This is a genomic window from Paenibacillus sp. 2RAB27, from assembly GCF_052115445.1.
In the GTDB taxonomy this organism is placed as follows: Bacteria; Bacillota; Bacilli; order Paenibacillales; family NBRC-103111; genus Paenibacillus_E.
In genome coordinates this window covers 346,029-403,699 of record NZ_JBFRGR010000003.1, presented here as the reverse complement: position 1 = coordinate 403,699, position 57,671 = coordinate 346,029, and the positions used below count along the sequence as shown (strand labels likewise).

Genomic DNA, 57,671 nt, shown 5'->3' with positions numbered 1-57,671 from the left:
ACCGAGTAGGGTACCAAACGTTTCGATTTGAATGCCAAGCGCTTTCCTTACCCCTTCTGGATACCCTTCTAAGATGGAAGAAAACTCAGCAAAATCCTTAGAAACCGATGGAAAAAGGGACAGGAATAAGACGATGACCGCAATTAAGGAGCACGTCCACGTGATCGTGGATTTCCGATAGGCTCTCAATTCATGAAGGTATATATTCATTCCACTTTAAGCCTCCTTCTCATAGTAGTGCATAAAGATCTCCTCTAAATCAGGCTCTTCGATCCACAGATTATCGATTTCAATTTCGGCAATTTTTCGCATGACTTGATTAATATTGCCTTTGAATAAGAAGCTCGTCGTCTGGCCTTGGACATCAATGTTATTGACTCCGGTCATCTTGAAAAAGTTAGGGTCGAGCGCTTGTGCCGTATCCACTTTAAATCGCTTGAAATTGTTTTCCTTTAAGGTGCTGATCTTCTCAACCGTTACAATTCTACCTTCCTTAATAATCGCGACGCGATCGCATAATCTCTGAACTTCACTCAATATATGAGAGGAAAAAAGAATCGTGGCTCCTCTTTGATTCTGTTGTTCGAGCAATTCGAAAAACTTCTGCTGCATGAGCGGGTCAAGTCCACTTGTCGGTTCATCCAGAATAATAAGCTTAGGATCATGCAGCAGCCCTTGAACGATGCCTACTTTCTTTTTGTTCCCCAGAGATAGATCATCAATTTTCTTCGTAACGTCCAGATCCATAATTTCAGCAAGCTCTTTGATTCTCTTCGTGCAATCCTTCTTGTAAAAGCTGGCTGAATACTTGAGTAGGTCGATTACTTTCATGTTGTCATAATAAAAAACTTCCGAAGGCAAGTAGCCGATCTCTTTCTTTATTTCAGGCGCAAACTGGATGCAGTCTTTTCCAAAAATTTTGGCACTGCCGCTTGTTGGAAAAATCAGAGACAGCAGCGTTCGAATCGTTGTTGATTTCCCTGCCCCATTCGGTCCAATAAAACCAAAGATCTCCCCTTCTTCGATTGAAAAACTAACATCGGTAATACCTCTTGCGTTCCCATAGGTTTTGGTCAAATTATTGATTTCAATAGCATGCATGGTATAGCCTCCTTATAACATTTATGTAACATTTTGGGTTGACGGCATGCAAAAAGAAGCCCTAAGAGCAGAGAATCTCTACTCTCGGACTTCTTTACATAAGAAGGCGAGTGTGCGGTTCTCTCTCAATGCACTTACGAGGTTAGCTGTCGGATTCGGACTTGAGAGCGTCCTACCTAATGCTTGCGAGCATCAGGATTCACCCCATGAAGCCAAGTATTGCTTGAACGGCTTCGATTGGTTCCCCCGTTTCCCCTACTGGGAATTAAGTGGTTTCTTTTCACATAGAATCAACTTGTCGTAATGAATCTTACGCCGTTCTTTATCGATTGTAAAACGTAGATTCGCCTTTAATTATTGCTTATTTGACTTTGGTAGTCGATGAAAGCGCATACATATAGGAGTGTCGTTGATTATCCCATACTTTGCTACTTATTAATGCTCTTTAGGAGATGAAGCTCTATAGACCTAGGAAACCTACGTGCTGTAGAGCCGCCGATACTCCTGTGGTGTCATTCCGGTATGCTCTCGGAAGCGCGCAATAAAGTAGCTGCTCTGGGAAAATCCGACATGCTCAGCCACTTGCTTAATCGTCCATTCGGTAGACATGAGCAGTTGTTTAGCTACAACCAGACGACATTCGAACAGCCACTCGACCGGAGTCCGCCCCATCACTTCGTGAAACATTCGACTAAAGTAAAAGGTACTGAAACCTGCCTGCTCGGCCATCTGCAGGAGAGTTAGCGGTTTCGTGCAGTGCGTACGAATATATTCCGCGACCTCTCTCATCCGTGCACGCTTATCCAGAATAGTTACTGTTCCATGCGTCTCTGCACGTAAGGCAAGCTCAGCAAGCAGTTCATAGAGCTTCACGGCCAATTGTACCTCATTCCGATCATATGGGGATGCCAGCTCCAATAAATCTCCTGTCAATTGTTTGAGCTTGGGTACATCCCAATATGTAAACAGCCATACTGCTGAAGTTCCTTGATCATTCAACAGCCTGTCGAGTCCCTCACCTGCAAGGTGTACCCAAAATACTTGCCACGGATCGTTTGGATCGGTTCGATACTCCTGTTCAAGGCCCGATCCGTAATAAAAGCCTTGTCCTGCTTCCAGGGAGAATTCCTTCCCATTCGCTTTGACGTAGCCTTTACCGCTTAACACAATATGCAAATTGGCTTGTTGCAGCTGCCCCTTAAACCGCCACTCCTGATGCTCAGGGAAATCCGCATATTGACCAATCATATCCGGATAAACCGTATAGTGTTTGTACATGGGCTCCGGTAATACATAATGAATTTTCATGTGTCCTCCAAAACGCAAAAATCTGATATACGTCGCAAAATGATGTTATATACATAATATTATAAAGAAATATAATGAGTACATAAAGGATTTTAAATAACAAAAAATTACTACATCTATAGAAATGGGGATGTTATGACTCATGGAAAAGACCATTCCGGGAGAGAAGTTTGATTTAGGCGTATGCTACTACCCTGAGCAGTGGCCAGAGGCTATGTGGGCTGACGATTATAGGAGAATGCGAGAAATCGGCTTTACCATCGTACGGATGGGAGAGTTTGCATGGAATTTCTTTGAACCAGAGGAAGGGGTATTTGCCTTTGATCTGTTCGACCGTGCGATAAGTCTTGCTCACGAGCATGGACTACAGGTCATTCTCGGTACTCCCACAGCAACACCGCCTGCTTGGATGACCTACAAATACCCCGAAATTCTGAATGCTAACTTTGATGGTGTGCAGTATCAGCACGGGATGAGACGTCACTACAATTACAGCAGCCCTATTTACCGCGAATACTGTGCGAAAATTACTGAGGCTATGGCGCGGCATTATGCCAACAATCCAGGGGTCGTAGGCTGGCAGATTGACAACGAGCTTAACTGTGAGATAAATGTCTTCTATGCCGAGGCAGATCATGCAGCGTTTAGGAAGTGGGTACAGGAGAAATACGGTACCTTAGAGGCATTAAATGAGACTTGGGGGACCGTCTTCTGGAACCAGAGTTACTCGGACTGGGAACAAGTCCATTTAACTCGCCCTGCGCCTTCCAAGTCCGTTAACCCTCATCAAGCGCTGGATGAAAAGCGATTTATCTCGGACAACGTCATTTCCTTTGCCCGTTTGCAGGTAGACATCTTGCGTGAGCTTGCGCCCACTCAGTGGATCACAACCAACGGCATGTTTGGTCATCTGGATAGCCATGCCATGACGGATGAACTGCTTGATTTCTTTTCTTTCGACTCGTATCCGAACTTCTCAACCATTTGGAACGATGCTGATCGCGAGCAACCACTCATGGACCGCAGCAATTCCAACCAACTCACCAAGGTACGCTCGATCTCCCCCACTTTCTGCATTATGGAGCAGCAGTCAGGCCCTGGCGGTTGGGTGAACACGATGGGGCAATCTGCACCCAAACCAGGTCAAATGCGATTATGGACCTATCAATCGGTTGCTCATGGGGCGGATATGGTGTTGTTTTTCAGATGGCGGACGGCAACCTTCGGTACCGAGATTTATTGGCATGGGATCAACGATTATCATAACCGTCCTAACCGCAGGGTCGCCGAAGCCGCAACAATTAGCCGGGAATTGGGTAAAATCGGGGAAGTTATCGCTGGCTCTCGTTTCGCTGCGGAGGTGGCTATCCTGCACGATTATGACAATGAGTGGGATGGGGAGCTTGACCACTATCATGGTCCACTAACAAGAGAGAGTGAATATAGCTGGGGGAAAGCCCTGCAATTCAGTCATATCCCATACGATTATTTGTATGTGCAAAATAAGACTACCCTAGATGACCTAGCTCGTTACAAAGTGCTCGTCTACCCTCATCCAGCTATTATGTCGGAGGAAACGGCCGAGCTGCTTAAGCAGTACGTAGCAGCAGGAGGCAAGCTGCTCTTTGGTGCTCGCTCCGGTTATAAAGATCAACGCGGACATTGCCGAATTACGCCATTCCCTGGTCTCGTTGCGGAACTGTGCGGCGTGACGGTGGAAGACTTTACACTCATCGTGAACGAAGCAGCGACACCGAACATCCGCTGGATCGATGGCGGGGACGACGCCAGTACACCTGCACGTCTGTTCAACGACATTCTCCATCCAGAGAACGAGAGCGTACAGACACTAGCCTTGTTTGACGGCGACTATTATGCAGGCAAACCGGCGCTTACTCGCAACCCTTATGGCAGCGGTGAAGCCTATTATTTCGGGGCCGCGTTCAGCCGCGAAGTAGCGGATGCCTTGATCCGCCGCCTGGGGCTGCATCCTGCAACTGCAGGTTGGGCGGAGCTGCCGTCTGAGGTGGAGGTTGCCATCCGCGTGAAACAGGATCGCCGGTTTGCCTTTATCCTGAACTACACCGGCAAACCAGTCAAAGCCCATCTGCTGAAGGAGCTGGGAGACTTGTTGGAGGGTGAACGGGTTGGTGCAGGGGAGCTGGAGATCGCTCCTTATGGTGTGAAGGTTTTCGAACTATGAGAAAAGGTGCTCAGATAGCAGAATCCACAGTCGATTGTGTGCTTGGCGGTTCGGCTCGTACTGTCCTTAGGTTGCGAACGCAAGGTGATTGCCGATTCGTGTTTAGATGTATAAACTACAGCTAATTTGCTCGAATCTGACGTATTTTCGTGATTAGATGGAAAAAGTACAATTAATTTATATGAAATTTGAAGAATCGAGCAAATCGAAGGAATTTAACTACAGGAAATACAGCTAATCCTTCGAATTCGAGAAATCCACTTCAAATAGATGGAGAAAATCCAGTTAGATTGCGGGAAGCAGGTTTATTACTCATCGGTCACTACCGGAAAAAAAGATGCTGTTTCAAAAAGTCTAAATCGACTTTGAACTGCACCCAATTGTTAGTTGTGTCTAACAATTGGGGTGCAGTTCACTTTTGAGACAGCCTCTTTTATCGATAATAGGACAACACCCAGCACATGCCGTTTCGATCAGTAACGATAGCAAGTAATCCGTTGAACGGCGCTTCATACATATCCACGTTAATAGCCCCACCTGTGGCAAGCTCTTCGTAGATCGTTCGGAACGCTTCCTCTCTCTCGATCGTCACGAACACTCTCACATAATCGCCTTTCATGACTGGCTTTGCCGCCAGTGTATCCGCAAACTTAAGGATTGCCCCCTCGACATGCAGGTCCGCGTTAAGCACTTCTTCACCTTGCTTGCGCAAAATCGTAACCTCGCCACCAAAAATACGCTGATAGTACTTGATTTCATCCTTGCAATTTTCCACCACAATAAAAGGAATAGCTTTCATCATGTACATCCCCTTTTCATAGTTACTTAGTCGTTTCCGATCAACCCTGCGTCTGCTACTAATCAGTCAAATTGTGAAGCACGATTTTCAGGAGATTTATCATCTTGTCATACTCCTCATCGTTCATACCTTTCCTGGTTTTGTTTTTGACACGAGCCAGTGCTTCCTGTACCTTGGGTACCACATCACGTCCCGCTTCCGTCAAATATAACAACTGATAGCGGTTGTCGGAGGTATCGACTTCTCTCCGTACATAACCTTCTGCTTCTAGTTTGGAAATGGCTTTAGCGGTTGTTGTCTTATCAATGAGCAACTTTTCGCTCAGTGCTTTCTGCGTAATGGGCTGCCCAAACGCGATTGCCATTAGAAAGATGTATTGCCCGCTTCCGATGCGGTATGGTGCCAACTCGGCTGAGATCGCTATCTGCATATGGCGGTAAATGGCCGAGATGTATTGTCCATGTGATTCTGTGGGTATGCCATCGTCATTGTGACTCCATTGTTGATTCAGTTTATTTCCCCCCTTCCAAATAGGATGCTATTGCAACTAATTTCATCATATGCTAAATAGGATGCTATTGCAACTAATAATTTAAAACCCTAGGATACTTTCCCTCGGGCTTTCTCTTTGTCTTGAACTTATCGATTTACGGAGATGCATCTTTTATGGTCACCTAGGTAGTTAAATATGTTAATTCTAGTTACTCCGCTTCAACTCTTGGTTTTGTTGGATCGCATTTCGGCACAGTAACAGACGCTCCGCTTTGCGAGAGCTTTAATAAATAATAACATTCTTCCCGGTACATATGATCGGGTACAAGCGGGTTTAATCGACTAAGCAACTCTGCACTTAAATCTATGGTTTCAAGCTCCAGTAAGAACGCCATAAATATGGACATCTCTAAATTCACATCGCTATGAAATTTGGACAATGCTGGGAAGGTTGTTCTCATTGTTCGTGTATATCCGGATAATTCAATCGCTTTTAAATAAAACGCATTGAAATGTTGCTCGAACTGTTCACTCTTTTTTATTAATCGTTTTTCAACGGCATCTAACTCCATGGCAATGGAAGTCGCATGTCCGCTAGCATCTGGCAGCCAGAGTAAGTCGTGGTGAAGGGGAGCATACCTGGGTACAGGCTTTCCCTCTAAAAGTGAAACAAGAATTTTCAAATATTCTTCAAGCTCATTGACCATATGATTAATAAAGGTTGGTACAAGCCCCATTTTAATTTTCCCCACTAACATCCGATCTAACAAGCTTAGTTTGAACTTCCGTAGGTTCACGGTTAATTCATAAGACCGCTTATTCAAATCATTGATTCTTGAAGAGGCATCAGGTTGTCTTGCCACATGCAAGAGCTGGTCGAATAAATTGATAAATTCATTGGCCGTTTCAATTTGTTGTACCTCTTTCGGTGGTAAGGCATTAAAGATAAACCTAGCGTGGTCTCCCAATATTTGCAGCCAAAAACGATGTTCGAACAATGCTTGTTGGATCATAACAAACACACCTCCTTATTCCTACTCCAACGGTATGTGTGTTTGTTAACTTTATGATTGATTCAATGTCAATTAAATAACGAATGGGATTTCATTGCTGGTATAGGAGTTGGGGTTATTCTTCGTTATTCTTCCGTACTTAAATTCTCTATTTTCAAATTAGGCACACTGGCATAAAATGGGGGCAACCGTCTCATACTAACGAAGATGGAGGTGATTACGTTGCCCAAAAATGACGCAGATCCAAAGTACGACCGTGAAGATAACCGAGCAGATAAAAAGAACAATCAGCAAAATAATGCCAGTTTCCTCGAAGAAGAGCAAACGTTAACGAGCAGCAATGCCGCTGATACCGTCCCAAGTTTAAATGGCATTCCCAAAAATAAGGTTTAGTTTCTGCTGGCTGCTCTCCTCTTCATGACTGATGAGAAGGGCAGCCTTTTAAGTGAAAAATAGAACAAGCGAGGCTATTATGAATCCCATTAATCAAATGCGTTTATTTGTTGCTGTGCCCATCCCGTCAGAAATAAAGCTTGCGGTTAATGACTGGATGGATGAAATCAAACCACAACTACCGTTTCGCAAATGGGTCCATCATGAAGATCTGCATATTACGCTGCAGTTTCTCGGGGATACATTGTCAGACCGTGTCTCTCTCATTACACATACGCTACAGGAAATATCGTCCCTCTCTAATCCTCTCCGGCTGCGTGTGGAATCCCTCGGCTTATTTGGTCGGCCGATTCACCCATCTGTGCTGTGGGCCGGTGTCGGCGGCGACCTAACAGGACTTCATAGCTTACAGCAACAGGTAGCTCGCGCACTTAGACCACTTGGCTTCATCCCTGAAGAGCGGGCCTTTCACCCACATTTGACGCTTGCACGCAATTATACGGGTACGACACCTTTTGACCGTCATATGTTGAGTGATTTTCCTATTCCCTCTTCTCACCAAGATGACCTCCTAGCATGGAAGTCCCAAGAAATCACTCTTTATCGGAGCCACTTGAACAAGCGCCCCATGTATGAAACCATTTCATGTAACCAACATGCTACCCTTTAATCGCTCCTGAGGGGCAAAGATGCGAAAGTGCAATTATTTACAGTGAACACAGCTTCAAATAGTTAAATACGTGCGAAAAAGCATCCTTTTAGGCCGATTAGGTGCCAAAAGGGTACATGCAGGCAGAAAAAGTTGCTTTTTCGCAAGCATTTCAAATCGAGAGGTTCATCCGATAGAAAAGGTTGCACATTTGCACTTTTGGATTATAGACAGCACAAATCCCCCAAGAATCTAGCTTGGGGGATCGTTAGTGAGCACGCCGACATTACGGATGATTACGTTTGGCTTCTACGCCTAGAGCAAGTGATCCTCTCAAGCCTGAATTCGTTCCTAATCCAGGAGGCACAATGTAGCTATGAATATTCTCCAATAAAGATTCAGTATGAATGTAACCATTCAAGATCTTCTGAACGTGCGTATGAATCAATGGAAATAAATGCGCTTGCTGCATCACGCCGCCACCCAAAATAATCTTCTTCGGTGACATCATTAATATCGTGGAGCTAATGGACTGTGCCAAGTAGTAGGCCTCTAAATCCCAAGCGGGATGGTCTACGGGCAACTCACTGCCTTTCACTCCCCAGCGCTGTTCGATGGCAGGACCCGCGGCCATTCCCTCTAAGCAATCACCATGATAGGGGCATGTCCCCTTGAAGCTATCACCTTGATGGGGTCTGATCATCACATGACCACCTTCAGGATGAACCAAGCCATGAACCAAGCGGCCCTCCATATACACGCCTACGCCGATTCCAGTTCCGACCGTATAGTAGACACAACTATCAAGACCTTGTGCAGCTCCCMATTTTGCTTCACCGAAGGCAGCGGCGTTCACATCCGTGTCCCAACCGTAAGGGACATTGAAGGATTCTCTCAATTTCCCTAATACATCATAGTTGGCCCATCCTGGCTTAGGCGTCGTTGTGATATAGCCATACAAGGGGCTGCTTGGATCGACATTTATGGGTCCAAATGATCCGATACCAATAGCTGTCACATTTTTATCTGCAAAATAGTCAATCACCTTCTGCATTGTCTGCTCCGGATGTTCCGTTGGAAAACTAACCCTATCCTCAATGATACCTTCTTCATTTCCGATACCACAAACGAACTTGGTACCCCCTGCTTCGATAGCTCCATAACGCACGATGTCATTCCTCCTACAATGTTGTTATGAAGTCGATTCTACCACATCGTATTCAAGGTTGGAATGCTCACTCTAGTCCTTCACCTTCATCAAATCCAAGCATTATGTTCATATTTTGAATAGCTGCTCCCGAGGCGCCTTTTCCTAGATTATCAAATCTAGTAGTAAGCAGTACTTCATCGTTATGACCGAAAACAAAGATGTCCAGATAATTCGTATGATTGCATTGCGTAAGATTAAAGAATCCGTCTTCCAGATACGCCTCAGATTCGTATGGCATCACGCGTATAAACCGCTCATCTTGATAATACGCAGCGAGCAGTTCTTGAATATCTCTTGCTGATACCTGCTTAGTAAACAGGCTAGGGAATAAAGGAATTGTAACCGCATCACCCTGATAATAATTTCCGACGATTGGCGTAAACAGTGGCGCTGTGTGTAAGCCCGTATATCTTTGCATCTCTGGAAGATGCTTATGGTTCAGGTTTAATCCATATGGTCTTGGTGCGAATAGCTCATCTCGATTGGTATTCTTATATTCCGATATAAGCTTCTTACCTCCGCCGCTATATCCGGTGAGCGAATAACAAGACGTACGGTACTCCTTCGGTATAATGCCTTCAGCCACCAGAGGTTGTATAGCCAAAATAAACCCAGTCGCATGGCATCCTGGGACGGATACCCTCGACGAATTCCGGATGTTTTCTCTTTGATTTTTATGTAATTCCGGTAATCCATATGTCCACTCATCGTTAGTCCTGAACGCCGTACTTGCATCAATGATTTTGGTCGTATGGTTCGTTACCATCGATACGGAATCTCTTGAAGCATCATCCGGAAGACACAAGAATACGAGGTCCGCCTCATTGATTAATGCTTTACGGGTTTCGTAATCTTTTCGCTGATCCGAGGCAATCTCGATGACTTCGATGTCAGAAATCTTAGATAAGTAATCATGTATTTTCAATCCAGTTGTACCTTCTTGACCATCAACAAATATCTTATATGTCACTTTTACACCCCTCGCGCATTTTATTATGTATAATAATACACTTTAATGTATATATATTCAATTCTTGAACAACTGCAACCTATTCCTATCACCCCCCGTCTGAGAGATTGTCAACAAGATTGGCGCTACTTTTCAAATATCKGAAGGAGATTTATCAGATGAAGAAAAAACTAACTGTCATATTAAGTTTGGTTGGGATACTTGGCACAACAGCTGCAGTCGGAGCTGAGGGTTTCGTAGAAAAGGTTACAGGCTACTTGCAGAAGGATGTAAAAATTGTTGTTAACGGACAAGACAGCAAGCTAACGCCTGTCTATATTGATGGCAAAGCGTACCTTCCCGTACGTGACGCTGCAACTCAGCTTGGCTATACGGTAAATTACGATGAAGCAAACAAAGAGATCGAGCTTGACGAAGCGGAAGAAGCTGCCCTGATGCCTGCAACCGGTGTGATCGTAAGCGTACAGACGAAGGAAGACGGTAATACACGCATCGAGCTGCTCGGCAGCACTTGGGTTATTTTAACCGTAGACAAATCGACTACAATCAAGAGCTTAGACGGTAAAACGCTAACTGCAGCCGATCTTAAAGCCGGCACTCAAATCGATGCCGAGTTCGGACCCGCAATGGCGATGAGCTATCCGGGCCAAGCACATGCTGTAAACATTAACGTTCACGCAGATCGTTTGGTTAAAGAAGATACAATCAAAGAAGTGAAACATACCGATGATGGTTGGCAAGTTCAATTAGATAATTTGGTACTTAATGGCGGTAAAGAAACTCGCGTCATGACGTCTCAAGGTGAGTCCGTGAAATGGGAGGACCTGAAAGCTGGCACGAAAGTAAAAGCCTACTACGGTCCAATTGAAACGAGAAGCCTGCCTCCACAAAGCCCTCTGTTCCTTCTCGTTGTTCAGCAATCGCCTATAATTGGCACGCCGAAAATGTCCCCAGAGGCAGCGCAGGAATACCGCAACTTAGCATGGGCACAAGTGAAAGAGCAAACGTCTCATATTACAACGAAACAAGACGAAGCAGCTGTTCAAATCATTTCCTCTAACGAAGTTGGCGTATTGCCTTCCACCGACGAGCAGAAGAAATTGCTAACAGACGTGCAAGCTGCACACGGCAATGTCGTGACGGTTACTTACAAAACAGACCAAGATGAGCTGCTTGGACCGTTAACTGCTGTGTTCGATTTCAACACAAAAGCTTTTATCGGCTTCAACATTAGAAAATAAAAAAAATCACAAAAAGCCATGAAATTCAAATTGAATTTCATGGCTTTTCTATTTTGGGGTGCAAAGGTGCAACTACCTTAAACCGCATCTTTATATTTGAAAAACATTAATTTTGGATTTCAACAGATCAGCCTGACATCGCAACATTTCCGAAGATGAAGATAGTTCTTGCATAACAGCCATTTGTTCTTGTACGGACATGGACACATGTTTCGTCTCCTTTGAAATTTGAGTTGCAATCACCGCCACTTCGTTCGTTTTGACTAAGGCACTTCCAATCTTCTGAATCTGATCTGTTACACAACCTACAATATTCTCAACCGTTTGTGCGGTTTCCAAGACGGCCTTGTTAATTTGATTCAGTGCCTTCTTTCCTTCCTCCCCCTTGCCAACTTCACGGCTTGCGAGTTGTTCTTGAGCGGTTATTTTCTCTACTACTCCCGCTACATCCAATTCAATCCGTGTGGTCAACTGATCGATATCCTTCACCGCCCTGGCGCTTTGTTCAGCCAGTTTGCGAATTTCTCCAGCTACGACCATGAAGCCTGCACCATGCTCCCCTGCCCTTGCTGCTTCAATGGAAGCATTTAAGGCAAGCAAGTGCGTTTGCTCTGCAATATCGCCAACAACTCGGGTAATATGACCGATTTCCTTCGCGTTATCGTGTAACTGCCTGACAACACCAATGGACTCCAGATTGGAATTAGCTAAGTTCAGCAGGCCTTGTACGAGTGAACGCACGATAACCTCGCTCTCCTTAATCGTTTTCAACGTTTCTCGCGAAATGGTCTGCGAATCTCCTGCTTTGGCGCCGATATCATCCGCAGCTTGTTTAATCTGCACGACCGCAGTTAACGTTCCTTGCGTAGATGCTGCTTGCTCTGATGCACCATTCGATATCATTTCTACAGCGCCGGCTGTGAGTTCAATCTGTAGGGCTGCCTGTTCCATACCACTCCGCAATACGCCAGCATGACTGTCTGTAAACGAAACACTAGCCGATATATCCGTAATCATTTGCCGCAAATTCCCAATCATTTTCTCAAAAGATCCACTAAGTAAGCGTATTTCGTCATCCGAATGGTAAAATGGAATTTCCACTTGCAAGTTTCCTGTAGCCGCTTCGTTTGCGGCATCCGTCAATCGGAGAAGTGGTTTTGTAAACCAGGTGGCACCAAACCATCCCAATAAACCTGTCCAGAAAATGCCGAGCAGCATAATGATAGAGAGATATAGCCAATCTGCCATACTTGGCGCAATAATGTCTTTTACATAGAAAATAAATAGCGCACTGCAGCCATATGTGACGATAGAAACAATAACAATACCAACTACAATTTTTTTGACTAAACTCAACTTCATGAATGAGCACCTTCGTTTCGACATAATGTAATCCGTGCATGCGTCTCATTTCTAATGAATCTATTATTCAACTTTATGATCTCTGGACAATGACTCGTCATCGCTTTCATAGCCCACTATCTTCTCTTTAACCATCGTAACTGTGCCCGCTTTGTTCTTAAGAATCGTTTTGACTTCACCTATTTTGCAATCCCCACAGACCCAACTGTTGCCTATCTTTCTTGACCCATTCGTCTTCCCACATTGTTCGCATGTGATCATTTATCCTCAACTCCTCATCCTATATCTAAAATGTACTCCTATTTCAACATGTTCTCTGTGACAAATGTCACAGGGTCACTACGTACCTTTACCAAAAACAAAAAAAGGACATGTCTCCTTTACAAACAAGGAGACACATCCTTTTATATCTTCATAGGAACTATCAACGTCACGGTAGTCCCTTCTCCCACGACTGAGTCAATGGTGACTTTGCCGCCAATACTTTTTGCTCGCTCTTCCATACTAAACAGGCCTACACCTTTGACACTGCTGTTTCTAGCAAATCCTATACCACTGTCAGCTATTCGAACAACGACAAAGCCATCCGTCTCTTTAACGACAACACTTGCCTCTGATACTCCCGCATACTTGGCAATATTCGTAAGCGCTTCTTGTATGACACGATAGATGGTGGTTTCCTCAAGGGCTCCAAGACGTCTATGCAAATGGCTATTCAGCTCTACCCGTATGCCATGGTGGTCCGTGAAATTCTCAATATACGTACGAATAGCAGGTATAACGCCTAGATCGTCCAGAACGGAAGGACGGATTTGCCAAGCCAGACTTCGCACCTCTTCGATGATCCCGGTTACATTTTGCCTAAGTCGCGTTAGTTCCGTCTGATCCGTCTCACCTTCGCCGATAAGTCGATCCATCTGGATCAACAAGGAGAATAAGCTTTGTCCAATTCCATCATGCAGCTCACGGGAAAACTTTCTTCGTTCTTCCTCTTGAATTTGCATCACCTGTGACATCATCAACTGAAGCTCTTCTTCCACCCGTTTAAGTTGCGTGACTTCATTTCGAATCGCTAGATATTGATGGATGTGGCCCTGGTTACCGACAAAGGGCACGATCGTTGTGTCTACCCAATAATAGCTGCCGTCTTTGGCTTTATTTTTTATCTCGCCACGCCATACTTGCCCCGAGGAAATCGTTCGCCATAAGTCGGTCATGAAGTCTTTCCCATGATAACCGGAATTAATAATCCGATGGTCTAAACCGAGAAGCTCACCTCGCGCATACTTGGAAATTTCGCAAAATTTATCATTCACATATTGAATTTTTCCTTTATGGTCCGTAACCGCTACAATGGAAGATTCATCGAGAGCAAATTTAACATTGGATAATTGTTCAAGCGACTGCCTCAAATCCTGTTGAAACAACGAGTCCGTGATATGTTCATCAAGACGATTTAATAATTCCGTTACATTTTCGCCGATGACTTCCGGGTATTCCCGGTTCAAATCCTTACTCAAAGTTCAACAGTCCTTTCTTCGCCGCATATTTCACTAACTCCGGTCTTGTCTTCAGGCCTAGCTTCTCCATGACGTTGCTTTTATGAGATTCCACAGTTTTCACACTGATCACCAATTGTTCCGCGATTTCTTTATTGGAGAATCCTTTGGCGATTAAAGCCAGAACTTCCCGTTCACGTTCCGAAAGTGACCCGAATGTGTCGACATTCTCGCCTTGCTTCAACCGTTCGATATATTCATTCATAAGCCGCTTCGTCGCGGTTGGATATAGATAGGCATTTCCTTCCGCTACAGAGCGAATCGCTGTCAATAACTCATCGTGCGGTGCACTTTTCAAAATGTATCCGGATGCGCCAACGTGAATGGCTCTAAATAAATATTCATCATCGTCATGCATCGTTAATATCAGAATAGCTAAATCAGGCATTAGTCGCCGCAGCTCCGCCGTCGCAGTTAGCCCATCCATGCCAGCTGGCATATTCAGGTCCATTAAGACCACATCCGGCTTTAGCAGCCCCGCAGCATGAATCCCCTCTTCGCCGTCAGCAGCCTCCCCGATGACTTCCATATTATGCTTGCCATGGAGCAGCATCATTAAGCCAGATCTCACTACGGCATGATCATCCACTACAAGAATTTTCAGCGTACTCTCCCCCCCTTGTAGTCCCATCATAACAAAATAAATGAATCCCCGTAAGGGCTGCTTCGGGCTGCTGTAAGTCGATTTTTTCGACTTACAGCGGGCGCTTCGGCCGCCTTGGGCGGCTGTAAGTCGATTTTTTCGACTTACGGGGGCGCTTCGGCCGCCTTGGGCGGCTGTAAGTCGATTTTTTCGACTTACGCGGGCGCTACGGCCGCCTCGGGCGGCTGTAAGTCGATTTTTTCGACTTACGGGAGCGCTTCGGCCGCCTCGGGCGGCTGTAAGTCGATTTTTTCGACTTACGGGGGCGCTTCGGCCGCCTTGGGCAGCTGTAAGTCGATTTTTTCTACTTACGCGGGCGCTACGGCCGCCTTGGGCGGCTGTAAGTCGATTTCGTCGACTTACACATTGGCCTCAACCGCGGAGAGATACGACGTCAATGTGTCGAGGATATCTTGGACCGCTAGCAACTCGCCGTGTTCAAATCTGGTTTGCTCTCGTTTGCCGATGAAAAGCAAGCCCTTGATCTGTGAGCTAGCGTTAGGCACGAGTGGAAATACCGCCGCCGCCTGCAAGTGCTCTGCAAGCATGAGCGGACAATGGAGTCTTTCTTGCTGACGATTAGGATGTGTTCCATCCAGCTTCACCCATCTGCCTAAACGCAGGGCAGTGCCAGCTAATCCTTGACCTTTTTTGATCACCATTTGTTGATACCGGTCATTACTGTTGCCGATGACATATTGCCAGCGATTGCGTCCGGTATGCTCTTGAAGAGGCGCAATTGCCACGAAATCGCATGACGTCAAGCTACGCAATCGTTCTAATTCTGTTAACAAAGTTGTATCGTCTATTGCCATTCGGGCCCCTCCGTTTCGACGCAGCCGTGCAGAATCTCTTTACTTATCATTGTAGATGTTTGCATCCATCTTGTAAGTCAGGGAAAACCCTGATTTCCACATCAGGAAATCAGGTGATTTTACTGCTCGATTCCCTTATTAAATCCTCAGGGGATTAGGGATTCTTACTGTGATTTTCCTCACAGAAGATGGGGATTATTGTCCTCAAAGATCAGGTGAACCCCCGATAACCAATATCATCCAAAGACGTTATGATAAAGATAATAAGAATCGTCGAGGAGTTGGTTCCCATGGTTAAAGCAAATACAGGTATAATGAATTTCTTTTCTGAGGAAAATTTTGATAGACTGCAAAGCATTATGTATCGAAAGCACGCTGCAAAAGGAGAATTCTTATTCAGAGAAGGCGATCTCGCAGATCGCTTATATTACGTCATCCATGGCGGCGTGCGGATCACCAAACTATCCGAAATGGGTAAAAGCTTCATACTATATCTTCATCAAACAGGTGATTTATTCGGTCAGATTGATCCCTTTCAGAACTCTTTGCAGAGCTTTAGTGCCGAAGTAACAGAGGATTGTGAATTCGGTGTCATTCAGCGTAAAGATCTCGAGGTCCTGCTATGGCAGCACGGAGACCTCGCTATTGAATTTATGAAATGGATGGGGCTTATGCACCGTATGACAGAAACTAAATTTCGCGATTTAATGATGTATGGTAAGTCCGGTGCGCTCTGTTCATTATTAATACGGTTAAGTAATTCCTATGGTGTACCCCAAGGTGAACATATCCACATTAACTATAAGATTAACAATTCCGAAATGGCTGATATGATTGGGGCTACACGGGAAAGCGTCAATCGCATGTTAAGCGATATGAAGAAGGAAGATGCTGTAGAATTTGATCATGGGCAAATTGTCATTAAGAATGTGACCTACCTCCGAGAAGTTTGCCACTGCGAAAACTGCCMGGTAGAAATATGCCGCATGTAAGCCCTAATCACGTTGTGAACCTTGGATTTAATCCTTACCAAGTAATAAATCCTTTCGAACCCGGGGCTGAGTTCATAATCATATCCATCAGCGGGATCGTGTAAGCAAACAAGATTAAAAGAATTGATACCGTGATCCATATCCGCCAACGATCCAAATAGGCTGGTGTTGCCTCGGCTGATTCCATCGCTTCAGCAATCGGATACTCCGTCTCCCCTTTTGGGGCACACAGCAAGGCAATGACATTATAAATCATAAGCAGGACACCGATAAATAACACCGTTCCACCGATTGCCATGAAGACATAATATGGCATCCAGCCCGCTGCTGCTGCACTTCCTTCATAGTCTGTGAAAGCAGTCCGCCTTGGTGCGCCGAACAATCCGACTAGATGCATAGCACCTGACATGAAGAACATGCCCACGCACCAGATGATCGTTTGAATGATCCCTAATGTATGCATGCGGGGCGTTAACACACGCCCAGTAACAGCTGGAAGTAACCAATACGTAATCCCGAAGAACGTGAGTGCCACACTCGTCGCCACTGTCAGATGAAAATGCCCAGTTACCCATAAGGTGTTATGCACAACGGCATTCATTTGATTACTTGCATTAATCAGTCCGCCTGCACCAGCAGGTATGAAAATGAGCATCCCCATAAAAGGTGCGAAGAATCGCACATCCTTCCAAGGCAGCTTTTTCACCCAGCCAAATAACCCTTTTGCCCCAAGCGCACGACCATTCAGTTCAATGGTTGCAAATAAGGAGAATGCCGTCATCAGCGATGGAACGACCACCATAAAGGTCAGGATGACCTGCAAGTATTTCCAAAAAGAGCTAATGCCTGGCTCCATTAATTGATGGTGAAAGCCTACCGGAATCGAGAATAATAATAAGAGAATAAAGGAAAGTCGGGCGAGCGCATCGCTGTAAATTTTGCCGCCAATGATTTTGGGAATAATCACATACCAACACATATACGCCGGCATGAGCCAGAAATACACCAACGGATGGCCGAAGTACCAGAACAACGTGCGGCTGAGCATGACATTAATCGTTTCCACCCAACCGAAAGACCAGGGGATTAGCTGAATCAACACCTCTGCCGCAACCCCGATGGTTGCGATTTGCCACATCAGAAAGGTCACAACAGACATAAAAGCGAAAAGCGGTGACAGCTTGCCTTCATGCGTCCTTTTCCAATATTTATATTGATAGAAAATCCCCCAACCACTAATCCAGCTCCCTATTACAAGCAAGGCTAATCCGATATAAAAGTAGGGCGATGCCTTCATTGGCGCATAGAAGGTGTATAGAACGCTTGCCTTCCCCGCTAATACCATCGCAACACCAAGCGCGGTCCCCGCAGTCATGAGGGCAAATCCAACCCACCCCATGCGATGAACCACTGGAAGCAGTTTGCCGCCAAGGGTATAGGAAACACCGGAATAAATAAAGCCGATAATAAAATACGTTGTAAACACGATGGCCATCAACACTCCGTGAGCTGTCAGCAGCTCGTAATAGCCGATATTATATGGTAATTGGATCGTCCCGCTTTTCACCATTGTCTGCAGAAGTCCTGCAATGCCGCCGATGAGCAGCGCGATGAATGCCATAAGGACATGGGCGACAACCAATTTGCCATCCTTGAGATCAAATTTAGGAGTCAACTTCTGGGTAGGTTCACTTCTCATGCGGTCTTCCACCTTTCTTGGCATCTAGGCTACTTAACAATAATCGTTGTTTTCATATACTCGTGTGCACCGCCGCAATATTCATTGCACAGGATCAGGTATTCACCTGGCTTCGTAAACGTGTGACTGACATGACTAACTTCACCCGGAATAATCATCATATTTACGTTCGTACCCGGAATAGCAAAGCCATGAACCACATCTTGACTTGTCACGACAAAGTTAATGGTTGCGCCCAAGGGGACCTCCATCTTGTCTGGTGCATAACCAAACGTAAATGCAGTCATGACCGCCTCATAGGCATTGTTGCCAATTGGATGAAGTCCTGGCTTATCGAAAGGCGCGGTTTCCGACACTTTCGCAGGATCAATCTGATGATGATGCGCACTTGGCGGCTTAGCCCCCATAGCAAATGCGGAAACCCCAAGGACACCTAGAAAGACAAACAACATGACGATCCCAATGGTTAACCAGACTTTTTCGAGTTTATGAATATGCATGTTCTAATCCCCTTTACTGTCTAGATATAAAAAGAAGAAATACCGCGACCCAACTGATCACTAAGAAGAGTCCTACTAGCAACACTGAGGCAAATGTACCCAGCAAGGAAGGCTCTGGTTTGTGCTCTGTTCGCTCAGATACTTGTGCTTGTTTGTAATGACTTTTCATACTAAATACCCCCTACTATGTAAACGTCTTGCACTTATTGTAAGAGTATAACCCTGCGTTTACAGTGACTTTAATCACGATCGCCAATCAGAATCATGAACGATTCGTTACTTCCACTGCGTATCCATGTGCTTCATGAGCTGGTAATCCTCCAAGGTCTTGATCTGAGAAACGAACCTCAAGTCAACGCCATTCTCATGCAAAAACTGATCCCCCAGCTCACTCCAAAAAATATGGTTCAGCAGTGCGGAAACCGAGGTTTGCCCTTGTTGTAGGAGATGTCCGATGTGAGACGCGCAAGCTCGATCATAAATACCGTGCAGGGGATGTACCCTACCTGCCACCAAGGGGACAACGGATTCAAATCCATCCCGTTTTCTTTGCAATAACAATTGAGCAGCTGAGTTGGATATGAAGGGCATATCGCACCCGACGACCCAGACGGAAGCATGTTTAGCTAGGGATAATGCGGCATGCAAGCCTCCAAGCGACCCATGTCCCCTGAAAAAGTCCGTAATAATCCGGACCGAACGATCTACTTTGTTTAAATAAGGCTGAGGATCATTCGTTACAACAATCAACTCATCGCATATTTCCCTCATACAATCTAGCTGCCGGACTATGAGCGGCTTTCCCTCAAATGGCAGCAACGCCTTCAGTTCTCCGTTCATTCGACGGTTTGCTCCACCAGCTAAAATAACTCCTGAAAGCATACCCATCACTTCTCCTTTTTCTACATCATGTACCAGTCACTTTAGTCCAAAAAAGATCATCTGTAAGTGAAAAATGTCACACTCCAAAAAACAAAAAAAACCTATTCCCCTCTCGACGGAGAAAGGAATAGGTTGATCAATTATTTAGCATGGATGCAGAACTCATCTGAGTTTCGTTTTTAAATGACATAGCTCTAATAGCTTATCAAACCATCTGTGCAGGTAAGGAAGAATCATATGATCCACACCAAATTTCCCAGCATTCGCCCCAGCTGCAAAAATAATGAACCCGAGGAGAACTAACCATGGATTCGAGCTAACTGTACCAGCAAACATATACATGAAGTTCATCAGTAAGCCGAAGAAAATCGCTGCCGTCGTCAACGCACCGAGCAGTAACCCCACACCAACTAAGAGTTCACCCCAAGGAACTAGAACATTAAACCACCMTACATGCGGAAGTGCGACATTTTTCAAAAAAGCCACATAATTCGCATATACCAGATCCGTCGTACCACTTTCGAGAACAGGTTTAGCAATTGCTCCTTTCAGATAACCGGCAGCGTCGAAAGCTTTGTCACCTGTGATTTTGTGCCATCCAGCGGTCATCCATTCCCAACCGACATACAAACGAATGATTGTCAAAAGTATTGCAGCGTAATGATTTTCTCTTACCCATTTCATCATTTCAACCATCTCCTTCGTCCTTATGATTTCATTATAGGTCGAAGGAGAGTCCGTGTATGTGAGATAAGTCACTCTGATTTTATTTTTCTTGACTACCTGATACCTCGATAGGTTCGATGTGAATATGCACATACGATATGTTATGAAGTTCATGAATGCGATTTTCAATATGCTCGGTAATGTCATGGCTTTCGCTTACGTTAAGCTCATGATCTACACCAATGGTTACATCGACCAGTTTTTTGTTTCCGTGGATACGGGCTTTGATATCAATGACCTTCTCCACCCCGGGGACGTCACGAATGGTTTGTTTAATGGTTTGAAGTTCAGCATCATCGAACCCATCCGTAAGCGCATGAGTAGAATCTCGGAAAATATCCCACGCTGTTTTACAAATTATGACCCCAACTAGCAACGCTGTTAATGTGTCAAGCCAAGGTAGACCAAATTGAGCACCAACAATACCAATAAAAGCACCTACACTGACAAACGCATCCGATCGATTATCTTGTGCTGCTGCCATCATGGCATTGCTGTTGATCCTCCTTGCAAGTCGAATATTGTATACATATACAGCGTACATAACAATCGCACAAAAAACAGCCGTCCATGCGGCAACCATATCGGGAGACTCGATATTTGGAGACCGAAACTTAATAAATGCTTGGTAGAGAACCTGAATGCCTACCGCAAACATAATGAAAGAGGCGATTAAAGCGGCTACCGTTTCAGCTCGATAATGACCGTATCTGTGGTCTTTATCAGGTGGTTTTCGTGATATTCTTAGCCCGACTAGAACAGCAATTGAAGCGACAATGTCTGTAGCGTTATTTAATCCATCCGCGGACAGCGCGTCGGAATTGGTTAAGTACCCTATGGTTAACTTTAAAGCCGATAAGCATATATACGTAATAATACTTAACCAGGCACCTTTTTCACCTTGCTTGATGTCATCATACAAATTTTCTATCGTTCCCACCCCACGATCCATGTCGAAGACAATCATACTCGACGCAACACGTGTGGGTCTAGAGAAACAGTGTTGTCCACTCCCTTCATTTTAGGATCGAATCAACTAATTTGCATAAGGTGAAAAGTATAGTACTTCAAAATCGGTGACCGGAGGATTATTAGAGGCGATATCGCATAGATGCCATCCTTATACGAAAAGAGCAGGATAATCACATTGTGCGGAGAATAGACAATGAGATGCATCTGAACCATGAGTGAAATGGAGGAATTTCAATGGATGATGGTGAGCTGGAAACCTTCGTGAATGACACGATCATTGCAACTGGTTTGGATATTGACGATGATGAGGACGACTTCGAGCATCATGAATCTTTTAACCGTGGAACGCGTCATGTTTTTAGATAATTAGTTATGTCGATTGATTTCTACATAATTTGCTAAATTTATAAATTGTATCTAAAATAAAGGAAGCGTGCAAATTATAATAATGGAGGCTTCCTTTATGAGTATCGGATTCAAATCGTGGTTGCAAAATTCAAAACAAGGCTTAACCGAACAGGTCAAAAAATTCAAGAACAAAGACTTTATGGATGCTGTAGTTGCTGGCTGTGCGGTTGTAGCTGCAGCGGACGGATCCATTGATGCCAATGAAAAGCAAAAAATGGCTGGATACATGAGCCGCAGTGAAGAACTAAAAGTGTTTGATATGAGCGATGTAATTGCTCGATTCAATCACTATGTTGGAAACCTTGAGTTCGATGCCATGATTGGCAAACAAGAAGCACTAAAGTCAATTGCCAAATTTAGTGGTAAGCCTGAAATGGGACGAGTCATCGTTGGTGTATGTAGTGCAATCGGAGCTGCAGATGGCGATTTCGATGATAAAGAGAAGGCCGCGGTACGTGACATATGCAATTCACTTGGATTAAATCCTAGTGAATTCAGCTTGTAAGTAATAAAGAAAGAGCTTTTAAGCCAATTAAGGGCTTAAGATGTTTTTTAAAGAAGCCAGCAAACCCTTGGGTTTGCTGGCTTTTTGGTGAAAACCTGGGAGTGTGGCACAGATGACAAAATAGTCCATGTTGCCAAATTGGAATACCTAGACAACTTACTTCCAAGTTACTGACATGAGCCTCAGCACGGTTTCCGAACTCCCCTCAGCCACTACGCGGAGATGAATCTCTCCTAGTCCACTACCAGAACGGGCAGCGAATGAAACCATTTGAGCCGTGCCTTCAACGACTGTGGCTCCGCCTATGACAGAAGCACCTTGAACAAGTATTGTATAGTCACCAGGTTCTTCAAAACCTAATTTAAGCTGAAGTTCATTCGTTTGAGGGGTCACTGTCTTCACTTCCGCAGCAGCACTGACACGAATTTCTTTAGTACCAAAAGTTGTTTTTACGGTCTGTGGGCTTGTTTTCGAGCCAAGCAGCTTGCCAAGAAGTTCAGCGCCTTGGTAATTGGGATATAAATAATCGGACGTTTCCCATTTCAACAGACTGGTCGCATCATATAAATGACGAGGATACTCAGCATCGGCTGCCGTTGTCTGTCGTGAGCCGCTGACGGACAGCCCCAGGCTGATTTTGTGATAATCAACCCCGCCATTCTGCATATAGCTGTTCCAGCTTCCCTGCTGCTTCATCGCTGCCTCCAACTCCAGCAGCGCAATCCCATAGTCATGTCCCGACCACTGGACTGGACGGCCGAACCAAGTACCCGGCAGCGGCTTACCGTCGCTGCGATAAATCGACTGCCCGAAAGCGGCAAGAGCGCCATAGCGCATAAACGTATGACTGCCAAACTCCCCGCCTTCTCCGTTGTTCTTGCTGATACCGTAGCTGCCGTCATCCCATACATAGACGAATGGCAATCCGCGATCGGCCCATTGTCTAGCGTACTCCAAGTATGCAGCAAGCCCTGTGATTTGATAAGCCTCAACGTTAGCGCGAACGGCGAAGGCCGCCGTTTCCAGCTCCGGAATCATGTTCCGCAGCTCCCAAGATTGTGAACCGCGTGGCAAGGTGAAACTCGAGTTGATGTAATCCATCGCTGCCTTGCCATAAACCGAAGCGTTGACATTTCCGGTCATCCGGGCTTGGCGCAGCATTTTGAAAGCAAACTCGGCGTTTGAGCCTGGCGTCACTTCATTCGGTGCACCCATATAGGCGCTGACGGGAAATCCTTTTTTCTGGATATAGGTCTGATAATCCCAATATACGCCTGCAGTAACGCTGGAGGGATTCACAAGCTTAGCCGAAGCGATTAACGAATCAACGTTTATGGTTTGAAGTGCTTCCATCGTCTTAGCAGCGATACCTTCCAAGTAAAGCGGCAAAATATAGCCATATGTGGAATAATTCGTGCCGATTTGATTCATTGCGGTTTGTACACGCTGCTCCGCTAGTGTCCTCCTCGCAGCATCGCCATAAGGGCCAAGCACCGCGTATGGCATGACAAAAGCAGACGTAATGATAGGCGTAGCGGCTGGACCGATCCGATTCATCCATTGATTCTGCTCAGGCAGCCATAAATTCTCGAAGCTGCCGAGCAGGGCTTTGCTTTCTTTCTGCATCGTTCCGCTTGCATACGCAAGAGGTTCAGGTAGCCCATACGTCCTGATCCAACGCCCCACTGTCGAAGAAATTTCCGTATCATGCGACACGAACAACCTCGATTGCAGCGATATAGGTTGGGCTGCTGGCAGGGAGTACGGCTGACGCACTGGATTTTCGTTATTGGCATTAGCCGTCACCTGCTCGTAATAGGCAGGTATCCCCGTGGCCATTGTGGCATTCTCGTTAACCCCGTTAAGAACTGACGGGATGAATAAGCTTAGCTTCGCAGATACCGTATCTTCCCCTCGTTCCAGACGGTTAGGCAGTGCGAAAAATGCTGCTGGCTGATCGTGCACACCATCCCATGACTGCCGAGCGTCCCACATCAGCCCGAATGAAATGCCTCCTTTGCGCAGCGCCATCAATGGGACGGTAATTTTACGTGGATGAGGCACATAACGGAACGCATCTGATGAATTCAACACCGCCAGTGTATCCGAAGAACGGTTGTTCAGATTATGGTCGTCAAGCCATTCCAGACCTGGGAACAAAGCTTCATTCACATAATCCCCTGTGGTTGACGAGGTCGAGGTGATCACCTTCTGCTGTGGATCCACAGATGCAATTCCCGCTTCTCCCAGCAATAACGTGGGACCGACGATGGCAGCAATTTGCCGCTGATAGTTAGCTTGCAAGGTGTGGGAGAACTGAAAGTCTCCATACACATCTGATGTAATGCTTACACTGCCACTCCATGCCGCCCCCTCTGGATCGCTGAATGGCACCAAGAAGTTGCCAGGCGACTCTGGGTCCGGTGCTGGTGCATAAAGCTCTCGGACGGCTAACTGATCGCCATAAACGATCTGCTGCACGCTGCCAAGCGAAGGCAGTACAGCTATGCGTACCCAAGCTCCTGCACGTTTCGCTTCCAACCAACCGAAACCATAACCACCAAGCCCTGTCGAAGCTGGCGAAGGAAATACGAGCCGCTTGTCTGCATCGCCGAGGATGAGATCATCCGGCTGCCCGCTCTCCGGTAGCGAGTTCGCCACACTGAACAATCGCGCCGTGTCCCTGGTTGTCGGGAGACCGCTGCCCGTCACTCTCAGCCCTATGCCTCCGGCGCCTGTGCCTGTAACCGTTATGTCATACACAAGTTGAAGCGTTTGCCCAGAAGCGAGTGTCGTCCCCGGTGTCGGGGATACCCTCGTCACCTGCACGAAGTCAGGGGCATCCAGATGGATGGAAATTCCTGAAGCGTCAGCGCCGATATTTTCAAGCATCGCCTCTACCTGGAAATGGTCGCCTGGTGATACAATCTCGTGCGGAGAAGACTGAAACTTCGTCAGCCGGATTTCGGCTGGAAGATCCTGCTTGCGCAGCAGCGAGATCTCCTTCACAACAATTTCAATGCCATTCTTCATGCTTGGATATGTGGCCATCGGGTCGATACGCAGCTTTGTAATGTTTCCTGTCCAACCAGGATTGTTACCCATATCGATAATATAACGCTGAAACTCCGGCGTCTCAGCCGCCGTATTCCGGAACGCCACTTTACGTGATTCGCTCAGTTTATTCGTATCTGCTCCCGCATCCGTGGCAAAATAAATGGCGGCATTCGCCGTATGGTTCGTCTTCATCCATACACTGACGTATCGGTAAGCCGATGGAATCGGCTGCAGGCCAGCATCATGCGTATCCAAATACAAATTGGGATTGGATGTCGTAGACTGAATCGGCTCCGATGTCGTGAACAAATGCACGCCGTTCACATCGCGGTATACATTGTCGGTAACAATATGATTGGCGTAGACGCCCTTATCCGAATTCACGTCCCAGCCAAGAAGGTTACTCCACGGAGCAGAGTTTTTGCCGTACAGCTCATCCTGCTCCTCCGCATGGAGAACCGTGTTGCTTGTAAAATCCCAAGACGTAACCAGTCCGCTATTCAAAGCGACTTTAGTATAAGTAGCTGAACGAATCACAGCTCCGGCTACACCACCCCTAACCGCCAGTGCTTGCATATAGACGGAATCTGTTACCGTAATAGTAGCTGCAGCTCCGCTGACCATCGTCCCGTTGGCAGCCGTACCGGTCGCCGCATTGTATTGTGGAGTCGTTCCGTTTAGCGTATATATAATCGCATCGGCATAGCTGGATGTGAGTGAAACCGGGAGACTGTCATAAAAAACTTGGGAGGCTGACAGGGTAACAGGATTCGCGCCAGCCACATACGTCTCTTGCTTTCTCGCTTTGATCTGACCGTCCTGAATGGCTACGGCTTTCAGCGTGGCTGTATGATCGAGCGTCAGTGATCCGTTAAAAATTGTATCGCCAGTCACTTCCGTCCCATGGGTTACATCCGGTTCAGAGCCGTCAAGTGTGTATCGGATTGCATCTGCGCCAATGACCGAGTAATCGATCGATTGGGACGCTCCGTAAAACGTTTCACCCGCTGACAGCGATAGCTGCGTCTGTAACGGATTGCCTACATGAACTGTTGCACCTTGGTACATCGTCAACTCGGTATCGACAAGTGTACGATCACTTGTGTAAACCGGCAGCAGCTCGACGCTGTAATCTTTGCCGGCAGTCAAACCGCCAATCCGTGCATAGCTGCCTCGTTCTGCGTTATAAACACTGAGCTGCGCAGCGGTTCCATCCGTTACATTGCGATAGCGAATATTAAATTTGGAAACGCTCCCATTTAGTTCCGGAATAAAGATATAAAAGCCGTTTGTATCACCCGCAAGTCTGACTTGATCCCGATCTGATACTGGAAGAAGACGATTAAACACAAAATTATCCATGCGAAATCCGGTAGCAGCGTTGGCAAACACGCCGACGAAGCCTTCGCCTAGCACCGAGCCCCGTGTCACATCGATAATCGGCAAAGTTGAATTATTCACATAGGCGCGAATTCGATTCCCCTCAGCAGATAGCTTCATCCGAAATGTCCCCCACGGCAATGTATCCCGGTTTAATCCCGGCATCCCGTACTCCTTCAAGCCTCTGTATTTGTTCCCATCCGTATTCGCAATTGAAGTCGAGCCTTCGAACAAATTCATCTTGGCATCAAAGGTGATATGCGCTTTGAGCTGAGCATCCCAGCCATCACTCCAGCCATTCTTCTGGAATTGAACGCCAAGCTGACGATTTAACTCACGCTGAGTCACCGTCATATCAAATGAAGCTTCAAAGTCACTGTATTTATGCTCAGGGGCACTCGTAAAACCGTAGTCGAAAACCCCCACTGTCGATCCAGTAACAGGACTGACTGCCAACTCTCCCCCCGACAAGGCTACATTCGCCGTATCCCCGGCAAATTTGATCGCATTACGTACACCATCGTTATAGGTTCCGTTCGACATCGTGCCGCTGTTGAAATCTAGCGCATACGTCGTTCCGTCGCGAATAATAGGAGCACGAGGGGGTGTATCTGCCCAAGCAGCAGGCGTTGGGACTCCAATGGCTACAAGACTCGACCAGAGCATAGAACAGATGGCCGTAAGTGCAAGACCTCTTTTCGCGGACCGAGAGAACGTGGACATGCGAGCATTGGGTTTGCTATTTCGGTTATTCATCATTAATGGATCACTCCTTTTTCCTTTGCAAATCACGGTATTGTCCAGGTGTCATTCCTTCCTGCTTGCGAAAATAGCGAATAAAATTTTGTGGATTCGTGTAGTGGAGTTTTTCAGCAATGTCGGTGATTTTCAACTCTGTATCGGTTAGCAGCTCTTTGGCCTGCTTGAGCCGATAATTAGATAAATACTCGCTGAAGTTAACGCCGACCTCCTTGCGGAATACGCCACGGATATAGTCGGGATGATAGCCAAGCCTTGCCGCACAGTCGTCGAGTGATAGCTCAGTTCCCGCTTCGTTGTGAATAATGGCAAGCATTTGGTCGGAAATACGGGCATATTGCTTTTTGCGCAGTCCTTCCAAACGGGATATAAGGGGATGGATCAGCGTTTGCCCAAACCACTGCTCCACCTCTCTTACCGTTTTCAACTTGTATAGCTCGTCAATCAGCGATTTCTCGCCCTCAAATACAGCCTCTTTCTCGTCGCCCAACGTCTGTTTCAGACGTACAAGCGCAAGCAGCAACGACGTTAGTGTCACGAAATATTCACGATGGCTGACCTTTTCTTGGAAAACGCTATGCAAATAAGCGGACAACCGCTCATTGGCCAGTTCCTCATCGGCCAGCTTTACGGCATCGAGCAGCTCCCGTTCCAGTGTTACGGGAAAGCGAAGTTGTGTTCCGTCCGGCTCAGCATCTTCAATATAAATAACGGAGCCCGGCTCCATACGAATCGCATATTTCAGCGCTTCGTTGGCATCCTCATAAGCAGACCGGGCTTCGTTAATCGTCCCATAAAACCGGCTGACTCCCAAGGTAATGCTCAACTCCAGAAACTGCGCCACCTTTTGCTTCATTTCAGCGCACAGATCGTTGACGATCTGCTTAAAACGGTCTTCCTCACCTGCTGCACATCCAATCAGCATGACCTGCTTACGGTGCATGACGACAGGCTTCAATCTCCGCTGCAGCGGTATAAGCTCCTCCGCCATATTATTAATGGAGAATAGCAGTAGATCCTCATCTATCTCTTCATAGCGTGTATCGCGCAACGCATCAATTTGCACGGCGATGACGCACACTTGCGTCCACTTCCGCTCCCACTTGAAAGCAGTAAGCTTCTCGCTGATTTCACGCTGTGCCAACTCACCTTCGTAAAGCTTGATCATAAACAGCTCTTCCAATTGGACCCGCTGCCGCTCAACGATATTTTTCAAATTGCTTTGTACACCCAGAATATTCTTCACCTGACTGCCAATATAGCCAATCTCGTCGGAACTGCCATTTGGCTTAAGCTCCGGCTCAGCCTGTAAATCGCGGTAAAGCCTGTTGATCGGACGGTACATCCGGCTCGCCCCAAGCCAAGACAAAGCTAACGTTATGACTAAAATAATGAAACAAATGGTGTAGGTATACCATTCAATGGCCTTGGAATCTCGTGTGATCAGATCGACAGATGCAATAGATACATAAGCCCAACCCGTATAGGCGGATTTCCGATAAACCACTGCGGCATGATTATTACCAGTCGTACGGAAACTTCCAACCGGTTCCTTGCTAGTACGCACAGTCTGCAACGCTTCCTCGTACCCGGCTGCCTGCGAAATCGCAGAGGGATCGCTATGAGCAAGCAACCCACCTGTTTCACTGAGGATCATTGCCTCGCCAAGCTCATTGCTGCCCGCTAGCAAGCGAGCAAGCTCTGCACTCCGAAATTTGACAATGAGCAACCCCGACGGGTTCAGCGAATGTAAAGGCAGCTTTTTCACCAAATGTACTTGATCGCCAGATACCGAATGTGCCCAGAATGTGGATTTGTTATCCCGCTTATATCGCTCAATCAGATCGGCATTGCGATAATTCGACAACGGCAATACCTCTGTATTGTTATCGAGCACCCACCCCTGATTGAAGCTGGCAAGCACGATATCATCGATCCCTAGCTCGAAGCTTTGCAACTGATGCAGCCCCTGAAGCAAGCCGTTAACCGTTTCGAACTGTTCCGGTGCCAGCTTCATATTGATCGCACTGACGACCAGTGCTGAATTAATGAAATGAGTGGCTGAGGTGTCAGCCGCCCGGAGAATCTGCTCCACCCGTTGCTGTGTTTGCTGCAAATTCAGTTGGTTTCCTTTCGCCACTTTATCCTCGATCATAGCAGACGACTTATTGTACGACAGTACACCAAGCAAGAGGACAGGCAGAGTACCCAAAGCCAAACTGAATAAGAACAGCTTTATTAAGAAACGGGGTGAGCGGATTTTCATTAAAGATCAACCTCCATAAGACAGCGTCTTGTTGTAAACTCCCGCGTTCAGCTGGAGTCAGTGTTTCCATTGTAACGCAGATACGACTGTCTCGTCTTGCGATTCACTAGCGCTTATTTTTTCTGTTTGTTATATTGTGCGGTATATTCCTCAATAACTTTATCACCGCCGCTTTTACGCCATTGCTCAACCGCCTGGTTCCAGCTAGCCTCGTCAATATTACCCATAATAAACTTGATTCGCGCATCCTGGACAATTTTCGTCAATTCCGAGCCCTTCTCCGCTAGCGTTGCTGATTCGAATGATTCCGCTGGATTGGCGACGGCAATTTCGGTGTTTTTCTGGAACATTTGCTTATACTTCTTGACAATCGGCACATCTTCTCCCGCGTCGGTTTGGCTGCCATCATCATAGCGAAGCTGGTAAATGGAGCTAATATCCGTTTCGTAGGCCTTACCGTCAAGGCGAGCTGGTTTGCCATTTTCCACCTTATAATGCTTGCCTTCGATTCCCCATTCAAACAAGTTTTGCATTTTTTTGTCACCAAGCTTATCTAGAAAGCCAAGAATTTGTTTCAGTTCCTGCTCGGTTTTGATGCTCGTTTTTGGGAACATATAAACGCCAACATAACCGCCGTTGTACAGCATGAGACGCTCGCCTTTAGGTCCAGCAATCCGACTGGCCACGTCAAGCACCGCACTAGGGTTTGCCTTAACCAAATCGTTAAAGCCTGAGTTCACATCGTCCAGTGTGCTGATAATGAGTCCTGCTTTTCCTTGGTTAACCGACTCTTGACGTTTCGTACCAGGAACGACGGCGAAATCCAGATTGATCAGCTTCTCATCGTACATCCGTTTATACAGCTTGAGTGCGTCGATGTACTCTTTGGACATAAAATCAGGTACCACCTTGCCGTCCTGCACGCCGTATAAATTGGGCCCGCCATACCAGCTCAGAATAGTCTGAAAGCCGTTCATTCCCCGACCCTCATACATGCCGAAAGTGTCAGCTTTACCATTCTTGTCTGGATCTTTCGTTGCAAACGCCTTCACGACATTGTAAAAATCATCAATCGTTTTGGGCTCAGCAAGACCTACTGCTTCCAGCCAGTCCTTGCGATAAATAATGCCTTCACGGGCAACAGGCCGACTGCGGTAAATACCGTAAACCTTGCCATCGACGGATATATTGTTCAACACCAACGGATTTAGCTTGCTAAGATTCGGAAAGTCTTTTAAATAAGGCCCAATCTCCCAGAACATCCCGGACTTAACCGCATTAACAATACCGGAAGCCTTATTGCTCGCAATCATCATAATTTTGGGCAGTTCGCCTCCCGCAATGGTGGCATTGATTTTATCGTTGTATGCGGAATTGGGCACCCACGTAATGTCGAGCTTCGTATTCGTATGCGCCTCAATCAGCTTGATCGCCTCATTATCCGCCTTTGGAGGTTCAGCCGAGTAATACATATTCATCATGGATAGTTTGAGTGGCTCTTTTGTGGCCTCCGTAGCCGTTGGAGCTTTCGTTGCCGAAGATGCACCTTGCTCCCCACATCCTGCGAGGAATGTCGTAAAGGCAACTGACGCCAACCCCCATAGTCGCAATCTATTCCCATTCTTTGTTCTTTCCATCTTGTTTCCTGCCTCCCTTTTATATGGTTAAATCATTTAACCCTTAACTGAGCCTAACAATACACCTTTGGCAAAATGCTTTTGTAAAAATGGATATACGATCAGAATCGGCAGTGTTGAAACGGTGATAACGGCCATTTTGAGCGATTGGGGCGGAAGCGCAACGGCTTCGTTCACTTGACTTGAATCACCGATACCCCCTTCAGACATAATGACTACCTGCCTCAATAGTACCTGAATAGGCCATTTCGTCGTATCGTTAATATATAGAATAGCTGAGAAGAATGAATTCCAATGCCCAACCGCATAAAACAGAGAAAACGTAGCTATGGCAGGCATCGACAACGGCAATATGATTCTGAATAATATCATCATGTCATTGCATCCGTCTATTTTGGCTGATTCTTCTAGCCCCTCAGGCATTTGTTGAAAAAAGTTTTTCAAAATAATGAGATTGAAGGCACTTATTGCACCTGGAAGCAGCAGCGACCATAAGGTATTCGTGAGTCCCAGCGCCTTAACAATCAGGAAGGTCGGGATCATCCCACCGCTGAATAACATGGAGAAAACAATTAACAGCATAACCGGCCTGCGCCCAAGCAGCTCCTTGCGCGATAATGGATAAGCCATCAGCGATGTAAACACAATGTTGATGAATGTACCGGCGATCGTAATAATAACTGTATTGAGCAGACTTCGCATAATCGTATCCGTTGAAAAAATATACGTATACGCCGACAGTGAGAATTGTGTGGGAATTAATACAATTCCCTGCTTCGCATATTCTTCAGGCGCAGCGAACGAGCCGAGCACCATGTAAAGAAATGGCACGACCGTCAACAACCCGAGCAGCATCAAGAATGTATAATTTGCCATATCGAACAATCGGCTGCCTAAATTTCGGCCCACATAGACCCCCTCCTTTCGGCATTAATAAATGCCCTCTTCCCCGAATTTTTTGGCGAGCGCGTTCGTTACAAGAACGAGCACTAAGCCAACGAGCGATTTAAACAGACCCACCGCCGTGCTGTAGCTGAATTGAGACTGATTAATACCTACGGAATAGACGTACGTATCGAAAACCTCGCCCACTTCGCGATTCAACGCATTTAGCATTAAAATAATTTGTTCGAAGCCTGTGTCCAGAAAATGCCCGAGTCGCAAAATGAACAAAATAACGATTGTACTTCGAATCGCAGGCAGTGTAATATGCCACAGTTGTCGCCAACGGCCAGCACCGTCTATTTTCGATGCCTCATACAACTGCGGATCAACCCCTGCGAGTGCCGCTAGGAAAATAATCGTGCCCCAGCCGGTTTCCTTCCAGATCACCTCAGACATAATGAGCGTGCGGAACCATTCGCTGCTGATCAAGAAATTGATTTTCTCGCCGCCTGCCTTAGCGATCAGTTCATTAACAAGCCCACCTTCAACGGTAAACAGCATATAGACCATACCGACAACTACGACCCAGGAAAAAAAATGCGGAATGTAAATCATCGTTTGAACAAAACGTTTAAATGCTTCCTTGCGTACCTCATTCAGCAGGAGTGCGATAATAATCGGCAGCGGGAAGAAGAAAACCAAATTGTACATCGCCAGCACGATCGTATTGCGAAGCAGCATCCAGAACGTTGGCTCCCCGAAAAAACGGGTGAAATGCTGCATGCCAACCCAATCACTATGCCAGAATCCTAGAAATGGCTGATAATTTTGAAACGATATCAGCACACCCCACATCGGTAAATATTTGAACAAAATGAAATAAATAATGCCGGGCAACAGCATGTAATATAGCCATTGATCGCGAATGAGCATTTTGGCGATTCGTTTTCTATCGACCGCCGAGGGTCTTACTTTAGTACCGGGGACACCCTTATGTTGTGCGAGCATGGTGCTCCTCCTCCTTCTGGCATTTCGCCGCATGCATGATCAGCGAATTTCTATATTTTCTTTAACAACCTTCTGCCTGACTAATCTAATCAGCCGTACAGCTCCAGCTTATATCCGCATTCATCTCCTTGTACGGATGTTACAATAAATTGTTGTTGAATCAAGTCATAGTCGACCACGGCCATGTGATCGAGGGAGTCGAGTACGATCGAGAAGCGCTTCGTAAATAAGTAGCCACCTATCATAAACCGTCCACGTTCTGGAATAACAATTGGCGTTGCATGCCTTGCACGATGCTGCTCGCTCCGGCTATGTATGTCCACCATTTGCTGCTGTGTGGCATGCCCCCAATGCTCGCGCGTTCCTACACCTTCCAGCTCCCAGTAATCCAGCCTATCGCTCAAATTAAGCCTTTCCAAATGCTCCTTATACATCCTGGCATGATCAACAGGCACCCGAATATCCGTATCTCCATGGCAAATAAATAAGGGTGTTAGCAGGTTCGAAGCTAAGGCTAGCCCGCTTCGTGAAGCGTAAGCCATTGGATTATCTCGCGGAGGATGTCCAATCCAGACGTCCAGCTCATCTTGAAATTCACCAATCGCGTCATTCTCATACCAGACCGCATAGTCAGTAATGCCGCACATCGCCGTCGCTGCCGCGAAGAAATCGGGAAACTTGGCGATGATTGCATAAGCATTCCCACCCCCACCGCTTCCACCTTCAAAATAGACGAGCGAGCTATCTTCAATAAAGCTTTCATATTGTTGCTGTACATAGGTGACCGCGTCAATCACATCGAACAGCTCCCAGCCGTTGCAATCCGGAGAACCTTCAGAGAATGCACGTCCTCGCATATCTACTTCTACAATTAACTCATCGACGCAAGGTGTATCCATTACCTCGAAAGGCGGTATGCTCATATGCCAGCCATGTGTCGTCACTACGAGCCGCGAAGGCTTTCCTGGCTTCAGCACCCGCATTGCCAATTGAAGTTCGGGATGGCGGGAAGAGTTGTAATAAATAAAATCGCAGTAGGGCGAATATTGATTCTCCCTACTCTCTACGCCCTGCTTCTCGATCCGAACCCGATCCTCATATTTCTCGTATTCCACTTGTATCCTCCCTTATTCTTATTCCTCCAGAGGTCCTAAATGAGCATATCGTAACATCGGCTAACGACTCTCCGTCCGACTACACTGATCCTAACGAATCGACTTATTACCGTCTACAATCATTACCGAAGGGAATGTGAAATAGCAGCTGATAATCAAAGGCGAGTTAACAATCACAACCGAGTATTCCTTCGGAAAAGCCTGTTGGAACGGCAAAAAACCTCATTTCTCCTCAAAAAGGCTGCGGAAAGAAAAGGTTTTATTTTGATACTTATACTTACTGTTGGGTGGCAAATAAGTAGCCTTGGATATCAAGTCCAAGACCTTCAATCATAACATTGCCTACCCCTTATCACTTATTACCAAAGATAAATGTGACTTTTGTAGGATGGAATTAATTAACTATTAAATACATTATTGTGAAATAATCCATTACCAGATAAACTCTATTTTGCGGAGCGTGGAAGTATCTACGCTCCTTGCTAAGTAAATGAGGGAGTAGTGTAGATGAGCTATTTTGAAGATATTGATACAAATTTCATTAAAAATTTGACTAGAACTAAGTATTCTCGTCTAGAAGACGTTAATTTTCAAACTATTTCGAACATCCCTGGAAATGAAATAACGCCATTTACAGAATTTTATATAGCACCATTTATATTTAGGACACTGAGTATATGTATCAATATTCCACTAGCATATATAGATCTAAATAATGATGCTTTGAGAGAATTACTATGTCATTTTCAAAAAATTACTGTCTTAACATCAAAGGAAATTCCATTTGAACTAAGATTGGAAAATCTTGAGCCTAAATCTAAAGAAATGTTTTCTATACTTTTGAGTAAAAACAAGATAAATCCATTTGTATTGGATTTGTACCAATACTATGGCGAACATGATTCTTCAGGTGATTTTAGGTATGTTAAATTTGTTAATGAGTCCATAGAACAAGTTTATGAAGATTTGATAAATCCAAATCACATTAAAGATTTCAACGAAATTTGGAGTCGAATAAAAATGATGCACTCTGATACGAATTATGTATATCTTAATCCCAATTGGCTATTCTCCGAGCAGCTAAAATACTCAATAGCACTAAATTTCTTTTCAATGGCCTGTGAAGAGGTTTATTTATGTATCGATAATACAACATCTCGCATTATTAGTTTATTACTTTCAAATGATAAATGATGGTTAATAGGAACTTTTGAACTGCAAGAAGCCAGCAAACGCAAGGGTTTGCTGGCTTTTCAAAAACTATTTAGAGCCTCGCGAACGTGATGTAATCCACTTGGGCAGGCTCTGCCGATTCGATCCGAAGTGCCCGGTTGATCTGTCCCCGGTGATATTGCCCATGTAAGAGGACCTGCAACAGGATGTCGCGGACGGACGTTCGGAACGGAACACCGCTCTGGTTCGCATAGTCGATCATCTTGTCCAACTCGGATTCCTCGAGTTCATCGATATAGACGCGATATTGCTCGGCGTTTTCTTCGAACATCGTCCGGATCGCAGTCAGGTCATCCGCTTCCTCCCACAACGAATACTGCGTGGTGCCCTTGCCCTGCAATCGGGAAAGCCAGACTCGTTCCGCGACCGCGACGTGGCGAACCAACTTCCTTCAGAAGGTCCTTGTTCTTCGTCTCACTTTCCTCGAGCGCGTCCAAGATGCGTCCGTCCGCCCAGATCAGGTGATCCACCATGCTCTTAATCGTCTTCATTTCAGTTTCCTCCTCTTCGTCTCATGAATTACTTGAATCTACTGGTATTCGTTAGTTTAATCATTTGAATGAACTAAAACAACCTTTTTAGCTGGTCGGATAAGCAGCAACTTAATTGTACCAGACGAGAATTCGCCTGCCAGGATGTCTCCTGCGATGATGTATCGTCATCTAACCGACTGGTAAACGAGACCTATGGCTCCAGAATCAAAGGTCTTGTTTTCGATAAGTTTAAGATTGACCTTCTCCTTGAGACCTTGGAATAACGGCAACCCGCTGCCGATCAGGACGGGAGAAACCGTAATTTTATACTCATCGATTAAATCAAGCTGCATAAGGTGGTGTGCGATCCTAGGACTGCCGAGGATGACCATATCCTTGCCTGGCTGCTGTTTGAGGTTCTTGATCTCTTCCTCGATATCTTCTTTCACCAGTCTGGAATTGTTCCATTCAACTTTGTCCAGCGTCGTGGAAAAAACGATTTTGGCTGTCTTATCGATCCACTCGGCATGATCTCGTTCATACTGCGAAGCTGATGGATCCGAAGGCACAGATGGCCAATAACCGTGCATTAATTGATAAGTCCCTCGTCCCCAAATGACGGTGTCGGCAGTACTTAGAATTTCTTTCGCGTATTTCTCTAAATCACCATCGTAGGAAATCCAGCCAATGTCCATTGCACCGTTCGGTCCTTCTACAAAACCGTCAAGCGATGCATGCAAAAATAGAACGAGTTTTCTCATTTTCATTGCTCCTTTGTTCATGAGGGATGTCTACATAAGTTACATTTTAGCACATTCCAGCTTGGATTGTTTCTTATGGAAGAGCGTCATTTAGGATCGTAAAAGTCCTAGCCATCGGCTAGGACCTTAAAATTTTGTTATTCCTTTTCGAAAATCCACCTTATTTTTTTACCGTAATTCATCTGTCCCGAATCTAACCAGCGATACATGATCCTGTACGTCCATATGCCCCGAATTGATATCTGTAACTAGCATGTCTTGTCTTTTATACTTTTTAAAATGTACATCTCTTACATAAGAATCCTGATTTACGCCCTTAATTAAAGCCCTCTGTTCCCCACTACCACGATAGGTGACGTTATCTAGCGTAATGTTTTCAATAATCCCCCCGTCTCTATCTCCTGGAAAGCGTTCATCAGTCCGGAATTGAAACACCGCGGCTTTATAAGGATCTCTAAAAGCTTCGATTCGTATATCTTTAAATAAGATATTTCGAATATCATTGCCCCCATTTGCCCATAATTTCAACACACCCGTAAATTTATCGAGGATATAGACCCCTTGCTGATTCAATACATCGATATTTCGGAACGTTAAATCTGATATATGGGCATCTGGTTCACTTCCCAGACCTATGAGAATGGTATGCGCATCATCCCCCCACAGCACGCTATTTTTCACCGTATTATTGGAGGTTGGACCATAATGATACATCACAATATCATCATCAGGTGTTCGAATAAATACACCTGTAATGAGACCATCGTTCGATCCACTGAAATGAATCCCATCCGCATTTACTTCATAGGCGATAATATGAATATTTTGAACAACGGGTCTTGTAGCAAAATTCATTACCACGGCCCACATGGTTGGATCAATAATGGTAATGCCTTCGACTCGATTATCACTGCCACCGCTTAACCAAATCGCGCCCGTCCTGCCTTCCCCCGGAGTTGGATTGATATGCTGCAATTGACTGCCATCGAGAATTCCACGGCCACTTATGGTCACATGATCCACTTCGTCAGAAGATATCGATCCGTAACAAACAGCGCCAGGTGCCATATACACCGTCGTATGATGTTGGGAAATAAAGAAAGACTCACCCGAATGCCAGTTCCCATAATTGGAACTTGTTCCGTAACGAGTATGCTCATTCCCATCAACAGCATGGACGTAGCTAGGCATAGCTCCCGCAATTGCGCGATTCAATGACAGATTCGTAGTCCCCMCCGCTTCATAAACGTTAAACTCGCCAATTGAATTACTGAACACCCAGCCTGAATCAACATTGCTTCCTAGAAGCATGAGCCGCACATATCTAGCCTCTCTTGGGCTAAAAGAATTTGTTATATATCCCTCAAGTGTATTACCGGTACCATCATAGACAAGGGTATACGGATCATTAGCCTCCACTTTCGTTTCCACAAGGTACTTATTCGGGTAGGAGATAGGGTCCATGCCTAATCCTTGCATCTTTAATATTGTCTGCCCGAGATCAATCCGATCAATCGCATAAACACCCCCAAGATCAACCTCTACCCAAGAACCTTTCGGTAAGGTATGCAGGCCGGGTTTAAAGTAATACGTGTCTTTCCCCTCTGGCAATTGCAAAGGAATCGCATCTCCGGGATGAATAAGGTGAACATTGGGCGCACTTTCAGAAGGCACATCCGTTTCCAAAGGATTGGTTAAGATATGCAGGTCTTCCGTGTTCCAACTATCGTTGATGCGAATGACAATTTTACGTGGAGACTCATCGTCCTGCGTGGTTGAGAACGTGAGGGTATTTCCCATTTTCGCTGCATCAATGTCATAGGAACTTGGCCTGATATCATAGCAGTTCATCGTTCCACCATGATAGGTGACTTTGATGTCTATGGAGCCTGAGAAATCGAAAATCACCATGGAAGAATCAAATTTTGTTCCATCCTGATGACCTAAAATAACATTGTAAACGAATATATCGGTCCACTCCGACCCATGCGAAGGCTTAATCTGAACTGTGAAGGTAGGATTCATTGCTATTCCTGCCGGCGGGGACCATGTATGAACAGTATTGGACATTTTTCCTCCTGTGAAACCTGAATATGATTACAGCTTTTTGCTAATTCGTAATAATTACATTGTCAAAATAAAAGATTCCGCCTGTAGGAGCTTCAGACGATACGAAACCTACTTTGCCTATATCATGGGTAGCCGTCTCCAGTGATTTAGTCGCATTAATCAGCACATTATCGACGTTACTTTCACGTCTAATGAGCTGGAAAAATCAACATTCACATAGGATGAATCGAAATTTGTGCCGTCTTGATGACCTACCTTTACGTTGTATTCGTATAGATCCATCCAGGTTGCCTCATCCGATGGTTTCACCTGAACCGTGAATGTAGGATTCGCTGCAGTGCCTGAAGGAGGGGACCATACATTGACTACATTTGCACCTGCTGCCTTCGCATGTATCCCGCCAATGAAACCTAGCATTGCAACCAAGCTAAAAAGGAATAAGAATAACGAATATCGTTTCATCATGAACATAACAATTTCCCCCGTTTCGAATTAGCGCTCAGAGCGCAATGTAGAAGGCATGATAAGCAGGGAACCTATTGGATAGGCCCCCCATAAACAATTCGTTACTTTTTAGCAGTCGTGCTCCATTCATTTAATTGTTTTTGTTTCTCGGCAATAATTTTGTCAATGCCTGCGCTTTTCAGTGCAGCCACCATTTTGGGAATATAGACATCCGGGTCCACCGAGCCAGACATAATGGCTTGCTGGTACTGCTTGAGCACGCTGTTGCTAGCAGCCACTTCCTGAGTTAAAGATTCGGAATTCCAAGCAAAACCAAGCGCAGGTGATTTGTCAGCTGTTTCGTTGAATGTTTTGAATTTCTCCCATTTCTTCGGGTCTTCATTTGGAAATAAATACGTTAACATCTGATTTCCCCACATCCAAGGCTCGTTCTTATAACCGACGGATGCCGCATCAACACCTGCAGGGAAATCAATCGTAGTCTCATCCTTTTTCACATAATGAGTTCCTTCCACACCGAAATCAAACAGATTAAGCAGCGTTTTATCGCCATAGAGCATGTTCAAGAACATCATAGCCCGGTTAGGATCTTTCGAAGTCTTGGGAATGGCTGTCATAATCCCGGTCGTGTTCAACGTAATTGGGGTGTTCACCATTTCTTTCTGAACGACCTTAACTCCCCAGGCTGAGGACATTTCAGCATCTTTCCCAGGCTTCAGCTCCGAATACATCGCGAATGCCTTTCCTGCTTGCATGGCGCCAAAGTCTTTGACCGTGGCCGCATCCAGATTCATAAATTTCGCCTGATACCATTTACGCGCCAGCTTCGCATAATCCATGAATACTTTCGACTCAAAGATATCGACTACTTTTAGCTCCTTGCTTGAACGGTCCAAAGCACCCAAATAATCGCCAAGATTATCAAACGACGAAGAACTGATGGCAAAATTACTCATCTGACGCCCCTCTTGTCCGAAGAAAGGAACGATGTCAGGTTCATTGTCTTTAATCGTTTGTAGCATAGGCTCCAAATCTTCGAGCTTGTTCACCTTGCTGATATCAAATTTATATTTATCGACTAACGCCTTATTGAACAAAACACCATCTACACTGGCAAACTCTTTGTTCGTTGGTAGTCCGTAAATCTTTCCGCCTATCCTTGTTCCGTCCAAAAACTGAGGCTGCAAAGCTTTCGTTACATCTCCTCCGTATTTGGCAATAAGTTCATCTAGAGGCAAAAACGCTCCTTTAGCTACATTTTGCGAATAACCGAGACCACCAGCTGTCATCATAACGTCCATTTGCTCATTCGTTGCCATCATCAGATTGGTTTTCTCGATCCAAGTCCCCCACTCAATCGGCTTGAGTTCAACTGTAGCGTTAATCTTGTCAGTTAAATACGCATTCATTTTGTCTTGCACGGCCTTAAGGTCCTTGGGAACTGCGCCTGTTGCGTAAACGATCGTCAACTTATACGGATCCAGTTTCGAAGAAGAAGCATTACCCTTCGTACTTTCGGAAGTGCTTTGTGGTGTATTCTCCTTCGTAGCCGAAGAACTGCAGCCTGCGAGTACGGCACTTAATGTGAGAATAACCGTCGTCATTACGAAAACCTTTTTCATTGTGATCAAGTCTCCCCCGAATATTATTGTCATGCACTAACCCTTTCCAACGTACTTAGCTGAATCACCTCCTCCATTAAATCTAGTGCTAGCCTTTAACCGAGCCTACAGTGAGACCTTTCACCAAATACTTCTGAAAAAAGGGATAGCAAATAAGAATAGGTCCTATACCAATAACCGCCATTGCCATGATGATAGAATTTTGGGGCATTTCGGATATTAATTTGGCAGAATTCGCATTCTCCGTATGAGAAGATAGGAACTGAATATTCAGCAAAGCTTTTGTCAGTAAGTATTGCACACTGAAATACTTGGAATCGCTAATAAATATCAACCCGTTAAACCAATCATTCCAATAAGCCAACGTAGTGAACATGCCGATCGTTGCCAGTACAGATACCGAGAGTGGGAGAACCAGTTGAAAGAAGATTCGCCATTCTCCAGCGCCATCTATACGAGCCGACTCAATCACCGAAATAGGAACAGAATTAGAGAAGAAGGTCCTCATGATTAGCACATTAAATCCATTCATAAGCAGTCCTGGGATGATGAGTGCCCACATCGTATCGCGTAAATCGATGATTTGGGTATACACCAGATACCAAGGAACCAAACCGCCATTTAATAAAATCGTAAAAAACACATAAAAGGATAGTATCTTTCGATACGGAAAGTCCTGACGGGACATTGGGTAAGCAACTAAACTTGAAATAAATAAGCTGGCTAAAGTTCCCGCGATCGTAATGATAATGGTAACGCCGTAAGCTCGAAATAATTGATGAATGTCTATAAATAAATAGCGATAAGCGGCTGTGCTCCATATTTTCGGGAAATACGTGTAGCCGCCTGTACGCAAGATACTCTCATCCGTAAAAGAAGCGATTAGCACCAGAACAATTGGAAATAAACAAAATACACACATCACTAAGAAGAAACCATGCAATAAACCGCTCGCCCAAGGTGATCCTTCCCGATGCGTTYGAAACCGCTTTTGATTGATAATATTGACTTCCATACGTATCCTCCTCTAAAATAAAGCGCTCTCTTTATCCCATCTTCTGACCAACATATTGGCAATGATGACAAGCACGAATCCCACTGTCGATTGGTATAAACCTGCAGCCGAAGACATGCCGATATCTCCTGTTACCAATAAGGCTCGGTAGACATAGGTATCAATTACATTGGTAGTCGAGAACAAAATACCTGTATTGAGAGGAACTTGGAAGAACATACCAAAATCTGCGTAAAAGATGCGGCCAATCAGGATCAGCACCACAACGATCACCACTGGACGGATTAGCGGGAGTGTGATCTTCGTCATCTGCAGCCAGCGATTCGCGCCATCCATGCGGGCAGCCTCATAATATTCTTGGTTAATACCAATCATAGCGGCAAAATAGATTAAACTTGAATAGCCGACATATTTCCACGTGTTCACCATGACAAGAATGTAAGGCCAGTATTTGGACTCCAAATACCATTCAATCGGCTGTATATGTAAGAACGGAAAAATGACTTTATTGATAAAACCGTGCTCAATACTAAAAAAGGCAAGAACAATATAGCCAACGATACTAAACGAAATTAAAAAGGGAAGCAGCATGATACTTTGGTACAAATTGCGGGCAAACCGATTTTTGATTTCATTTAACAGTAAAGCTACAAGGAGCGCTATGACTAAATTATTAACAATAATAAACGTCCCATTGTAGAGCAGCGTATTCCGGGTAATGATGAAGGCATCATGTGATTTGAATAGGAATTCAAAATTCTTAAAGCCCACCCAGTCGCTATGGAAAATTCCTTTGGTGTAATTAATGTTCTTAAACGCAATGAATGTGCCCAGCATGGGCAAGTAATTATTAATAAATAAGTACAATACACCTGGCAGTGTCATCAGAATCAGACTGCTATATTTCTTTGCCATTCCGCTACCCTCCACTCTATTTCTCTTCTTTATTGTAGAGGGTGCAGCTTTTTTCAGATAGCGCTCAAGATACCGAACCTATCACTCAAGTTACTTCTTAGGTATAAAAAGACGAACGACCGCCCCTTTTTCCAGCCCATTTCCAATCATGAGACGGGCCTTATTGGCATAATAGGCTTGCAGCCTTTGTTTCACATTTTGAATGCCCAAATTCCCGGCATCCTCTGATGACTGACCGCTTGCCACAAATTTTTGCAAAGCCGGCGCCGAAAACCCATTGCCGTTATCCTCAATATGGATCCATAGGCCATGGCTATTATCGGAATGCTCTTCATAACAGATTATTTTCAAATGAAAACCCTCATCTTGCATAACCATGCCATGGATAATAGCGTTTTCAACAAAAGGTTGAAAAATTAAAGAAGGGATAAGCTGTTCCCTGACTTGCTCATCGATGTCGATAGCGTAATCAAAATGTAATGGAAAACGCATCTTTTGAATTTGTAAGTAGTGGTCAATGTGCTTTAGTTCCTCTGTGATCGTCACCATTCTTTGTTGGCTTCGCATCATGGAACGAAAATAATTCATGAGATGGACCATCATTCTCTGCGCCAATTCGGATTTCTTAGTTGCAATCAGGTTATAGGCAATGTTTAAAGAATTCAATAAGAAGTGGGGATTGATTTGCAATTGTAAGTGCTTAATTTCCGCCTGTTGCGTTTTGATATGTTCTTCATAGACATTGATTTTTAAAGAGGAAATTTCAGCAGACATGGTGTTAAAAGTCTCCGAAAGCAAGTCCAACTCCTTGGAATGGCTAGGCGGCATTCTATATTGCAGATCTCCCTCCTGGATTCGTCTCATGGCACGAACAACACGAATAATCGGATTTACGACGATTTTTTTAAGTAGAACTAAGTTAATAATKAGGAAACAGCCAATGGCAAAGGGTAGGAAATAGATTAACTTTTGCAGCAAAGAGAGCTGTCTATAGACATTTTTCTCTGGTAAGAGAACCGTCATGATCATATTAGAGACCTGGGAGCGATTCATAACCAATAAGTACTTATCAGGGATCTCCACCGTTTGAAAAGCCTTATTTGTTTTGAGAAACTTGCTTGTAAGCTGGTTTAAATAGTTTGGGGAAATCGTCGTTGCAGTTAACGGTTCTGCCTGCTCCGAGAAGAAAATAATTTGTTCATCCTCGACCAATTGAACCTTATTGGAAGGAGCAGCCAAGCTTTGAATGGGAATGATACTCCCTACGTATAGACTCGTCCCTGACTTCACGACATGAATTAAACAAGGAATGCCAGCAACCTTCACGGTTTTCCAGCCATCCTCCTGTTTCATGGATAGTCCCTCACTCCGCATCCATTCATAGATAAAATCCTCTGTCCCTTTATTCTGGGGAATTTGTGAACCGTTAGCTCTTGTCATAATAAGATCTTGCGTTTTGGCTGAAAAAACGAATAAAGCCCCTAACTCGCTATAGTAATTAATATCCTTCTCCATCGTATTGGCAGCAGCGATTCGCGTCATCAAGTATTCATCACTTCCGCGGGGCTGCAGCTCCAAGGAAATGACCGCCGGATCCTGTAGGGCTAGCCTGAACATATAGGTATTGATTTCTGATAACTTACTGTCAATATGACTCATTTGCCCGCTTAAGAGGCTCGAATTCGTTTGGGCAACTTGATCACGGACCAGATTCATGGCATAGCTATTGCTGAAAAACAATAATAAAAATAAGGGCAGGGATACTAAAGTAAAACCGCTTATAAATTTGAAAATAAGAGAATTTCTGTCTTTCATGTTCATCCCTCTCTCGTCGCTCAGTTGTTCAATTTCCGCAATTCATAAGGTGTCATCTGATAAGCGCGCTTAAACATTTTAGAAAAATGAGAAAAATGTGTATAGCCCAAAGAAACGGCAATTTGGCTGATAGTCGCATCTGTACCTAATAAGAGATCCTTAGCCATCTTCATTCGTTCGAACGTAATGAAATCGGTAAGCGTTTCACCTGTTTCTTTCTTATAAAAACGAGATAAATACGCCGGATTTAAATGTACAGATGCCGCTATGTCCTCACGGGTTATTTCTGTGGTTAGATTTTCTTTAATATAGGTTTTCACCAGTTCAATCACTGTTTTTTCACCTTTACGGCCAAACTGCCTCTGGTACATAAATGCTTGATTGGACAAGGTCACATTGTTGCTTTCCATGGCAATCAAATCTTGATAAACACGATATAAGTCCTGAATGGTCGCCCAATTCCCGATGTAACACGATACTTGGCAATAAAAGTGTTCCTTGCAGGCTCGAATAAAGGTCTCACATCTCATACGCCAGTCTTCCAGGGGAAGCGGTTCACTTCCGTCCGAGTAGATGTAGATCACATTAATGCCGGAATGATCCTGAAAGGCAAGTCCGTTATCCTGCTGAATCACCAGCTCCGCTGCTGCATTCCGGCAGGCATACTCTAGGACTTCCTCGTCTCTGGAACTGAATTCTCTCTGCCACTTTTCCACGCTAATCAAGATTGGCAGGATTGTAAAGCTGTCTGAAATGGTCAACCCGACTTCTTGCAACTCGCTTTCCATCTTTAACGGATCATTAGAAATACGCTCATCCAAATAATCTTGCCAAATTCGTTCAATTAACAGCGGTTTTTTTACTTCCCAAAGTGGATAGAACCTTTCATACGTCTCTTTGATCTCTTCAAATCCCAATTCTTTTTTGCGGATTTCCAATGCTTTCACAATAATTTCTTCAAGTTCTGAGAAATTGACTGGCTTAACGATATAATCAAATACGCCTAATTGAAGAGCCTTTTTCGCATAATCAAACTCCGAATGACAAGTAAGAAACACAACAATTATGGAAGGATAATACGATTTGACCCATTCCATCAATTGAAGACCATTGCCATTTGGCATCTCTATGTCGCATATCATGATATCAATGGGATGTTCTGTTACAATCTTTTGGGCCATTTCGATATTATAGGCTTCAAAAATCTCTGCAAATCCCAGTGATTCCCATGCGATGTTATATTTAAGTCCCTCAATAGCATAGATTTCATCATCAACAAGCAAAATGCGACTCACAGTAAAACTCCCCCTCTATTTACATAGTCATCGTGTCGTTTGTATACCAAAATAACATGAGTATAGCATGTCATGCTTCGGTGGTGAATGAACGAATTCAAGTAAGTTCTATATTAAAAATGAATTTAGTCCATCATCTACTACTAAAATAACATAGAAAAAGCACAGCAGATCGGCTCATTCCCCTCTCTACTGTGCTTTATTCTATTCCTGCGCCTTGAAGGCGGAGTTACAAAAACTTGTTCCGATATTCAGTCGGCGTCAAACCGAACTGCTTCTTAAAGTTCTCCCGGAAGTGGTCCTGGTCTGTATACCCGATCCGGTCACATATCTCGTAGATTTTTATCGCGGGATCCTTCAGCAGCCGGCCCGCTTCCTCCATACGGAGACGAATGATCCAATGATTGATCGTCATACTGGTTATTTCTTTAAACAGCAGATTCAAATATTTTTCACTTAATCCGACTGAGGCCGCCACATCCGCTAGCGTCAGTTCCCTACGTGTAAATTCTTCCTTCATATACTGAATCGCCTGTTCAACCAGCTTCGTCTTTTTCAAACTTCCATACCATTCCCCTTGAGGCAACGTATCCGACAAATATGGAAGCTCTACCTTGGTGGCATGCTCTGCGACGGTCAACTTCCGGCGCTCTTCCCGTTCTTTGTGAAGCACTTCGACCGCACGCGAAACAACCCTTTCTATTTCAACCGGATCGATAGGCTTCAGGACATAGTCCAACACTTGAAGCTTTAGCGCCTGCCTTGCATGCTCAAACTCACTCAATCCAGATAAAATGATGTAGCGGATGTCCGGATTACGAGCTTTTACGGTCTCAATCAACTCCAAACCGTTCATCTTGGGCATCCCAATATCAGTTAAAAGCAGGTCCGGTTCCTCACGGTCGAGCCACGCCAACACCTCTTCCCCATTCTCTACAGCACCCAACAAGGTGATGCCTAAAGCCTGCCATGGAATGGCACGCACCAAAGTTTCACGGATGGTCTTCACATCTTCCGCAATAAGCAGCTTAAACATTAGCAACTCCCCCGATCTTCATACCGACTGCTCCGTACTGCAGGGCAGAACGACTTCGACACAGGTGCCCTCACTTACTTCAACATAACGCAAACCAAACGCCTCCCCGCAATGCAGTTGAATTCTCCGATGAACATTCATGGTGCCGTAGCCGGTTCCACCGCTGTTCGATTTGCCGACAGGATCGTTCACAGGCTGCTGCCGGAGCATGCGGTTCATTTTATCTGCCTCGCAGCCTCGTCCATTATCTTCGACCCGCAGCAAAAGCGCTATCCCCTCCAGTCGGGCTGAAATTGTGATCCGGCAATCAGACGGACGGTCGGCAAACCCGTGAATGATGGCATTTTCGGCCAACGGTTGCAAAGTAAGGTGCACAATGTTGATGGACACGAGATCGTCAGGTATTCGTATATCCACGTGCAGATCATCCATCATCATCTTTTGAATATGGAGATAGGCTTCGACCTGCTTAACCTCCCCTTCCAAGGAGATCCAGGCCTGCCCCTGATTCAAGCCGTAACGAAAAACATTGGCAAGGGAACGGACGATCTGGCTCGTTTCTTGATCCCCCGCCATGATGGCTCGGCAATTGATTAAATCCAACGTGTTATATAAAAAATGAGGATTAATTTGTGCATGTAAGAGCTCAAGCTGAATCACTCGGCGTTCTATCTCTTCGGCAAAGGATTTCTCGATCAGACTATGAATGGTGACGAGCATGGATGCAAACTTCTGGTTCAGCTCATCCACTTCATAGATCCCTGTATTTTGATAAGGAAGCGGTTCTTTAAATTCCACGACTTCCGGACGTTGGATAGCTGTAACCAGCCTGGTAATGGGAACGGTGACCCGTATGACGATTCTTCTGAGCCAGAAACCCGCGACCAGCAAGGCAGCTGCGGCGGTGGCCGCTCCGATTGCTGATATAACGAAGGTGTATCTGCTGAAATGGCTCTCAGGAACTACCGCCAGCAGCTTCCAACCGTTCTCCAGTGTCTCGAACATCACCCTGTGGTTTTCTCCGTTGATTCTAGTTACGATTGATCCCTTGGTGCCAGTCAATGAACGCACATAGGGAAGCTCTCCCACATTGTCGAGGAAATCGTATCGCTCGCTGAAGATAACACGATCGCTTTCATCCAGCAGCAAATGATAGCCTTTCTCCAGCGGTGCATTGTCGAAAGCACCCTTGATGCTCCCAGTATCCGCAGCAACGATCACCGTACCGATGTTTCGGCCGTCTTTGATACTCGTCTTTTTTCTCGCCGAATAGATCATAGCTGCATTTAATCGGTCCGTCCTTTGGCCCCACCACACAGTCTGTCGTTCCCCACGACTCAGGCTTCGAAACCATTCCTCACTCTTCAGATCCCCATTCTTAAATATTCCCGTTGACGGGTAAAAATGATCTGGTGCCATTTCGTAAAGCCCGCTCCCCGGTTCCAACGCGACGGAAACAACATAGGATTGCTGCGCCACATTATGGGAGCCGAAATCGTTCAGGAGAGACAACAAGGACAGATTCTGCAAGTTGGTCTGGAGTGAATAAAAATCGCCGACCGCCTCGAATGGTTCCTGATAAGAGCTTTCCAGCAAATTTTCAATCGATTGATTGGATAAAATAAAAGCCGCTACGTTATTCATTGTATCGAATTGGTATCCGATATTCCTGTAAACAAATTTCATCGACTGTTCCGCCATCTTGAGGGTATGGTCGTTCTGCACTCGAATAAGGACGTAACTGGCCGCCGTTGCAAAAAGAGCGATGAAGGTGACGATCAACACAAAAATCGGAAGACTCAGTCTTGTAAGCAATCTCGAATTCCTGCTCCGCTTTCGTTTACATACTGCCATCCTCATCCCCCTCTTTAGCTGGCATTATTGCAGAAGCCCCTTCAGCCGTAATTCGCTGGCCGAGGGGCTCCCCAATCTCTTAAGGTTTCTTCAAGCAGGTGATATCCTCCTGCAAGAGGAAGCTTTTATTTGCCGGTTTTCTTCTTGAAGGACTCTTCTAGCTCTTTCAAGATTTGTGTACCGCCTTGTGACTTCCATTTATCCACAAACTCGTCGAACTTCTTGATGTCGGCACCCATAATGATCTGCGTAAAGACAGAGTCACGCATCGTGTTCAGTTCCACCAGCTTAGCGATCTTCGTCGGTGAATCTAAATAGTTGGAAGCGTCCGTAATCTGGAACTTATTATTAATCGCGACATCAAGCGCCTGAGCATTCCGGGTCTGTAGAGAATCCAGATAACGCGGCCAGCCATGCAGTCCCGGAGCAAACAGATAGCTCTGCACACCGCGGAAACTCCCGTTTTTGTCCAGCATTGTCGTCGGGTCTACGATGTCGTTGGTCATCACCTTCATCTTGCCATTCTCGAGTTTGTAGTCTTCCCCTTCGATTCCCCACACGGTTAGCATTTGATTTTCCAAAGACAAGGAATTTTCGATAATAGCCAGAGCCTTCTTCGGATCTTTGGTCTTGGCGCTGATCGCATTCACCTGGCTGAAAGGAGCACCTTGTGGAGCTACCGCTTTGCCATCTGCACCGACGAGAGAGTCAGTTAACGTCAGATATTTAAAAGGTAGATCGACCTGGTTCGGAAGCTTCCCATCTGCCGCCAGCTTTCCGCTTTTCTTGAGCTCAGTCGTTTCCACTTGGGTATCATAATCGTTTGGCGTCGACCACCAGCCCATCCATGAGAACAATTTTCCACTGTAAAGCTTAGCCCTCAGCTGCTCTTCCTTAATGGTCGCGAACTCCTTGTCGATCAGGCCTTCCGCGTACATCTTTTGCAGGAACTGAAGTGCATCTTTCATTTTGGGATCAATATCGTAATTGCTGAATTTGCCGTCCTTTTCGGTGAAATAGCCGGGTGTCACACTAAATGCACCGAATATATTGTCAAAGGAATTGTTAGCAAATTTCTGCTGGCCGATCTGAGCCGTATACCCTCCCAGTGGAATGACATCCGGTTTCTCCGTCTTGACCTTTTTCAGCAGGTTGTAATATTCATCGAGCGTTTTCGGCACCTTGGCACCCATTCCATCGAGGTAATCCTTACGCATGACTAGATTCCAACGGTACCCAGCACCAGGTCCCCCTTGATAAGGAATCCCGAAGATTTTGCCGTTTACCTTCGCCTGCTCAAAAATTTCCTTCGGCACTTCTTTTAAGATATTAGGCGTATCCTTCTCATTGATGAGATTGGTAAGATCGACAAAAGCTCCTTGAGGGGCATATTTCTGGAAGTCATCGGCAAAATCAATTCTCACCACATCGGGAATATCACCGCTTGCCATCTTCAGATTGAGTTTAGTTTTATACTGTTGGACATCCACCAATTCGGGAACGATTTTGATGTTGAGTTTTTTCTCGATAGCTTGCTTGACGACATCTTTCGAAGGATCGTAGGGTTTGGAAATATCTTGCGCTTTTAACCATTTGAGCTCATATGGCACTTCTGTTTTAGGCGAAACCGATGCTGACGCCGAACCTCCTGCCGGTGAAGGTGACACACTGCCTGCTCCGTTATCTTTACTGCATCCCGCAACAGTTACGGTTCCGGCCAGTACGGCAGCGAGAACGCCAAAAGACCATTTCTTCGTTTGATTTGACATGAATAATAGACCTCCTTGGTATAACTTCTAACTTCTATATTTACCCTAATGGGGATAAACCGTTTGGAAAGGACTGAGTTACTTAACCTTTTACTGAACCTACCAGCATACCCTGTTCAAAATATTTTTGGATGAACGGGTAGATGATCAGCATAGGCATGGCTACGATCACGATAGCGGCCATTTGGATGCCTATCGCAGGCGGCGGTGACGAACCAGCTGCTTCTAACAGCTCCGGCGGAAGGCTGGAGCTAGCGATAATGGTTCGGAGAACCAGCTGTACGGGTGCTTTGTGCCAGTCGGTCACATACAGCATAGCATTAAAGAAATCGTTCCAATATACAACCAAGTAGAGGAGACCGATGGTTGCTATAACTGGCATGGACAGAGGAAGTACAATCTGCCACAAGATTCTGAACTCGGAAGCTCCGTCCATAGAGGCTGATTCCCTCAAGCTCTCTGGAATGCCTTCAAAGAATGATTTCATAATAATCATGTTGAAAGCGCTGTAGGCCATCACCAAGATGAGAACGTAGTTGGTGTCCAGCAGACCCAACTGCTTGATGGTGATGTAGGTGGGGATCATCCCGCCTTTGAACAGCATCGTAAAGACAAAGTAAAGCATGATGACCCGCCTGCCGGGCAATTTCTTCTCCGCTAATGCGTAAGCCGCCGTGACGGTAAGAAACAAAGCAAGCATGACGCCCCCCACCGTGTTGCGGATCGTGTTTCCGTATGAGGTATAAATCAGGGAGCCTTTCTTCAGCAGATATTCATAGTATTGAAAACTGAAAGAGGTCGGAAATAGAATCATCCCATTCTTCTCGCTGAAAATATGATAAGGCGTAACTGATACGGAAATGACGTACCAAAATGGAATGACAATCAATATTGTTAATACAGTGAGAACGATATAGTTGGTGGTGACAAAGGCGGTCTCGCCTCTCGTGAGTTTCATAGATACGTTTCCCCCATGTCAGAAAATACCGGAATCATTGATCCGCTTGGCGATTTGGTTGGCAAGCAGCACCATCGCTAGCCCGATGACACCCTTGATGAAGTCAGCAGCTGCAGCAAGGCTGAGGTTGAACTGTTCGATGCCTATCCGGTAAATGTAGGTATCCAGGATGTCCCCCATCTCAAATACCATCGGATTGTACAAGTTGATGACCTGATCTAGCCCTGCGCTCATGATGTATCCAACTCTCAGGATGAAGATAACAATGATAGACCCCGTAATTCCTGGCAAGGTGATGTGAAAGATCCGACTAAACCGCGTAGCTCCGTCCATCGTGGCTGCTTCGTAAACCTCCGGGTTGAGCCCGGCGATGGCTGCTATATAGATGATAGCGGCCCAGCCCATTTCCTTCATCGCGTCGGTGACGACGAGGATCGTTCGGAAGTAAGCGGGTTCAACAAGCAGATAAACCGATTTTCCGCCGAAAAACTCGATGATCTTGTTGATGACGCCTGTTTCCGGCGAGAGCAGCAGCGTGATGATCCCTCCGTATACGACCCAGGACACGAACCTCGGCAGATAGACCGCGGTTTGAAGCGTCTTCTTGAACCAGGCAGCCTGGATTTCGTTCAGTGCAAGCGCTAACAGGATGGGACAAAGGAAGCCGCTGATCATTTTGTACAGACTGATAAGCAGCGTGTTCTTGAAAGCATTGCGGAACATCTCGGATTCGAAAAGCAATCGGAAATATTTCAGCCCGACCCACTCGCTGCCTGAGAATCCTTGAATAACGTTATAATCCATAAACGCAATGCTGATCCCGTAAAGAGGGAGATAATCAAAAATGAAAACCCATACAAAAGCGGGAAGCAGCAAGATATATAACAATTTGTATTTCAAAATCCACTTTAGCCGCTTCCTAAGCATCGTCTTTCTAGTCTCGGCGATCCTAGCGGTCACCAACTCCATCTTACTCTCCTCCTATCTCTCTCTAACCGCACTTAATAAGAAAGTGCTTACAATAGTTAGCTTACCTGAAATAAGATGATCGGAAAACCGGAGTGAAGGACAATAGTACCGGGGAAAAGTCGCATTCGATTTGCCCACAAGACTGGACGAGGAACCCGGGTAAGCTTTTAAAACAAGAGATCGTTTCATTCGGGTTTGCCCCCATCAAATCCCTCCGGTTAGAGTTGCGATACCCGCTGGCGGAACAGGAAGAGAATGGACGCCTGCCTGCATATGAAACACGGATTGTTCCACAACATTCCCCATGCAATCCTTAATCTCTATTGTCCGGCTTCCGCCATCTCTGTCCAGCTCCATAATGACACCGTCGCTCCGCGTACCGTTGACAAGAATAATCGTCTCCGGCAAATCACGATCCAGCGTTACGACCGTTCGGTGATAGACAGCCGCAATCAACTTAGCCGTATTGCTCGCCAAGACGAGCGGATACATCAGTTCCGGATTGTGGGGTTCAAGGCGTCCATCCAACAGAACGCTTCGATGATCGTTCCAGAAGGCGAGCCAAAAGGCGGTCATTTTGACGTGTTCGGCCGGCAGACGTTCAAGGAGCACAGAGAGCTGCGGCACCGCAAACAGAACGTTGATCAGTTGCTGCGCTGCGCTCTCCACCGGTTCCTCCGGGTGCCACATCAACATATCGGAGTGGGCAGCCGTATCGCCGCACAGCAATCGGATATCGATGGTCCGCACCCGGTTTTCGATGGAATCGTTCGGACAATCTGCCGCACGGAACATGTTTCCGTATTTGCGCATGTAAGGCCCTACATAGCTTTGTCGGAATTCAATCATCACGTTTTGATTAATTCTACGGAGCCGATCCATGATGTCGGACATGAGACGGTCAACCGCTTCGGGTACTGAAACATAATCGCGGCCTCTGCCTACGTCATGCTTCTTCTCCTCGGGAAGGTAGAAGCTATCAACAAAATCCAACTTGAAACCGTCCAAATTCCACTCCTGTATGGCCGTTTCATAAAGACTGATCAAATATTCCCTGACTTCGGGATAGCGTGGATCGACAACCCCGTAGCCCCGCGATTCAATTGTATAGAGCATCTTGTCGCGGAACCGATGCCAAGCCTTGCTATGGCGTCCGACATAGGGAACGGAATACCACAGCATGTATTTCATGCCGAGGCTGTGAACTCTCCCGACATGGGCTCTCATATCCTGTATTTTATCCGCACATACTTCCCAGTCGCCGCAAAAGGCGTAACCGCGGGCAATATCGGAGGTTTGCTGCCGTCGTCAACGATGATCGTCTCGCATCCGAGTTCTTTCGCCAAACGGCACTGCTCCTCGATCGCCTCTGGATTGATGGATTGATGGAGGCTGTACCACGTTGAATACATTGGCTCGCGTGCGGAAGCAGGAACCGGCGACGAGGTTAACCCCGTCAGTCCGCTCCACCACGTCTGTACTTCATGTAAACTATCGTAATAAGCCAAATTACGCACATCCACCCGCAGCGTCGCTTCGTAACTTTCAAACGGAGATGTAGGTTCTTCAAACAAGGTAACGGAGCAATGGAACACTGCGGTCTCTTCGTGAACCCMCGCTTTGCATACAACGGGATTAAGCGTATCCGACAAAGCGAACGTCATTCGATTTCGGCTTGCACCGTTAAACAGACAGACGACCGGCGCCGAACTGGTCGATTTACTTGGATAGCCACCTTTTACAAAATCAGGCATCAGCCCGCGGTTCCGATTCCCATTTGGATGCCATGCGCCCTGAATATCCATGATCGGTTGCTCCCAAGTCAGCCGTAATACAGACGGTGTTTCAGGCTGTTCCGCCGTAACAGAGATATGCACGAGTTCGATTCCTTCTTCAGGAACCTCGACGGTTAAGAGAGCTTGAAACTTGTCGCCGCCGCCTGTCACCTGATAACGATGTTTGGATTGTTTTGCGGATTGTAGCATTGCGTACCCCCAGGTTATTTGTTTATCGTTGTTGATGACCTAGCACCTCTGAAAGAAGCAGTAAGGTCATGCCCTGCCCGTACAAGGTAGGAAAAATAGGAACTTCGTTGTATGCTTCAACACTCGCGAGCACAGGAGTACCCCCGGATACACCTTTAACGGCTCCGCTATCAGAAATTTGGGATATCACGGCTGTTAAAGCCTGATCTGCGCTACTTTGCATAGAGGAAGGAACCAGTCCCATGCGAACTGCCTTGTACAACCCGCAGGCAATACCAGCTGAGCCCGACGTTTCTTCATAAAAATCCGGTCGATCCAGTACCGTAGGCCATAATCCGCTGTCATTTTGCCGCTTTACAAGCGCCTCAACGAGTTTGTGATACCTGTCTTTAATTTCTCCTAGCAATTCATTATCAACAAAGTCGTCCGCGATCTCCTCCAGAATCATGGGTACTCCCATGGCAATCCAAGCATTCGCACGATTCCACTGGGAAGCGGACATCCAATCGCTCGTTTCACAATTCCAGCCATGGAAGAGCAGTCCCGTCGTTTCATCCTGCAAGGCGCGAAGATGCAATAACACCTGCAACAATGCCTCCTTCGCTATTCGCCGGTCCGATTTCAACCGTGCAGCGCGAGCCAGAAACAAGACTGCCATGAAGATGGTATCCGCCCAAATCTGTTCGCGAAACGTCGCATTCTCAGTCACCGTATGTTCAAAGGCGCCTTCCCTCGTGCGAGGGGCCTGCTCGATCATCCACGACGCGATTTCTCCTGCCTTCTCTGCATATTGCGCGTTTCTCGTCACTTCATACAGATGCGGAAAGACAGCATAAGGCGCCATAGCATTAATAACCTTCACTTTATCCGCTTGTTCACTATTTTTACCCACCCAGGCTTCAATCTCTCCAAAGATTTCATGTTTCCTTGTGTCTTTTCCATATTCTAATAAAGCGACAATACCTACTCCAGGGTTCCAATCCCACTTGTTGATATTCATTGCCCAGTCGGCCCACGCGTGATTGCCCCATTCCTTCTGTTGACTATGCATCATGAACGAGTATACCTTGTGGGCATATTTTTCCGAATTGATCTTTTCCATTTAATCCTCCTGTTGAAAACGCAGCATGATCTCATTTTTTTATTCGTTTCACAGTTGGGCTATACAGGTAGTTGTATATTACTTGTGCCGTTTCAGCCCGATTCGCTTGGATACGGGGACCAAATTGGCGATCCGCCTGTCCTGTCATCAAACCTAGCTCAATCGCTTGATTAATACCGTTTCTCGCCCAATCTGCAGCATGATCGCCATCTACAAATCCAACCAGCAAGTCATTTTGTAAACTCATGGCGCCATACTGGTATGAATAGGCTCTAACCATCAGATCAGCCATTTCCTCGCGGGTAATGAGGCTGTCGTAGCAAAACTACCGCCTGATACACTTTGTATCAGGCCCGACTTGACAACGAAATTGTCTGCATTTTGATACATCGGCAAGTTCAGCTTGGCGCTGCCCGAACCATTCAGGTTGAATACCTTGTTGCCGTCGGGTAACTGTATGACTCTGGTATTACCGCCCACTTTCCAATTGGCAGGCGCTGCATTCACGGTTTTTCCTTCATCATCCAGCAGTCAAGTAATAGCGAATGTGGCTGGACTGGTTCGTGCTTGCAATCGTCCCCGTATACGGGCCATTTCCGCTGCCTGTCGCTTGAATGTCCTGATCAAGGGCTTCGTCTCCGTAACCATAATGGATAACTGCGGATACAGGTGTGCTCGAACCCGTTAGTGTAAAAGAAACCGGTAAATCGGTATTATACGGAATTTCTGACAGAGGCGTGTGCTCGATCGTAAATGCAGGCTCGACGACGACAGGCGAAACCGTCAATTGCTCAACATTTAAGCTGACAGCCGGACCCATACTTTTTACAGAAAGGCCGACTCCGCCTGCGGTGAGCGATGTATCCGTGAAAGTTGTCACCGCAACTCCGTCTATGGAAAGCTTAAAGTTGCTTCCTTTAACCTCAATTTGATACTGATGCCAATCTGTCAAATTGAATCCAGAGATATGCGAACCGATATCTACAGACGCGCCTACCTGAACGTTAGTTGATGAGTTGGGGTATTTCCACAGCTCAACAGATTTCGTATTTTTAAATTCCAAAAAATAATAATTCGTGCTGGACGAATACCGGAATATAACACGGAACCGATCTCCCTTTGCCGAAAATCCGACGATGTAATCGGTAGAACTATATGGAAGCTTGGCAGACTTGACCACCGCCCGCTGCGGAGATGTTGCCGATGTTGCCCCTTTAAGTTGTGCAGCTTCTCCACTTCCTTCAATCGTCCATGCTGTACTTCCAAATAAATCCCAATTGCCTAATCCCCCAGCGAAACTGTCCGTAAATAGCGGATTCGCCACCGTCGCCTCAGCGCGTAACGAATACCATGGCAAGAGAAGAACGGCAAGAAGCAAACACAAAGTCCGAATCAAATTTCTTTTCATGCGCTAATTCACCTCCTGAATGTGTAACAAGAACTCCAGCTCTACTGTCGAACCGTAGTTGGCGGGAGAAAATCAAATATAATCAATCACCTATGCTAACGCAGGAAAAAACAAAATATATAACAGCTCATACTTCCATATCCTTTTGAATTTCCTCGTCAGTTGGTCTCTTTCGTTTCAGTGGATCTAACGGTTCTCCTCCTATTCTCTCCGGTGCACCTGTTAAAGAAAGTGCTTACATGAATAAGATTATAGAGGAAGTAAGCAGGCGGAAAAACCGGAGAAAGGAACGATTTCCCCCGGGAAAAGTCGTAAATATAATCTGAATAAGGTTACGAATTAACGATTTATTGTCTACTTCAAAACTTACTTGTCAC

The 57,671-nt window shown here is 45.7% G+C and carries 53 protein-coding genes and 1 riboswitch (1 of these 54 only partly in view); of the genes, 8 read left to right on the top strand and 45 right to left on the bottom strand.

Annotated features, from left to right (window positions below):
* The 3 genes from AB4114_RS06915 to AB4114_RS06905 form a co-directional block, all read right to left on the bottom strand.
* Nucleotides 1-210, bottom strand: partial view of an ABC transporter permease subunit gene (locus AB4114_RS06915; RefSeq protein WP_441987766.1) — the beginning only. Its footprint begins 588 nt before the window's first position; the window shows 210 of its 798 coding nt (coding positions 1-210); its start codon is at nt 208-210; its stop codon lies off the left edge, out of view.
* A gap of 6 nt (nt 211-216) precedes the next feature.
* Nucleotides 217-1,101 (bottom strand): ABC transporter ATP-binding protein, encoded by an 885-nt coding sequence (locus AB4114_RS06910; protein WP_441987765.1) that lies wholly within the window; start codon nt 1,099-1,101, stop codon nt 217-219.
* 115 nt (nt 1,102-1,216) lie between these two features.
* A riboswitch (cyclic di-AMP (ydaO/yuaA leader) is annotated at nt 1,217-1,383 on the bottom strand.
* 195 nt (nt 1,384-1,578) lie between these two features.
* Entirely contained in the window at nt 1,579-2,409 is an 831-nt protein-coding gene (locus tag AB4114_RS06905; protein WP_441987764.1) for an AraC family transcriptional regulator, read from the bottom strand.
* Between the two features lie 142 nt (nt 2,410-2,551).
* On the opposite strand from AB4114_RS06905, the gene AB4114_RS06900 reads away from it, so the two are divergent.
* A complete protein-coding gene (locus AB4114_RS06900; RefSeq protein ID WP_441987763.1) occupies nt 2,552-4,612 on the top strand; it encodes a beta-galactosidase in 2,061 nt (686 codons plus the stop codon).
* A 433-nt stretch (nt 4,613-5,045) separates the two neighbouring features.
* On the opposite strand, the gene AB4114_RS06895 is transcribed toward AB4114_RS06900, so the two are convergent.
* From AB4114_RS06895 to AB4114_RS06885, 3 genes are all read right to left on the bottom strand, one after another.
* A complete protein-coding gene (locus tag AB4114_RS06895) occupies nt 5,046-5,414 on the bottom strand; it encodes a VOC family protein (protein ID WP_441987762.1) in 369 nt (122 codons plus the stop codon).
* Between the two features lie 55 nt (nt 5,415-5,469).
* On the bottom strand, nt 5,470-5,841 hold the full coding sequence (locus AB4114_RS06890) for a MarR family winged helix-turn-helix transcriptional regulator (protein WP_441987761.1): 372 nt from the start codon (nt 5,839-5,841) through the stop codon (nt 5,470-5,472).
* 271 nt (nt 5,842-6,112) lie between these two features.
* Complete coding sequence (locus AB4114_RS06885) at nt 6,113-6,916, bottom strand: DUF2935 domain-containing protein (protein WP_441987760.1); 804 nt, start codon at nt 6,914-6,916, stop codon at nt 6,113-6,115.
* 222 nt (nt 6,917-7,138) lie between these two features.
* Between AB4114_RS06885 and AB4114_RS06880 the strand changes: the two genes are divergently transcribed.
* Nucleotides 7,139-7,309, top strand: a complete 171-nt coding sequence (locus AB4114_RS06880) for a hypothetical protein (protein WP_441987759.1) — start codon at nt 7,139-7,141, stop codon at nt 7,307-7,309.
* Nucleotides 7,310-7,361: 52 nt separating this feature from the next.
* The gene (thpR, locus tag AB4114_RS06875; protein ID WP_441987758.1) at nt 7,362-7,979 is read left to right on the top strand and encodes an RNA 2',3'-cyclic phosphodiesterase; all 618 of its coding nucleotides are present in this window, start codon (nt 7,362-7,364) and stop codon (nt 7,977-7,979) included.
* A gap of 265 nt (nt 7,980-8,244) precedes the next feature.
* Here thpR and AB4114_RS06870 read toward each other — a convergent pair whose 3' ends face one another.
* Both AB4114_RS06870 and argC read right to left on the bottom strand, forming a co-directional pair.
* A complete protein-coding gene (locus tag AB4114_RS06870; RefSeq protein WP_441987757.1) occupies nt 8,245-9,126 on the bottom strand; it encodes an ROK family protein in 882 nt (293 codons plus the stop codon).
* 67 nt (nt 9,127-9,193) lie between these two features.
* Complete coding sequence (gene argC / locus AB4114_RS06865; RefSeq protein ID WP_441987756.1) at nt 9,194-10,138, bottom strand: N-acetyl-gamma-glutamyl-phosphate reductase; 945 nt, start codon at nt 10,136-10,138, stop codon at nt 9,194-9,196.
* A gap of 158 nt (nt 10,139-10,296) precedes the next feature.
* Here argC and AB4114_RS06860 point away from each other — a divergent pair, with 158 nt between their 5' ends.
* Complete coding sequence (locus tag AB4114_RS06860; protein WP_441987755.1) at nt 10,297-11,379, top strand: stalk domain-containing protein; 1,083 nt, start codon at nt 10,297-10,299, stop codon at nt 11,377-11,379.
* Between the two features lie 90 nt (nt 11,380-11,469).
* Here AB4114_RS06860 and AB4114_RS06855 read toward each other — a convergent pair whose 3' ends face one another.
* The 5 genes from AB4114_RS06855 to AB4114_RS06835 form a co-directional block, all read right to left on the bottom strand.
* Nucleotides 11,470-12,741, bottom strand: coding sequence for a methyl-accepting chemotaxis protein (locus AB4114_RS06855; RefSeq protein WP_441987754.1), 1,272 nt, complete (start codon nt 12,739-12,741; stop codon nt 11,470-11,472).
* 63 nt (nt 12,742-12,804) lie between these two features.
* Nucleotides 12,805-13,002 (bottom strand): hypothetical protein, encoded by a 198-nt coding sequence (locus tag AB4114_RS06850; RefSeq protein ID WP_441987753.1) that lies wholly within the window; start codon nt 13,000-13,002, stop codon nt 12,805-12,807.
* Nucleotides 13,003-13,145: 143 nt separating this feature from the next.
* Nucleotides 13,146-14,261 carry a PAS domain-containing sensor histidine kinase gene (locus AB4114_RS06845; protein ID WP_441987752.1) on the bottom strand — a complete coding sequence of 372 codons (1,116 nt, stop codon included), beginning with the start codon at nt 14,259-14,261 and terminating at the stop codon, nt 13,146-13,148.
* Nucleotides 14,254-14,934 (bottom strand): response regulator, encoded by a 681-nt coding sequence (locus AB4114_RS06840; RefSeq protein ID WP_441987751.1) that lies wholly within the window; start codon nt 14,932-14,934, stop codon nt 14,254-14,256. Before AB4114_RS06840 ends, AB4114_RS06845 begins: the two co-directional genes overlap by 8 nt.
* Nucleotides 14,935-15,302: 368 nt before the next feature.
* Nucleotides 15,303-15,758, bottom strand: coding sequence for a GAF domain-containing protein (locus AB4114_RS06835; RefSeq protein ID WP_441987750.1), 456 nt, complete (start codon nt 15,756-15,758; stop codon nt 15,303-15,305).
* A 290-nt stretch (nt 15,759-16,048) separates the two neighbouring features.
* On the opposite strand from AB4114_RS06835, the gene AB4114_RS06830 reads away from it, so the two are divergent.
* Nucleotides 16,049-16,750, top strand: a complete 702-nt coding sequence (locus tag AB4114_RS06830) for a Crp/Fnr family transcriptional regulator (protein ID WP_441987749.1) — start codon at nt 16,049-16,051, stop codon at nt 16,748-16,750.
* A 34-nt stretch (nt 16,751-16,784) separates the two neighbouring features.
* Here the strand turns inward: AB4114_RS06830 and AB4114_RS06825 are convergent, their stop codons facing one another.
* The 6 genes from AB4114_RS06825 to AB4114_RS06800 all read right to left on the bottom strand — a co-directional run bounded on the left by AB4114_RS06825 (nt 16,785) and on the right by AB4114_RS06800 (nt 21,488).
* Entirely contained in the window at nt 16,785-18,449 is a 1,665-nt protein-coding gene (locus AB4114_RS06825; protein WP_441987748.1) for a cbb3-type cytochrome c oxidase subunit I, read from the bottom strand.
* A 29-nt stretch (nt 18,450-18,478) separates the two neighbouring features.
* A complete protein-coding gene (locus AB4114_RS06820; RefSeq protein WP_441987747.1) occupies nt 18,479-18,949 on the bottom strand; it encodes a cytochrome c oxidase subunit II in 471 nt (156 codons plus the stop codon).
* A 13-nt stretch (nt 18,950-18,962) separates the two neighbouring features.
* Nucleotides 18,963-19,118 (bottom strand): cytochrome c oxidase subunit 2A, encoded by a 156-nt coding sequence (locus tag AB4114_RS06815; RefSeq protein ID WP_441987746.1) that lies wholly within the window; start codon nt 19,116-19,118, stop codon nt 18,963-18,965.
* A gap of 107 nt (nt 19,119-19,225) precedes the next feature.
* On the bottom strand, nt 19,226-19,831 hold the full coding sequence (gene mobA / locus AB4114_RS06810; RefSeq protein WP_441987745.1) for a molybdenum cofactor guanylyltransferase: 606 nt from the start codon (nt 19,829-19,831) through the stop codon (nt 19,226-19,228).
* A gap of 162 nt (nt 19,832-19,993) precedes the next feature.
* On the bottom strand, nt 19,994-20,518 hold the full coding sequence (locus tag AB4114_RS06805) for a DoxX family membrane protein (protein WP_441987744.1): 525 nt from the start codon (nt 20,516-20,518) through the stop codon (nt 19,994-19,996).
* Nucleotides 20,519-20,597: 79 nt separating this feature from the next.
* Nucleotides 20,598-21,488 carry a cation diffusion facilitator family transporter gene (locus tag AB4114_RS06800; protein WP_441987847.1) on the bottom strand — a complete coding sequence of 297 codons (891 nt, stop codon included), beginning with the start codon at nt 21,486-21,488 and terminating at the stop codon, nt 20,598-20,600.
* A 275-nt stretch (nt 21,489-21,763) separates the two neighbouring features.
* On the opposite strand from AB4114_RS06800, the gene AB4114_RS06795 reads away from it, so the two are divergent.
* Entirely contained in the window at nt 21,764-21,895 is a 132-nt protein-coding gene (locus AB4114_RS06795; protein ID WP_441987743.1) for a hypothetical protein, read from the top strand.
* Nucleotides 21,896-21,992: 97 nt separating this feature from the next.
* Nucleotides 21,993-22,442 (top strand): tellurite resistance TerB family protein, encoded by a 450-nt coding sequence (locus AB4114_RS06790; RefSeq protein ID WP_171630340.1) that lies wholly within the window; start codon nt 21,993-21,995, stop codon nt 22,440-22,442.
* A gap of 156 nt (nt 22,443-22,598) precedes the next feature.
* On the opposite strand, the gene AB4114_RS06785 is transcribed toward AB4114_RS06790, so the two are convergent.
* From AB4114_RS06785 to AB4114_RS06760, 6 genes are all read right to left on the bottom strand, one after another.
* Nucleotides 22,599-27,638: a chitobiase/beta-hexosaminidase C-terminal domain-containing protein gene (locus AB4114_RS06785; protein ID WP_441987742.1), complete on the bottom strand. Its 5,040-nt coding sequence runs from the start codon at nt 27,636-27,638 to the stop codon at nt 22,599-22,601.
* 7 nt (nt 27,639-27,645) lie between these two features.
* Entirely contained in the window at nt 27,646-29,904 is a 2,259-nt protein-coding gene (locus tag AB4114_RS06780; protein ID WP_441987741.1) for a helix-turn-helix domain-containing protein, read from the bottom strand.
* 113 nt (nt 29,905-30,017) lie between these two features.
* Nucleotides 30,018-31,541, bottom strand: coding sequence for an extracellular solute-binding protein (locus tag AB4114_RS06775; RefSeq protein ID WP_441987740.1), 1,524 nt, complete (start codon nt 31,539-31,541; stop codon nt 30,018-30,020).
* A gap of 36 nt (nt 31,542-31,577) precedes the next feature.
* A complete protein-coding gene (locus AB4114_RS06770; protein WP_441987846.1) occupies nt 31,578-32,417 on the bottom strand; it encodes a carbohydrate ABC transporter permease in 840 nt (279 codons plus the stop codon).
* Between the two features lie 54 nt (nt 32,418-32,471).
* Entirely contained in the window at nt 32,472-33,359 is an 888-nt protein-coding gene (locus AB4114_RS06765) for an ABC transporter permease (RefSeq protein ID WP_441987845.1), read from the bottom strand.
* 164 nt (nt 33,360-33,523) lie between these two features.
* On the bottom strand, nt 33,524-34,549 hold the full coding sequence (locus tag AB4114_RS06760) for an alpha/beta hydrolase family protein (RefSeq protein ID WP_441987739.1): 1,026 nt from the start codon (nt 34,547-34,549) through the stop codon (nt 33,524-33,526).
* 507 nt (nt 34,550-35,056) lie between these two features.
* Between AB4114_RS06760 and AB4114_RS06755 the strand changes: the two genes are divergently transcribed.
* Complete coding sequence (locus AB4114_RS06755; protein WP_441987738.1) at nt 35,057-35,743, top strand: hypothetical protein; 687 nt, start codon at nt 35,057-35,059, stop codon at nt 35,741-35,743.
* A gap of 70 nt (nt 35,744-35,813) precedes the next feature.
* Here the strand turns inward: AB4114_RS06755 and AB4114_RS06750 are convergent, their stop codons facing one another.
* From AB4114_RS06750 to AB4114_RS06655, 20 genes are all read right to left on the bottom strand, one after another.
* Entirely contained in the window at nt 35,814-36,122 is a 309-nt protein-coding gene (locus AB4114_RS06750; protein WP_441987737.1) for a DinB family protein, read from the bottom strand.
* Nucleotides 36,073-36,273: a hypothetical protein gene (locus tag AB4114_RS06745; RefSeq protein WP_441987736.1), complete on the bottom strand. Its 201-nt coding sequence runs from the start codon at nt 36,271-36,273 to the stop codon at nt 36,073-36,075. The genes AB4114_RS06750 and AB4114_RS06745 overlap by 50 nt, the downstream gene beginning before the upstream one ends.
* 167 nt (nt 36,274-36,440) lie before the next feature.
* Nucleotides 36,441-37,016 carry a dihydrofolate reductase family protein gene (locus AB4114_RS06740; RefSeq protein WP_441987735.1) on the bottom strand — a complete coding sequence of 192 codons (576 nt, stop codon included), beginning with the start codon at nt 37,014-37,016 and terminating at the stop codon, nt 36,441-36,443.
* Nucleotides 37,017-37,184: 168 nt separating this feature from the next.
* Nucleotides 37,185-39,086 carry a glycosyl hydrolase family 28 protein gene (locus AB4114_RS06735; protein ID WP_441987734.1) on the bottom strand — a complete coding sequence of 634 codons (1,902 nt, stop codon included), beginning with the start codon at nt 39,084-39,086 and terminating at the stop codon, nt 37,185-37,187.
* Between the two features lie 159 nt (nt 39,087-39,245).
* A complete protein-coding gene (locus AB4114_RS06730; protein WP_441987733.1) occupies nt 39,246-39,557 on the bottom strand; it encodes a hypothetical protein in 312 nt (103 codons plus the stop codon).
* A gap of 95 nt (nt 39,558-39,652) precedes the next feature.
* The gene (locus AB4114_RS06725; protein ID WP_441987732.1) at nt 39,653-41,173 is read right to left on the bottom strand and encodes a DUF3502 domain-containing protein; all 1,521 of its coding nucleotides are present in this window, start codon (nt 41,171-41,173) and stop codon (nt 39,653-39,655) included.
* Nucleotides 41,174-41,261: 88 nt separating this feature from the next.
* A complete protein-coding gene (locus AB4114_RS06720) occupies nt 41,262-42,188 on the bottom strand; it encodes a carbohydrate ABC transporter permease (RefSeq protein ID WP_441987731.1) in 927 nt (308 codons plus the stop codon).
* A gap of 12 nt (nt 42,189-42,200) precedes the next feature.
* Complete coding sequence (locus tag AB4114_RS06715) at nt 42,201-43,103, bottom strand: ABC transporter permease subunit (protein WP_171634817.1); 903 nt, start codon at nt 43,101-43,103, stop codon at nt 42,201-42,203.
* Between the two features lie 90 nt (nt 43,104-43,193).
* Nucleotides 43,194-44,918 carry a histidine kinase gene (locus tag AB4114_RS06710; protein ID WP_441987730.1) on the bottom strand — a complete coding sequence of 575 codons (1,725 nt, stop codon included), beginning with the start codon at nt 44,916-44,918 and terminating at the stop codon, nt 43,194-43,196.
* Between the two features lie 20 nt (nt 44,919-44,938).
* The gene (locus AB4114_RS06705; RefSeq protein ID WP_441987729.1) at nt 44,939-46,213 is read right to left on the bottom strand and encodes a response regulator transcription factor; all 1,275 of its coding nucleotides are present in this window, start codon (nt 46,211-46,213) and stop codon (nt 44,939-44,941) included.
* 229 nt (nt 46,214-46,442) lie between these two features.
* Entirely contained in the window at nt 46,443-47,249 is an 807-nt protein-coding gene (locus AB4114_RS06700; protein ID WP_441987728.1) for a response regulator transcription factor, read from the bottom strand.
* Nucleotides 47,250-47,267: 18 nt separating this feature from the next.
* The gene (locus tag AB4114_RS06695; protein WP_441987727.1) at nt 47,268-49,103 is read right to left on the bottom strand and encodes a cache domain-containing sensor histidine kinase; all 1,836 of its coding nucleotides are present in this window, start codon (nt 49,101-49,103) and stop codon (nt 47,268-47,270) included.
* A 125-nt stretch (nt 49,104-49,228) separates the two neighbouring features.
* Entirely contained in the window at nt 49,229-50,872 is a 1,644-nt protein-coding gene (locus tag AB4114_RS06690; protein WP_441987726.1) for an extracellular solute-binding protein, read from the bottom strand.
* Nucleotides 50,873-50,954: 82 nt separating this feature from the next.
* Entirely contained in the window at nt 50,955-51,830 is an 876-nt protein-coding gene (locus tag AB4114_RS06685) for a carbohydrate ABC transporter permease (protein WP_441987725.1), read from the bottom strand.
* Nucleotides 51,831-51,848: 18 nt separating this feature from the next.
* Nucleotides 51,849-52,799 carry an ABC transporter permease gene (locus tag AB4114_RS06680; protein WP_441987724.1) on the bottom strand — a complete coding sequence of 317 codons (951 nt, stop codon included), beginning with the start codon at nt 52,797-52,799 and terminating at the stop codon, nt 51,849-51,851.
* 204 nt (nt 52,800-53,003) lie between these two features.
* Complete coding sequence (locus AB4114_RS06675; protein ID WP_441987723.1) at nt 53,004-53,990, bottom strand: hypothetical protein; 987 nt, start codon at nt 53,988-53,990, stop codon at nt 53,004-53,006.
* 32 nt (nt 53,991-54,022) lie between these two features.
* Nucleotides 54,023-54,784: a hypothetical protein gene (locus tag AB4114_RS06670; protein ID WP_441987722.1), complete on the bottom strand. Its 762-nt coding sequence runs from the start codon at nt 54,782-54,784 to the stop codon at nt 54,023-54,025.
* A gap of 22 nt (nt 54,785-54,806) precedes the next feature.
* Nucleotides 54,807-55,886, bottom strand: coding sequence for a glycoside hydrolase family 88/105 protein (locus AB4114_RS06665; protein WP_441987721.1), 1,080 nt, complete (start codon nt 55,884-55,886; stop codon nt 54,807-54,809).
* Between the two features lie 31 nt (nt 55,887-55,917).
* Nucleotides 55,918-56,166 (bottom strand): S-layer homology domain-containing protein, encoded by a 249-nt coding sequence (locus AB4114_RS06660; protein ID WP_441987720.1) that lies wholly within the window; start codon nt 56,164-56,166, stop codon nt 55,918-55,920.
* 240 nt (nt 56,167-56,406) lie between these two features.
* The gene (locus AB4114_RS06655; protein WP_441987719.1) at nt 56,407-57,294 is read right to left on the bottom strand and encodes a hypothetical protein; all 888 of its coding nucleotides are present in this window, start codon (nt 57,292-57,294) and stop codon (nt 56,407-56,409) included.
* Nucleotides 57,295-57,671: the final 377 nt, after the last annotated feature.

Bases quoted from the DNA above. Each gene is read 5' to 3' on its own strand.
- AB4114_RS06910 (WP_441987765.1), bottom strand. From the start codon at position 1,101: ATGCATGCTATTGAAATCAATAATTTGACCAAAACCTATGGGAACGCA.
- AB4114_RS06905 (WP_441987764.1), bottom strand. From the start codon at position 2,409: ATGAAAATTCATTATGTATTACCGGAGCCCATGTACAAACACTATACG.
- AB4114_RS06900 (WP_441987763.1), top strand. From the start codon at position 2,552: ATGGAAAAGACCATTCCGGGAGAGAAGTTTGATTTAGGCGTATGCTAC.
- AB4114_RS06895 (WP_441987762.1), bottom strand. From the start codon at position 5,414: ATGATGAAAGCTATTCCTTTTATTGTGGTGGAAAATTGCAAGGATGAA.
- AB4114_RS06890 (WP_441987761.1), bottom strand. From the start codon at position 5,841: ATGCAGATAGCGATCTCAGCCGAGTTGGCACCATACCGCATCGGAAGC.
- AB4114_RS06885 (WP_441987760.1), bottom strand. From the start codon at position 6,916: ATGATCCAACAAGCATTGTTCGAACATCGTTTTTGGCTGCAAATATTG.
- AB4114_RS06860 (WP_441987755.1), top strand. From the start codon at position 10,297: ATGAAGAAAAAACTAACTGTCATATTAAGTTTGGTTGGGATACTTGGC.
- AB4114_RS06855 (WP_441987754.1), bottom strand. From the start codon at position 12,741: ATGAAGTTGAGTTTAGTCAAAAAAATTGTAGTTGGTATTGTTATTGTT.
- AB4114_RS06850 (WP_441987753.1), bottom strand. From the start codon at position 13,002: ATGATCACATGCGAACAATGTGGGAAGACGAATGGGTCAAGAAAGATA.
- AB4114_RS06840 (WP_441987751.1), bottom strand. From the start codon at position 14,934: ATGATGGGACTACAAGGGGGGGAGAGTACGCTGAAAATTCTTGTAGTG.
- AB4114_RS06835 (WP_441987750.1), bottom strand. From the start codon at position 15,758: ATGGCAATAGACGATACAACTTTGTTAACAGAATTAGAACGATTGCGT.
- AB4114_RS06825 (WP_441987748.1), bottom strand. From the start codon at position 18,449: ATGAGAAGTGAACCTACCCAGAAGTTGACTCCTAAATTTGATCTCAAG.
- AB4114_RS06820 (WP_441987747.1), bottom strand. From the start codon at position 18,949: ATGCATATTCATAAACTCGAAAAAGTCTGGTTAACCATTGGGATCGTC.
- AB4114_RS06815 (WP_441987746.1), bottom strand. From the start codon at position 19,118: ATGAAAAGTCATTACAAACAAGCACAAGTATCTGAGCGAACAGAGCAC.
- mobA (WP_441987745.1), bottom strand. From the start codon at position 19,831: ATGCTTTCAGGAGTTATTTTAGCTGGTGGAGCAAACCGTCGAATGAAC.
- AB4114_RS06795 (WP_441987743.1), top strand. From the start codon at position 21,764: ATGGATGATGGTGAGCTGGAAACCTTCGTGAATGACACGATCATTGCA.
- AB4114_RS06790 (WP_171630340.1), top strand. From the start codon at position 21,993: ATGAGTATCGGATTCAAATCGTGGTTGCAAAATTCAAAACAAGGCTTA.
- AB4114_RS06785 (WP_441987742.1), bottom strand. From the start codon at position 27,638: ATGATGAATAACCGAAATAGCAAACCCAATGCTCGCATGTCCACGTTC.
- AB4114_RS06780 (WP_441987741.1), bottom strand. From the start codon at position 29,904: ATGAAAATCCGCTCACCCCGTTTCTTAATAAAGCTGTTCTTATTCAGT.
- AB4114_RS06775 (WP_441987740.1), bottom strand. From the start codon at position 31,541: ATGGAAAGAACAAAGAATGGGAATAGATTGCGACTATGGGGGTTGGCG.
- AB4114_RS06770 (WP_441987846.1), bottom strand. From the start codon at position 32,417: ATGGCAAATTATACATTCTTGATGCTGCTCGGGTTGTTGACGGTCGTG.
- AB4114_RS06765 (WP_441987845.1), bottom strand. From the start codon at position 33,359: ATGCTCATTCGCGATCAATGGCTATATTACATGCTGTTGCCCGGCATT.
- AB4114_RS06755 (WP_441987738.1), top strand. From the start codon at position 35,057: ATGAGCTATTTTGAAGATATTGATACAAATTTCATTAAAAATTTGACT.
- AB4114_RS06745 (WP_441987736.1), bottom strand. From the start codon at position 36,273: ATGAAGACGATTAAGAGCATGGTGGATCACCTGATCTGGGCGGACGGA.
- AB4114_RS06740 (WP_441987735.1), bottom strand. From the start codon at position 37,016: ATGAGAAAACTCGTTCTATTTTTGCATGCATCGCTTGACGGTTTTGTA.
- AB4114_RS06730 (WP_441987733.1), bottom strand. From the start codon at position 39,557: ATGTTCATGATGAAACGATATTCGTTATTCTTATTCCTTTTTAGCTTG.
- AB4114_RS06725 (WP_441987732.1), bottom strand. From the start codon at position 41,173: ATGAAAAAGGTTTTCGTAATGACGACGGTTATTCTCACATTAAGTGCC.
- AB4114_RS06715 (WP_171634817.1), bottom strand. From the start codon at position 43,103: ATGGCAAAGAAATATAGCAGTCTGATTCTGATGACACTGCCAGGTGTA.
- AB4114_RS06700 (WP_441987728.1), bottom strand. From the start codon at position 47,249: ATGTTTAAGCTGCTTATTGCGGAAGATGTGAAGACCATCCGTGAAACT.
- AB4114_RS06695 (WP_441987727.1), bottom strand. From the start codon at position 49,103: ATGGCAGTATGTAAACGAAAGCGGAGCAGGAATTCGAGATTGCTTACA.
- AB4114_RS06690 (WP_441987726.1), bottom strand. From the start codon at position 50,872: ATGTCAAATCAAACGAAGAAATGGTCTTTTGGCGTTCTCGCTGCCGTA.
- AB4114_RS06685 (WP_441987725.1), bottom strand. From the start codon at position 51,830: ATGAAACTCACGAGAGGCGAGACCGCCTTTGTCACCACCAACTATATC.
- AB4114_RS06680 (WP_441987724.1), bottom strand. From the start codon at position 52,799: ATGGAGTTGGTGACCGCTAGGATCGCCGAGACTAGAAAGACGATGCTT.
- AB4114_RS06675 (WP_441987723.1), bottom strand. From the start codon at position 53,990: ATGAAATACATGCTGTGGTATTCCGTTCCCTATGTCGGACGCCATAGC.
- AB4114_RS06665 (WP_441987721.1), bottom strand. From the start codon at position 55,886: ATGGAAAAGATCAATTCGGAAAAATATGCCCACAAGGTATACTCGTTC.
- AB4114_RS06660 (WP_441987720.1), bottom strand. From the start codon at position 56,166: ATGGTTAGAGCCTATTCATACCAGTATGGCGCCATGAGTTTACAAAAT.
- AB4114_RS06655 (WP_441987719.1), bottom strand. From the start codon at position 57,294: ATGAAAAGAAATTTGATTCGGACTTTGTGTTTGCTTCTTGCCGTTCTT.